The sequence below is a fragment of the Spirillospora sp. NPDC052242 genome (assembly GCF_040679555.1).
Classification (GTDB): Bacteria; Actinomycetota; Actinomycetes; order Streptosporangiales; family Streptosporangiaceae; genus Spirillospora.
Map to the genome: position 1 here is coordinate 57,465 of NZ_JBFAUZ010000006.1, position 55,421 is coordinate 112,885.

58 protein-coding genes and 2 pseudogenes (2 of these 60 cut by a window edge) are annotated in these 55,421 nt (G+C 73.1%); 34 read left to right on the top strand and 26 right to left on the bottom strand.

The features are described 5' to 3' along the window. The 4 genes from AB0L25_RS06665 to kdgD form a co-directional block, all read right to left on the bottom strand. Positions 1-991, bottom strand: partial view of a GntP family permease gene (locus tag AB0L25_RS06665; protein WP_500169341.1) — the 5' portion only. The gene continues 485 nt to the left of window position 1, outside the view; the window shows 991 of its 1,476 coding nt (coding positions 1-991); its start codon is at positions 989-991; the stop codon falls past the left edge of the window. Between the two features lie 77 nt (positions 992-1,068). Then, positions 1,069-2,418 carry an enolase C-terminal domain-like protein gene (locus AB0L25_RS06670; protein ID WP_500169343.1) on the bottom strand — a complete coding sequence of 450 codons (1,350 nt, stop codon included), beginning with the start codon at positions 2,416-2,418 and terminating at the stop codon, positions 1,069-1,071. Positions 2,419-2,442: 24 nt separating this feature from the next. Further along, positions 2,443-4,023, bottom strand: coding sequence for an aldehyde dehydrogenase (NADP(+)) (locus AB0L25_RS06675; RefSeq protein ID WP_500169345.1), 1,581 nt, complete (start codon positions 4,021-4,023; stop codon positions 2,443-2,445). Next, the gene (kdgD, locus tag AB0L25_RS06680; RefSeq protein ID WP_500169347.1) at positions 4,020-4,952 is read right to left on the bottom strand and encodes a 5-dehydro-4-deoxyglucarate dehydratase; all 933 of its coding nucleotides are present in this window, start codon (positions 4,950-4,952) and stop codon (positions 4,020-4,022) included. Before kdgD ends, AB0L25_RS06675 begins: the two co-directional genes overlap by 4 nt. 105 nt (positions 4,953-5,057) lie before the next feature. Between kdgD and AB0L25_RS06685 the strand changes: the two genes are divergently transcribed. Further along, positions 5,058-5,930 (top strand): LysR substrate-binding domain-containing protein, encoded by an 873-nt coding sequence (locus AB0L25_RS06685; RefSeq protein WP_500169349.1) that lies wholly within the window; start codon positions 5,058-5,060, stop codon positions 5,928-5,930. A 212-nt stretch (positions 5,931-6,142) separates the two neighbouring features. Here AB0L25_RS06685 and AB0L25_RS06690 read toward each other — a convergent pair. Then, a pseudogene (locus tag AB0L25_RS06690) lies at positions 6,143-6,301 on the bottom strand (hypothetical protein); the annotation flags it as partial. On the opposite strand from AB0L25_RS06690, the gene AB0L25_RS06695 reads away from it, so the two are divergent. After that, positions 6,234-6,887, top strand: a complete 654-nt coding sequence (locus AB0L25_RS06695) for a carboxylesterase family protein (RefSeq protein WP_500169350.1) — start codon at positions 6,234-6,236, stop codon at positions 6,885-6,887. The pseudogene AB0L25_RS06690 and the gene AB0L25_RS06695 overlap by 68 nt on opposite strands. A 119-nt stretch (positions 6,888-7,006) precedes the next feature. Next, positions 7,007-8,518, top strand: a complete 1,512-nt coding sequence (locus AB0L25_RS06700; protein WP_500169352.1) for a DEAD/DEAH box helicase — start codon at positions 7,007-7,009, stop codon at positions 8,516-8,518. Positions 8,519-8,615: 97 nt separating this feature from the next. Here AB0L25_RS06700 and AB0L25_RS06705 read toward each other — a convergent pair whose 3' ends face one another. Then, positions 8,616-9,512, bottom strand: coding sequence for an acyltransferase (locus AB0L25_RS06705; protein ID WP_500169353.1), 897 nt, complete (start codon positions 9,510-9,512; stop codon positions 8,616-8,618). A gap of 157 nt (positions 9,513-9,669) precedes the next feature. After that, entirely contained in the window at positions 9,670-10,053 is a 384-nt protein-coding gene (locus AB0L25_RS06710; RefSeq protein WP_500169354.1) for a hypothetical protein, read from the bottom strand. A gap of 290 nt (positions 10,054-10,343) precedes the next feature. On the opposite strand from AB0L25_RS06710, the gene AB0L25_RS06715 reads away from it, so the two are divergent. Together AB0L25_RS06715 and AB0L25_RS06720 are read left to right on the top strand one after the other, a co-directional pair. Continuing rightward, positions 10,344-10,868, top strand: a complete 525-nt coding sequence (locus tag AB0L25_RS06715) for a peptidylprolyl isomerase (RefSeq protein ID WP_500169356.1) — start codon at positions 10,344-10,346, stop codon at positions 10,866-10,868. Between the two features lie 43 nt (positions 10,869-10,911). Further along, a complete protein-coding gene (locus AB0L25_RS06720; protein WP_500169358.1) occupies positions 10,912-11,808 on the top strand; it encodes a rhomboid family intramembrane serine protease in 897 nt (298 codons plus the stop codon). A gap of 35 nt (positions 11,809-11,843) precedes the next feature. Here AB0L25_RS06720 and AB0L25_RS06725 read toward each other — a convergent pair whose 3' ends face one another. Beyond that, positions 11,844-12,101 (bottom strand): cell division protein CrgA, encoded by a 258-nt coding sequence (locus AB0L25_RS06725; protein WP_229816766.1) that lies wholly within the window; start codon positions 12,099-12,101, stop codon positions 11,844-11,846. A 176-nt stretch (positions 12,102-12,277) separates the two neighbouring features. Here AB0L25_RS06725 and AB0L25_RS06730 point away from each other — a divergent pair, with 176 nt between their 5' ends. Genes AB0L25_RS06730 through AB0L25_RS06740 form a run of 3 tightly spaced genes read left to right on the top strand, consistent with a single transcriptional unit; the run spans position 12,278 to position 13,683 of the window. Then, positions 12,278-12,916 carry a class E sortase gene (locus tag AB0L25_RS06730; RefSeq protein ID WP_500169360.1) on the top strand — a complete coding sequence of 213 codons (639 nt, stop codon included), beginning with the start codon at positions 12,278-12,280 and terminating at the stop codon, positions 12,914-12,916. A 12-nt stretch (positions 12,917-12,928) separates the two neighbouring features. Next, complete coding sequence (locus AB0L25_RS06735; RefSeq protein ID WP_500169362.1) at positions 12,929-13,126, top strand: hypothetical protein; 198 nt, start codon at positions 12,929-12,931, stop codon at positions 13,124-13,126. Next, positions 13,123-13,683, top strand: a complete 561-nt coding sequence (locus tag AB0L25_RS06740) for an anthranilate synthase component II (RefSeq protein WP_500169364.1) — start codon at positions 13,123-13,125, stop codon at positions 13,681-13,683. Before AB0L25_RS06735 ends, AB0L25_RS06740 begins: the two co-directional genes overlap by 4 nt. Positions 13,684-13,806: 123 nt before the next feature. On the opposite strand, the gene AB0L25_RS06745 is transcribed toward AB0L25_RS06740, so the two are convergent. After that, positions 13,807-14,376 (bottom strand): TetR/AcrR family transcriptional regulator, encoded by a 570-nt coding sequence (locus AB0L25_RS06745; protein ID WP_500169366.1) that lies wholly within the window; start codon positions 14,374-14,376, stop codon positions 13,807-13,809. A 59-nt stretch (positions 14,377-14,435) separates the two neighbouring features. Between AB0L25_RS06745 and AB0L25_RS06750 the strand changes: the two genes are divergently transcribed. Next, complete coding sequence (locus tag AB0L25_RS06750) at positions 14,436-15,863, top strand: MFS transporter (protein ID WP_500169368.1); 1,428 nt, start codon at positions 14,436-14,438, stop codon at positions 15,861-15,863. A gap of 484 nt (positions 15,864-16,347) precedes the next feature. Here AB0L25_RS06750 and AB0L25_RS06755 read toward each other — a convergent pair whose 3' ends face one another. Continuing rightward, positions 16,348-17,928 (bottom strand): DUF2510 domain-containing protein, encoded by a 1,581-nt coding sequence (locus AB0L25_RS06755; RefSeq protein ID WP_500169370.1) that lies wholly within the window; start codon positions 17,926-17,928, stop codon positions 16,348-16,350. Positions 17,929-18,229: 301 nt separating this feature from the next. On the opposite strand from AB0L25_RS06755, the gene AB0L25_RS06760 reads away from it, so the two are divergent. From AB0L25_RS06760 to AB0L25_RS06785, 6 genes are all read left to right on the top strand, one after another. Further along, a complete protein-coding gene (locus AB0L25_RS06760; RefSeq protein ID WP_500169372.1) occupies positions 18,230-18,457 on the top strand; it encodes a hypothetical protein in 228 nt (75 codons plus the stop codon). A gap of 195 nt (positions 18,458-18,652) precedes the next feature. Continuing rightward, positions 18,653-19,171, top strand: coding sequence for a pyridoxamine 5'-phosphate oxidase family protein (locus tag AB0L25_RS06765; protein ID WP_500169374.1), 519 nt, complete (start codon positions 18,653-18,655; stop codon positions 19,169-19,171). Between the two features lie 178 nt (positions 19,172-19,349). Then, positions 19,350-20,660, top strand: a complete 1,311-nt coding sequence (locus tag AB0L25_RS06770) for a M16 family metallopeptidase (protein ID WP_500169376.1) — start codon at positions 19,350-19,352, stop codon at positions 20,658-20,660. A gap of 30 nt (positions 20,661-20,690) precedes the next feature. After that, positions 20,691-21,065: a phage holin family protein gene (locus AB0L25_RS06775; RefSeq protein WP_500169377.1), complete on the top strand. Its 375-nt coding sequence runs from the start codon at positions 20,691-20,693 to the stop codon at positions 21,063-21,065. A 30-nt stretch (positions 21,066-21,095) separates the two neighbouring features. Beyond that, positions 21,096-21,833 (top strand): 4-hydroxy-tetrahydrodipicolinate reductase, encoded by a 738-nt coding sequence (gene dapB / locus AB0L25_RS06780; protein ID WP_500169379.1) that lies wholly within the window; start codon positions 21,096-21,098, stop codon positions 21,831-21,833. After that, positions 21,833-22,372, top strand: coding sequence for a transglutaminase-like domain-containing protein (locus AB0L25_RS06785; RefSeq protein ID WP_500169381.1), 540 nt, complete (start codon positions 21,833-21,835; stop codon positions 22,370-22,372). The genes dapB and AB0L25_RS06785 overlap by 1 nt, the downstream gene beginning before the upstream one ends. A 9-nt stretch (positions 22,373-22,381) precedes the next feature. Here the strand turns inward: AB0L25_RS06785 and AB0L25_RS06790 are convergent, their stop codons facing one another. Then, complete coding sequence (locus AB0L25_RS06790) at positions 22,382-22,714, bottom strand: hypothetical protein (RefSeq protein WP_500169591.1); 333 nt, start codon at positions 22,712-22,714, stop codon at positions 22,382-22,384. A gap of 225 nt (positions 22,715-22,939) precedes the next feature. After that, a complete protein-coding gene (gene modA / locus AB0L25_RS06795; RefSeq protein WP_500169383.1) occupies positions 22,940-23,710 on the bottom strand; it encodes a molybdate ABC transporter substrate-binding protein in 771 nt (256 codons plus the stop codon). Between the two features lie 108 nt (positions 23,711-23,818). Between modA and AB0L25_RS06800 the strand changes: the two genes are divergently transcribed. Together AB0L25_RS06800 and AB0L25_RS06805 are read left to right on the top strand one after the other, a co-directional pair. Beyond that, complete coding sequence (locus AB0L25_RS06800) at positions 23,819-24,499, top strand: uracil-DNA glycosylase (protein ID WP_500169384.1); 681 nt, start codon at positions 23,819-23,821, stop codon at positions 24,497-24,499. A gap of 95 nt (positions 24,500-24,594) precedes the next feature. After that, entirely contained in the window at positions 24,595-25,653 is a 1,059-nt protein-coding gene (locus tag AB0L25_RS06805) for a hypothetical protein (RefSeq protein WP_500169386.1), read from the top strand. Here the strand turns inward: AB0L25_RS06805 and AB0L25_RS06810 are convergent. From AB0L25_RS06810 to AB0L25_RS06825, 4 genes are all read right to left on the bottom strand, one after another. Then, the gene (locus AB0L25_RS06810) at positions 25,617-26,483 is read right to left on the bottom strand and encodes a 1,4-dihydroxy-2-naphthoate polyprenyltransferase (protein WP_500169388.1); all 867 of its coding nucleotides are present in this window, start codon (positions 26,481-26,483) and stop codon (positions 25,617-25,619) included. The genes AB0L25_RS06805 and AB0L25_RS06810 overlap by 37 nt on opposite strands. A gap of 34 nt (positions 26,484-26,517) precedes the next feature. Further along, a complete protein-coding gene (locus AB0L25_RS06815; protein ID WP_500169389.1) occupies positions 26,518-28,209 on the bottom strand; it encodes an MFS transporter in 1,692 nt (563 codons plus the stop codon). Positions 28,210-28,274: 65 nt separating this feature from the next. Continuing rightward, complete coding sequence (locus AB0L25_RS06820) at positions 28,275-28,850, bottom strand: GNAT family N-acetyltransferase (protein WP_500169391.1); 576 nt, start codon at positions 28,848-28,850, stop codon at positions 28,275-28,277. Positions 28,851-28,931: 81 nt separating this feature from the next. Beyond that, complete coding sequence (locus tag AB0L25_RS06825) at positions 28,932-29,516, bottom strand: CGNR zinc finger domain-containing protein (RefSeq protein ID WP_500169393.1); 585 nt, start codon at positions 29,514-29,516, stop codon at positions 28,932-28,934. A gap of 110 nt (positions 29,517-29,626) precedes the next feature. On the opposite strand from AB0L25_RS06825, the gene AB0L25_RS06830 reads away from it, so the two are divergent. Next, a complete protein-coding gene (locus AB0L25_RS06830) occupies positions 29,627-30,016 on the top strand; it encodes a hypothetical protein (protein ID WP_500169395.1) in 390 nt (129 codons plus the stop codon). After that, positions 30,013-30,390, top strand: a complete 378-nt coding sequence (locus AB0L25_RS06835) for a VOC family protein (RefSeq protein ID WP_500169396.1) — start codon at positions 30,013-30,015, stop codon at positions 30,388-30,390. Before AB0L25_RS06830 ends, AB0L25_RS06835 begins: the two co-directional genes overlap by 4 nt. Positions 30,391-30,460: 70 nt before the next feature. Here AB0L25_RS06835 and AB0L25_RS06840 read toward each other — a convergent pair whose 3' ends face one another. Continuing rightward, positions 30,461-30,697: a hypothetical protein gene (locus tag AB0L25_RS06840; RefSeq protein ID WP_500169398.1), complete on the bottom strand. Its 237-nt coding sequence runs from the start codon at positions 30,695-30,697 to the stop codon at positions 30,461-30,463. A gap of 198 nt (positions 30,698-30,895) precedes the next feature. Between AB0L25_RS06840 and AB0L25_RS06845 the strand changes: the two genes are divergently transcribed. The 13 genes from AB0L25_RS06845 to AB0L25_RS06905 all read left to right on the top strand — a co-directional run bounded on the left by AB0L25_RS06845 (position 30,896) and on the right by AB0L25_RS06905 (position 45,223). Next, entirely contained in the window at positions 30,896-31,954 is a 1,059-nt protein-coding gene (locus AB0L25_RS06845; RefSeq protein ID WP_500169400.1) for a hypothetical protein, read from the top strand. Between the two features lie 151 nt (positions 31,955-32,105). Further along, a complete protein-coding gene (locus AB0L25_RS06850; RefSeq protein ID WP_500169402.1) occupies positions 32,106-32,309 on the top strand; it encodes a hypothetical protein in 204 nt (67 codons plus the stop codon). 367 nt (positions 32,310-32,676) lie between these two features. Then, entirely contained in the window at positions 32,677-33,615 is a 939-nt protein-coding gene (gene dapA, locus AB0L25_RS06855) for a 4-hydroxy-tetrahydrodipicolinate synthase (RefSeq protein WP_500169404.1), read from the top strand. Further along, positions 33,612-35,297, top strand: coding sequence for a ribonuclease J (locus AB0L25_RS06860; protein WP_500169406.1), 1,686 nt, complete (start codon positions 33,612-33,614; stop codon positions 35,295-35,297). The genes dapA and AB0L25_RS06860 overlap by 4 nt, the downstream gene beginning before the upstream one ends. Before the next feature lie 93 nt (positions 35,298-35,390). Continuing rightward, positions 35,391-38,147 carry an FtsK/SpoIIIE family DNA translocase gene (locus AB0L25_RS06865; RefSeq protein ID WP_500169407.1) on the top strand — a complete coding sequence of 919 codons (2,757 nt, stop codon included), beginning with the start codon at positions 35,391-35,393 and terminating at the stop codon, positions 38,145-38,147. 168 nt (positions 38,148-38,315) lie between these two features. Then, positions 38,316-39,071: a helix-turn-helix domain-containing protein gene (locus AB0L25_RS06870; RefSeq protein WP_500169409.1), complete on the top strand. Its 756-nt coding sequence runs from the start codon at positions 38,316-38,318 to the stop codon at positions 39,069-39,071. A gap of 62 nt (positions 39,072-39,133) precedes the next feature. After that, entirely contained in the window at positions 39,134-40,573 is a 1,440-nt protein-coding gene (gene rimO / locus AB0L25_RS06875) for a 30S ribosomal protein S12 methylthiotransferase RimO (protein ID WP_500169411.1), read from the top strand. Beyond that, the gene (locus AB0L25_RS06880; protein ID WP_500169413.1) at positions 40,570-41,163 is read left to right on the top strand and encodes a CDP-alcohol phosphatidyltransferase family protein; all 594 of its coding nucleotides are present in this window, start codon (positions 40,570-40,572) and stop codon (positions 41,161-41,163) included. Before rimO ends, AB0L25_RS06880 begins: the two co-directional genes overlap by 4 nt. Next, positions 41,160-41,687, top strand: coding sequence for a DUF1990 domain-containing protein (locus AB0L25_RS06885; RefSeq protein WP_500169415.1), 528 nt, complete (start codon positions 41,160-41,162; stop codon positions 41,685-41,687). Before AB0L25_RS06880 ends, AB0L25_RS06885 begins: the two co-directional genes overlap by 4 nt. 438 nt (positions 41,688-42,125) lie before the next feature. After that, positions 42,126-43,412: a CinA family nicotinamide mononucleotide deamidase-related protein gene (locus AB0L25_RS06890; RefSeq protein WP_500169417.1), complete on the top strand. Its 1,287-nt coding sequence runs from the start codon at positions 42,126-42,128 to the stop codon at positions 43,410-43,412. 111 nt (positions 43,413-43,523) lie between these two features. Next, positions 43,524-43,877 carry a helix-turn-helix domain-containing protein gene (locus tag AB0L25_RS06895; protein ID WP_191328436.1) on the top strand — a complete coding sequence of 118 codons (354 nt, stop codon included), beginning with the start codon at positions 43,524-43,526 and terminating at the stop codon, positions 43,875-43,877. Between the two features lie 239 nt (positions 43,878-44,116). Next, a complete protein-coding gene (locus AB0L25_RS06900) occupies positions 44,117-44,584 on the top strand; it encodes a Dps family protein (protein WP_500169419.1) in 468 nt (155 codons plus the stop codon). Positions 44,585-44,764: 180 nt separating this feature from the next. Beyond that, the gene (locus AB0L25_RS06905; protein WP_500169421.1) at positions 44,765-45,223 is read left to right on the top strand and encodes a hypothetical protein; all 459 of its coding nucleotides are present in this window, start codon (positions 44,765-44,767) and stop codon (positions 45,221-45,223) included. Here AB0L25_RS06905 and AB0L25_RS06910 read toward each other — a convergent pair. From AB0L25_RS06910 to AB0L25_RS06940, 7 genes are all read right to left on the bottom strand, one after another. After that, entirely contained in the window at positions 45,210-46,097 is an 888-nt protein-coding gene (locus tag AB0L25_RS06910) for a LysR family transcriptional regulator (RefSeq protein WP_500169423.1), read from the bottom strand. The genes AB0L25_RS06905 and AB0L25_RS06910 overlap by 14 nt on opposite strands. 161 nt (positions 46,098-46,258) lie before the next feature. Continuing rightward, positions 46,259-47,050 carry a DNA-formamidopyrimidine glycosylase family protein gene (locus AB0L25_RS06915; protein WP_500169425.1) on the bottom strand — a complete coding sequence of 264 codons (792 nt, stop codon included), beginning with the start codon at positions 47,048-47,050 and terminating at the stop codon, positions 46,259-46,261. Positions 47,051-47,065: 15 nt separating this feature from the next. Further along, on the bottom strand, positions 47,066-47,530 hold the full coding sequence (locus tag AB0L25_RS06920) for an RrF2 family transcriptional regulator (RefSeq protein ID WP_500169427.1): 465 nt from the start codon (positions 47,528-47,530) through the stop codon (positions 47,066-47,068). Between the two features lie 169 nt (positions 47,531-47,699). Further along, entirely contained in the window at positions 47,700-49,181 is a 1,482-nt protein-coding gene (locus AB0L25_RS06925; protein ID WP_500169429.1) for a glycoside hydrolase family 3 protein, read from the bottom strand. Beyond that, a complete protein-coding gene (locus AB0L25_RS06930; protein WP_500169431.1) occupies positions 49,178-50,095 on the bottom strand; it encodes a carbohydrate ABC transporter permease in 918 nt (305 codons plus the stop codon). The genes AB0L25_RS06925 and AB0L25_RS06930 overlap by 4 nt, the downstream gene beginning before the upstream one ends. Continuing rightward, on the bottom strand, positions 50,092-51,063 hold the full coding sequence (locus AB0L25_RS06935; protein WP_500169433.1) for a carbohydrate ABC transporter permease: 972 nt from the start codon (positions 51,061-51,063) through the stop codon (positions 50,092-50,094). The genes AB0L25_RS06930 and AB0L25_RS06935 overlap by 4 nt, the downstream gene beginning before the upstream one ends. Before the next feature lie 149 nt (positions 51,064-51,212). Continuing rightward, the gene (locus AB0L25_RS06940; protein ID WP_500169435.1) at positions 51,213-52,460 is read right to left on the bottom strand and encodes an extracellular solute-binding protein; all 1,248 of its coding nucleotides are present in this window, start codon (positions 52,458-52,460) and stop codon (positions 51,213-51,215) included. Between the two features lie 253 nt (positions 52,461-52,713). Between AB0L25_RS06940 and AB0L25_RS06945 the strand changes: the two genes are divergently transcribed. Continuing rightward, positions 52,714-53,934, top strand: coding sequence for an ROK family transcriptional regulator (locus AB0L25_RS06945; RefSeq protein ID WP_500169437.1), 1,221 nt, complete (start codon positions 52,714-52,716; stop codon positions 53,932-53,934). Positions 53,935-54,036: 102 nt separating this feature from the next. Here the strand turns inward: AB0L25_RS06945 and AB0L25_RS06950 are convergent, their stop codons facing one another. Together AB0L25_RS06950 and AB0L25_RS06955 are read right to left on the bottom strand one after the other, a co-directional pair. Further along, entirely contained in the window at positions 54,037-54,174 is a 138-nt protein-coding gene (locus tag AB0L25_RS06950) for a hypothetical protein (RefSeq protein ID WP_500169439.1), read from the bottom strand. Positions 54,175-54,284: 110 nt separating this feature from the next. Further along, complete coding sequence (locus AB0L25_RS06955; RefSeq protein ID WP_500169440.1) at positions 54,285-54,887, bottom strand: TetR/AcrR family transcriptional regulator; 603 nt, start codon at positions 54,885-54,887, stop codon at positions 54,285-54,287. Positions 54,888-54,990: 103 nt separating this feature from the next. Here AB0L25_RS06955 and AB0L25_RS06960 point away from each other — a divergent pair. Beyond that, positions 54,991-55,421, top strand: a pseudogene (locus AB0L25_RS06960) (DMT family transporter); its annotated part runs 355 nt beyond the window's last position; the annotation flags it as partial.

Sequence of the window (55,421 nt, forward strand, 5' to 3'; positions counted from 1 at the left end):
TGAACCCGCCGCGCAGGCCGAGCAGCCAGAACGACAGCAGCGTCGCCACGGTCAGCGCGATGATCGGCGAGCCGATGAACTCGAGCGCCGCCTGCACGTCGCCGTCCGGGAGCACCGTGTCGGCGAACGTGTTCAGCATGATCATCAGGACGGGCAGCAGCATCACGGTGACCGTCACCGCGAACGAGGGCGCGGGCCGCACCGCGACGGCCGTCCCGCCGCCCTTGCCGCCGGAAGCGCCGTCCTCGCCGCCGGCGCCGGACGCGGCGCCGGACTGCTCCCGCGCCTCGCCGACGAGCTGCGCCGGGACGGGCGTGTTCAGCCGGTCGCCGACCTTGATGCCGAACAGGTACGCGCCGATGAACCAGGCGGGCAGGCCGCAGATCAGGCCCATGATCGTCACCCAGCCGAGGCTGGCGCCGAGCAGGCCCGCCGCGGCGACGGGACCGGGATGCGGCGGCAGCACCGCGTGCATGATCGCCAGGCCGCCGACGGCGGGCAGCGCGATGCTGATCAGCGACCGGCCGGACCGCTGCGCCACCGCGTAGATCAGCGGCAGCAGGATGATGAACCCGACGTCGAAGAAGACGGGAACGCCGAAGATCAGCGCCGTCAGTCCGACGGCGAGCGGCGCGCGTTTCTCGCTGAACGCCGCGAGCAGCTTGCCCGACAGGACCTCGGCCGCGCCGGACTCCTGCATGACGCGGCCCAGCATGGCGCCGAGCGCGACGATGATCGCGATCTCGCCGAGCGTGTCGCCCATGCCGGCCTCGAGGACGCCGGGCAGTTCGGTCGGCTTGATGCCGGCCGCGAGGCCGACGCCCACGCTGACCAGGAGCAGCGCGAGGAAGGCGTGCAGCTTGGCCTTGATGACCATCAGCAGCAGCAGCACGATGCCGCCGGCGAGGAGGAGCAGCAGCGCCCACGGCGGCAGCGTCCACGACATGGCCGGCGGGTCGGCGGCCGGCGTGGGCGCGGTGAAGACAGGCAACGTCGCCTCCAGAGGGGATGCGCGGAGCGCAGGGGTGGGTCGGGGCGGGAGCGGGGCGGGGGCGGGGGCGGGGGCGGTCAGTCCCGGTCGAGGGCCGGGCGCTTGGGGTCGAAGGTCCAGCCGGGCACGAGGTACCGCATCGCGGTCGCGTCGTCGCGGGCGCCGAGGCCCTCGCGCAGGTACAGCTCGTGCGCGGCGGCGACGCGCTCCTCGTCGAGCTCGACGCCGAGCCCCGGACCGGACGGCACGGGCAGCAGCCCGTCGGCGATGCGCAGCGGCTCGCGGGTGAGGCGCTGCCCGTCCTGCCAGATCCAGTGCGTGTCGATCGCGGTGATCTCGCCGGGCGCGGCCGCCGCGACGTGCGTGAACATCGCCAGCGAGACGTCGAAGTGGTTGTTGGAGTGCGAGCCCCAGGTCAGGCCCCAGTCGGCGCAGAACTGCGCGACGCGCACCGAACCGGCCATCGTCCAGAAGTGCGGGTCGGCCAGCGGGATGTCGACCGCGCCCGACCGCACCGCGTGGCCGAGCTGCCGCCAGTCGCAGGCGATCATGTTCGTGGCGGTGGGCAGCCCGGTCGCGCGGCGGAACTCCGCCATCGTCTCGCGGCCCGAGTACCCGGCCTCGGTGCCGCACGGGTCCTCGGCGTAGGCGAGGACGTCGCGCAGGCCGCGGCCGACCTCGATCGCCTCGGCCAGCTGCCACGCGCCGTTCGGGTCGAGGGTGATCCGCGCGCCGGGGAACCGCTCGGCCAGCGCCGTCACCGCCGCGGCCTCCTCCGCGGCGGGCAGCACACCGCCCTTGAGCTTGAAGTCGCGGAACCCGTAGCGCTCGTGCGCGGCCTCCGCGAGCCGCACCACCGCGTCCGGGGTCAGCGCCTCCTCGTGCCGGACGCGCGTCCAGGCGTCGGCGTCGTCGCCCGTCTCGTCCTCGGGGGAGCGGTAGGGGAGGTCGGTCTTCGTCCGGTCGCCGACGTAGAAGAGGTACCCGAGCACCGGCACCGCGTCCCGCTGGACGCCGTCGCCGAGCAGTTCGGCGACCGGGACGCCGAGCTGCTTGCCGAGCAGGTCGAGCATCGCCGCCTCGACGGCCGTCGCGGCGTGCACGGTGACGCGCTGGTCGAACGTCTGGCTGCCGCGGCCCCCGGCGTCCCGGCTCGCGAACCGGGTCCGGATCTCGCGCAGCACCGACCGGACGCGCGCGACCGGCCGTCCGACGACGAGGTCCTTCGCGTCGTCCAGGGTGGCGCGAATCGGCTCGCCGCCGGGGACCTCCCCGACGCCGGTGCGTCCCTCGGAGTCGGTGAGGATCACCAGGTTGCGGGTGAAGAACGGCGCGTGGGCGCCGCTGAGGTTGAGCAGCATGCCGTCGTGCCCGGCGACCGGGACCACGCGCATCTCCGCCACCGCGGGCTGCTGTACGGATGTCATGGCCGTCCTTTGATCACGTGGTCGTCAGTCCCGGCCGGGGCGCCCGTCGACGCGGCGCAGCAGCCCGTCCGGGTTGCCGTCCGCGACCGGGCCCGGCAGCAGCTCGGCGGGAACGTTCTGGTAGGCCACCGGGCGCAGGAACCGCTCGACGGCGAGGGTGCCGACGGACGTGGTGCGCGGGTCCGACGTGGCCGGGAACGGCCCGCCGTGCACCATCGCGTGCCCGACCTCGACGCCGGTCGGCCAGCCGTCGAACAGCACCCGTCCCGCCGTCAGCTCCAGCACGTCCAGGAGTTCCGCCGCCTCGGCGCGGTCGCTGCCGGCCGCGTGGACGGTCGCGGTGAGCTGGCCCTCCAGCGCCTCGGCGACCTCCCGCACCTGCGCCGCGTCCCGGCACCGCACCACGATCGAGAAGGCGCCGAACACCTCCTCCTGGAGCGCGCGGTCGCCGATGAACGTGTCGGCGTCCGTGGCGACGAGCGCGGGCCGGCACGCCGCCGGACGATCGTGCGCCGCGCCCTGCGCGAGCACCTCGACGCCCGGACGGGCGGCGACCGCGGCGACGCCGTCGCGGTAGGCGCCCGCGATGCCGGGGGTGAGCATCGTGGACGGCTCGGCGCCGTCCAGCGCGGCCGCCGCGGCGTCCGTGAACGCCTGCAGGCCGGGGCCGTCCACGGCCACGACGACGCCCGGGTTGGTGCAGAACTGCCCGGCGCCCAGCGTCAGCGACCCGGCGAACCCGGCCCCGATCTCGGCCGCCCGCTCGGCGAGCGCGCCCGGCAGCAGGAACACCGGGTTCGTGCTGCTCATCTCCGCGTACACCGGGATCGGACGGGGCCGCGCCTGCGCCGCCGCGACCAGGGCGAGCCCGCCGGTCCGCGAACCGGTGAACCCTACGGCGCGGATCCGCGGGTCGGTCACCAGCGCCGTGCCGAGGTCGGGCCCGTACCCGAACAGCAGCGAGAACGTCCCGGCGGGCAGGCCGCACGCGGCGACCGCGTCCGCGATCGCGCGGGCCACCAGCTCGGACGTCCCGGGGTGGGCGTCGTGCCCCTTCACCACGACGGGGCAACCGGCGGCGAGCGCCGAGGCCGTGTCGCCGCCCGCGACGGAGAACGCCAGCGGGAAGTTGCTCGCGCCGAACACCGCCACCGGGCCCAGCGGCACCCACCGCTGCCGGATGTCGGGGCGCGGCGGCGTCCGGTCGGGCAGCGCCGGGTCGATGCGCGGGACCTCCAGGCCGCCGTCGCGCAGCAGCCGCGCGAACATCCGCAGCTGCCCGGTCGTCCGGCCGCGCTCGCCGGTCAGCCGCGCGACCGGCAGCCCCGACTCGGCGTGCGCCCGCCGGACGAGCGCGTCCCCGAGCGCCTCGATGTTGTCGGCGATCCGCTCCAGGAACTCCGCGCGCCGGACGAGCGGCGCGCGCCGGTACTCGCCGAACGCCGCGGCGGCCGCCGCGCAGGCGCGCTCGACGTCGCCCGCGTCCCCGTAGCCGTACGCCGGTTCCAGCGCGGCGCCGGTGCCCGGGTCGATGGCGCGGATCCGCTGCCCGGAGCCGGCGACCGGCTCCCCGGCGATGATCATGTGCCCGGTGGGCTCCGTCATTCCGTCTCCTCCTCCGCGGGGATCCGCTCGATCAGCTCGCCGAGCTCCTTGACCTCGTCGTCGGCCAGGTCGGTCAGCGGCGCGCGGACCGGCCCGGCCGGATGCCCCGTCACCCGCATGCCCGCCTTGACGATGCTCACCGCGTACCCGGCGCGGCGATTGCGCAGGTCGCAGTACGGCAGGACGAACCCGTCCAGGTAACGCCGGACGGTGGCGTGGTCGTGCGCCCGCACGGCGCGGTAGAACCGCAGCGCGAACTCGGGGACGAAGTTGTACATCGCCGACGAGTAGGTGGTCACGCCCATCTCGAGGTACGGCAGCGCGAACATCTCCGCCGTCGGCAGCCCGCCGACGTAGGTGAGCCGGTCGCCGAGGCGGGTGTGGATGCGCGTCATCATCTCGATGTCGCCGACGCCGTCCTTGAACCCGACCAGGTTCGGGCACGCCTCGGCGAGCCGCGCGACCGTGGTGTCGGAGTACACCGCGTTGGCCCGGCTGTAGACGATCACGCCCAGCCCGGTGGCGTCGCACACCGCGCGCACGTGCTCGAACAGGCCGTCCTGCGACGCCTCGGTCAGGTACGGCGGCAGCAGCAGGAGCCCGGCGGCGCCCGCGCGTTCGGCGGCGCGCGCCAGCTCGATCGCGGTGGCGGTGCCGTAGCCCGCGGGCGCGATCACCGGGACGCCGTCCGGCGCCTCCTGCACGGCGGCGGTCACGACCGCCTCGACCTCCGCCGGGGTCAGCGAGAAGAACTCCCCGGTGCCGCCCGCCGCGAACAGGCCGGCCGCGTCGTACCGCCCGAGCCGGCCGATGTTCGCGCGGTACGCCGGCTCGTCGAAGCTCAGATCGTCGCGGAAATGGGTCACCGGGAACGACAGCAGCCCACCGGCCAGCCGTTCGGCGACCTCAGCGGGCGTGAACTGGGACATTGAACTCTTTCCTTCAGGTCGGTGAACGCTTGCGGTGACGTTAGGCTCGGACATCGATGCAAGTCCAACTCCGAAATAGCATCCACTGATACTCAAAAGGCATCGATGTTCACGATCAATCAGCTCGCCGGATTCGTCGCCGTCGCCGAGGAGGGGCACTTCGGGCGGGCGGCGCAGCGGCTGAACATGACGCAGCCGCCGCTGAGCCGGCAGATCCAGCAGCTCGAGAAGGAACTGCGGGTACGGCTGATCGACCGCAGCAGCCGCACCGTGCGCCTCACCCCCGCCGGGCGCGCGTTCCTGCACGACGCGCGCCGCCTGCTGCACGACGCCGAGGACGCCGCCCAGTCCGTCCGCCGCGTGACCGAGGGACGGTCGGGCGTGCTGCGGCTCGGCTTCACCGCGACGTCGGCCTACGGCGTGCTGGGCAACCTGCTCCGCACGGCGGCCGGGCACCTCCCGCACATCGAGATCGTCCTGCGCGAGCTCGTCACCCGCGACCAGCTCGAACGCCTCGCCGGGGGCGACCTCGACCTCGGTCTCGTCCGGCCGCCCGTGCCGCCCGGCCTGGAGGCGCGCCCGCTCGGCTCCGAGCCGCTCCTCGCCGCGCTGCCCGCCGACCATCCGCTGTGCGCCGAGGACGAACTCGACCTCGCCGACTTCCACGGCGAACGCGTGATCGGCTACGCGCCGTTCGAGGCGCGGTACTTCCACGACCTCGTGGTGAGCGTCTTCCGCGAGTCGGGCGTGCACCCCGCGTACGTCCAGCACGCCCACCAGGTCCACACGGTGCTCGCCCTCGTCGAGGTGGGCCTCGGCATCGCGCTCGTCCCCGCCACCGCGTCCCGCCTGCGGCTCCAGGGCGTCACGCTGCGCCCCGTCCGCCTGCCGAACCCCGAACCCGTGGAGCTGCACCTGACCTGGCGGGCCGCGAACGACAACCCGGTCCTGCACGCCTTCCTCGACCTGCTTTCCTGAGCCGGACGCGCCGCCGAGATGCGGCGCCGCGGCCGTCCGGCGCCCGCCGCGACGAGCGCGAACGGGGTCGTTTCCGCCTGTCGGCAGGGCGGGACGCGGGCGCTACCCCTTCGCCGTGCCGCGCCGGTCGGCCGGAAGGACGTACGTTCCTTGCCGACCGCGCTGACCACGAGGCCGCGCTCCTTCAACTCCGCGAGTGCGCCTTCCGCCGTTCGGGCGGACACGTCGAACTCCTCCCGGATGCCTCGGACGCTCGGCACGGGCGTGTTCACGGGATAGGTGCCGTCTTCGATCCGGCTTTCGATGATGTCCGCGACGTTCGGCGGGGACGCGCGCAACGTGACGCTCGTCGGCGAGTCGTCCGGCGCCATCGGCGCGTGCGCCCACCTGGCCGCGCCCGGCTCGGCCGGCCTGTTCGACCGCGTGATCATGCAGAGCGCCCCGTGCGCCGCGCGGTGGGCGCCGTCCATGGCGCTGGCCAACAACCCGCGGCCCCGCGAGCAGGCCGAACGCGACGGCCGCGCGCTCGTCGACCGGCTCGGCCTCGGCGCCGCGCCGACCGCCGAACGGCTCCGCCGCGTCCCCGTCGCGGACCTGCTGAAGGCCGCCGCCGACCCCGCGCAGCCCGGGTTCGGCCCGGTCGTCGGCGGCCGCGTCCGGCCCGAGGACCCGGCCCGCGCCATCGAACGCGGCCGCTTCCACCGGGTGCCGGTCCTCGCCGGGATCAACCGCCACGAGGAGCGCATGCACGTGTGGGGCCTGGAGACGGCGAAGTACGGCGGGCCGCTCCCCGCGGACGCCTACGCCGCCGAGGTCCGCGCCGCGTTCGGCCGGTCGCGCGGCGGGCTCCCGACCCGCTCACGGCCCCCGTCCGCGCGGCCGCGTGCGGGTGCTGATCCGGACGGGGAGAATGTTCCGGCAGAGACGGGGCATAAGGATGGCCCCCGGCGGCGTTAGACTGACCGAATCACTCTTCATCATTTTTACGGCGCCCCAGCGCCAGGCTCGTCCTTGCAGCCCACGAAATCCGATACGTGGTGCCTCCCGAGACGTGCCCCCCTCTCGGAAGGTATTGCGTGACCACAGCCACTGCTGCTCAGAACCCGACCGCCGACGCCGCCACCGCGGCCGAGGAGCGGGTTCCCACCTTCGCCGAGCTCGGTCTCCCGGCCGAGCTGGTGAACGCCCTGGCCCGCCAGGGCATCGACGCCCCGTTCCCGATCCAGGCCGCCGCGATCCCCGACATCATGGCGGGGCACGACGTCCTCGGCCGCGGCAAGACGGGGTCCGGCAAGACCCTCGCGTTCGGCCTGCCGCTGCTCGCCCGCCTGTCCGGCCGCCGCGCCGCCCCGAAGCGCCCCCTCGCGCTGATCCTCGTCCCGACCCGTGAACTCGCCCAGCAGGTCCAGACCAACCTGGAGCCGCTCGGCCGGTCCCTCGGCCTGAAGTTCAAGACCGTCATCGGCCAGACCTCGATGTTCAAGCAGATCGACGCGCTGCGCCGCGGCGTCGAGGTGCTGGTCGCCACGCCCGGCCGCCTCAAGGACCTGATGCAGCAGGGCGCATGTGACCTGTCCGACGTCGAGATCGCGGTGCTCGACGAGGCCGACCACATGGCCGACATGGGCTTCCTGCCCGACGTGACCGACATCCTCGACCAGGCCCGGCTCGGCGGGCAGCGGCTGCTGTTCTCCGCGACCCTCGACAAGGACGTCGACGTCCTCGTCCGCCGCTACCTGCAGGACCCGGTCACCCACGCGATCGGCCCCGTCGACGAGTCCGTCGACACGATGGACCACCACCTGCTGCTCGTCGCGCCGAAGGACAAGGGCGCGATCACCGCCGAGATCGCCAACCGCGAGGGCCGGACGATCCTGTTCGCCCGCACCAAGCACGGCGTCGACCGGCTCGCCAAGCAGCTCACCCAGGTCGGCGTGCGCGCGGCGGGCCTGCACGGCGGCAAGAGCCAGGGCCTGCGCACCCGCACGCTCGCCGAGTTCCGTGAGGGCAACATCAGCGTCCTCGTCGCGACCGACGTCGCCGCGCGCGGCATCCACGTCGACGACGTGAGCCTCGTCATGCACGTCGACCCGCCCGCCGACCACAAGGACTACATGCACCGCGCCGGACGGACGGCGCGCGCCGGCGAGCGCGGCACCGTCGTCACGCTCGTCCTGCCGCACCAGGTGCGCTCGACGTCCGCGATGACCCGCCGCGCCGGGATCAACGCGCCGCGCGTCCGGGTGTCCAGCGGCGACGCCGAACTGGTCAAGCTGACCGGGGCGCGCGTCCCGTCCGGCATCCCGATCGAGGAGCCGCTGATCCCGGAGCGTCCGCGCCGCGAGAACGGCGGCGGGCGGGGCCGTCCGGGCGGGCGCCGCGGCTACGGGGGGCGCGGTTCGCGCTCGTCCGGCGGTGAGCGCCGCGGCGGCGGCCCGCGCAGCGGCGGCGGCTCGGCGCACAGCGGTTCCGGACACAGCGGTTCCGGGCACGGTGGTTCCGGGCACGGCGGCGGCCGGCGCGGCGGCTCCTACGGGGGCAAGCGCGGCGGCGGTGGCGGCGACCGGAGCGCGGCCCGCTACAACTGACCCGTCCTGAGCACGTGAAACGACCCCGTCCCGGGTTTCCGGGGCGGGGTCGTTTCACGTGGAACATTCGCACCGCCCCAGGGGACGGGACGAGCGGTCAGCCCGTCTCCTCGCGGACGTCGTCCGCGTCGGCCTCCGCGCCCCGTGCGGCCCGCGAGCCGTTCGAGCCGTTCGCCCCGGTCGTTTCGTTCGTCCCGCCCGAGCCGTTCGTCCCGTGCGCCGCGTTCTCGGCGCGCAGGCGGTCCTGGAGAAGTTGCAGGCCCTCGAGGCCGTCGACGGAGAGGGCGGCGAGTTCGTCCAGCGACATCAGCGGGTTCGTACGCAGCGGCGGCTGCCAGCCCTGCTCGGGATCGTGGCTGCGCAGCACCTTCGCGGGGACGCCGCCGATGACCGAGTGGTCAGGGAACTCGCCGCGGACGACCGCGCCGCCGGCCACGGCGACGTTCCGGCCGAGCCGGGTGCCGGGCAGGATGATCGCGCCGGTGCCGATCCAGCAGCCGTCGCCGATCACCACCGGGTTGTTCTCGGGCCACTGCCGCCCGATCGGCACGTCGAGGTCGCCGTAGGTGTGGTTCTGGTCGGTGATGTACACGTTCGGGCCGGTGAACACGTCGTTGCCGATCTCGATCGACTGGTGCCCGACGATGTGCGTGCCGCGGCCGAGCGAGCAGCTCGACCCGATCGTCACGACGACGTCCGGTCCGAGGTCGAGGCCCGGGACGAACCCGGCGGAGATCGTGACGTGCGTCCCGACGAGGGTGTGGTCGCCGATCGAGATCCACGGTTCGCCGTAGATCGCGCCGACGGGGAAGCCGATGCAGGCGCCCTCGCCGAGGTAGGCGAACCGGCGGGCGCCGTGGGTGTGGGGGGTGATCTCGCCGTGCCGCTGGATCCACTCCCAGGTCCGGTGCACGGCGGTGTGCAGGCCCCGGCGGGCGCGGTCCTTGGCGAGGACGCCCAGGCGCCGCGGCACCGAGCGGGATTCTGCCGACATGCGGTTCACCGTACCGGTTGGTAGCGGCGGACGGGACGGGCGGGACGGGACGGGAGGGACCGGACGTGAAAGGGCCCGGTCCGCACGGACCGGGCCCTCTTCCACTGAGCCTTACGCATGCACACGACCGATCACGTACCACGGCCGAAAGGGGTTGCTAGTGCGGTGAGTGCACCTGGCCGTCCACGTCGGCGCCGCTGACCGTCATCGAGTCGGCGGAGGTGGCCTCCCCCTCCTCCGAACGGTCCGCCATGTCCTTCATGGCGCTGCGCCGGGTCATCATCACGCCCGCCGCGCCGGCCGCGAGGGCCGTGCCCGCCATGGCCATCATCATGACGGTCGACGGCCGGGTGCGCCGCGGCGGTTCCACCCGGTGAGCCATGTCGTTCATGAACGTGCTCACCCGCGGGGCGAGGCCCGTCTCCACATAACGGGCGGCCCGCCGCAGCCGGGGCGCGCTCCAGCCGCGCGCGACCATGACGCGCTCGTTCGCGGCCGGCATGAACCGGTCGGCCGCCATGGTGGCCTGCCGCCGGCACATGTTCGCACCCTGCATGGCCGCCTGCCGGGCACGCTCGTACCCCGTGTACACGCCGTCTGGCGGCCTGCGACGGATACTGATCTTTAGGGACACGCTAACCTCCCTGTTTGCGAGGTCCTGTCTGCAGCCTTCCCGTGCATCGGAAGGTAAACACCGTACGAGTGACCGTCCGACCGCGTAGGGTGATGGTTTCCGGTATGTCGGAGCTGCACGGTTTGCGGGCAGGAACCGGCCGAACTGCACGAACGAGATCCGGACCCGACCGTCCGGACGACCATGAGGAGGCCCGCGTGGCCAACGAGATCTTCGCGAACCTCGACACGACGCTCGGCAAGATCGTCGTCCAGCTGTACCCGGACCAGGCGCCCGAGACGGTCGCCAACTTTGTCGACCTCGCCGAGGGCAACAAGGTCTGGACCGACCCGAACACCCGCCAGAAGACCGAGAAGCCCCTCTATAACGGGACGATCTTCCACCGCGTCATCGACGGGTTCATGATCCAGGGCGGCGACCCGCTCGGCAACGGCACCGGCGGCCCCGGCTACGAGTTCGGCGACGAGTTCCACCCGGACCTGAAGTTCGACCGGCCGTACCTGCTGGCCATGGCGAACGCCGGGCCCGGCACGAACGGGTCGCAGTTCTTCATCACCACCAACGTCCAGAACACCCGCCACCTCACCGGCCGGCACACGATCTTCGGCAAGGTCATCGAGGGCACCGACGTCGTCGACAAGATCGTCCAGACGCCGACCGGCGCGATGGACCGCCCGAAGACCGACGTCGTGATCCGCACGGTGACGATCGAGCGTCGTTAATCGTTGAGAGGGTGAGAGCCCGCACCGCGACGCCGGAGTACGGATGAGCACAGAACCCAGTCCCGCGCCCGACACCTCGGTGCCGACCTGCTACCGGCACCCGGGGCGGGAGACGTACGTGCGCTGCACGCGGTGCGACCGCTACATCTGCCCGGACTGCATGCGCGAGGCCGACGTCGGCCACCAGTGCGTGGAGTGCGTCGCCGAGGGCAACCGGGACGCGCACCGGACGGCGCCCCGCACCGCGCTGGGCGCCCGCGTCGCGGCGTCGTCCACCCCGGTGGTGACGTACGCGCTGATCGGCGCCTGCGTCCTGGTGTACCTGTTCGAGCGCGCGTCCCGCGAGGTCGTCTTCGACTACATGATGGTCGGCCTCGGGCTGCTCGACGGGCGGCTCGTCGGCGTCGCCGAGGGCGAGTGGTACCGGCTCGTCACCTCGATGTTCCTGCACCAGACCGAGGGATCGTTCGGCATCACCCACATCCTGTTCAACATGTGGGCGCTGTGGGCGATCGGCCCGTCGCTGGAGCAGGTGCTCGGACGGTGGCGCTACCTCGCCCTCTACCTGCTGTCGGGCCTCGGCGGCTCGGTGCTGCTGTACCTGGTGTCGCCCGGCGAGGCCGCGGTGGGCGCGTCCGGCGCCATCTTCGGACTGTTCGGGGCCTTCTTCGTGATCGGCCGCCGGATGCGCGCCCCCACCGGACCCATCGTGTTCCTGCTGGTGATCAACCTGATCATCACGTTCTCGGTGCCCGGGATCTCCTGGCAGGGCCACGTCGGCGGGCTGGTCGTGGGCGCCGCGCTCGCGGCCGCGTACGCCTACGCGCCGAAGGCGCGCCGCCTCGCCGTCCACGTCGCGGCGCCCGTCCTCACACTGGTGCTGCTGGGCGTGCTGGTGGCGGTCAAGACGGCGGACCTGTCCGCGCAGTACGGGCTGTAGGAGCTATGGGGCGGCCCAGGGGTGCGTCCCCTGGGCTACCTCCACTTCGTGGACAGGATGACGCCGAGGATGATGGCGGTGAATCCGATGCCGAGGTTCCAGTTGTGCAGGTCCGTCATGAACGGCACCTCGGTGCCGGTGCTCGCCGTGACGTAGAAGACCGCGATCCAGATCAGGCCGACCAGCCACAGCGTGATCATCGTGGGCACCAGCCAGCGCGGGCTGACCTCGGGCGCCTTGGACTTCTGCGGCGGGGTGTAGACCGCCTTCTTGCGCACTTTCGACTTGGCCACGGTGGTCGATCTCCTCGGGCGTCCGGCGGCCGGAGCGCCGGACCGCGCATGGGTGTTTTGTCGGTTAGCGTATCCGCTGGGGCACGGCGCACCGGCCCCGGCATGAGGCATCATCCCAGTTTTCACGCTACCGGCGGGAGACCCGACATCGAGCCGTTCAAGGAGGGGGACGCGCGGTGCGGACGCTGATCCGTGGACTGGGCGAACTGTGCATCACCGCCGGACTGATCCTGATGCTGTTCCTGACGTACGAACTGTGGGGAACCGGCCAGTACACGCGGGACCAGCAGAACCGCCTCACCGAGCGGCTCCTCGAACGCTGGGAGGCCCCCGAGGTCACCACCGAGCAGGTCGAACTCGGCTCCGGCATCGCGATGCTGCGCGTCCCCGAGTTCGGGGACGACTACGGCTTCGTCGTCGTCGAGGGCGTCGAGCGCGACGACCTGCGCAAGGGCCCCGGCCACTACCCCGGCAGCGCCATGCCGGGCGAGGTCGGCAACTTCGTCGTGTCCGGCCACCGCACGACGTACTCCGCGCCGTTCAACGACCTCGGCGAACTCGAACGCGGCGACGAGATCCTCATCGACACGCGCGAGAAGCAGTACGTCTACAAGGTCACCGGGCGCGACATCGTCGAACCGACGGCCGTCGAGGTCACCGCGCCCGTCCCGTACCACCCGGGGAAGAAGCCCGGCGAGCGGCTCATCACCCTCACCACCTGCCACCCGAAGTACTCCGACGCCGAACGCATGATCGTCTTCGGCGAGCTGACCGCCGCGAAGCCGCGCGTCCCGACCGCCGCGGCCGCCGAGTAGGAGGGGTTCTGCGTGTACGCGTGGATCTGGCGCCGGCTGCCCGGCGCGTGGCACACCAAGCTCGCGGTCGCGGCGGCCGCCGTCCTCGCGCTCGTCCTGGTGCTGTGGAACGTCGTGTTCCCGTGGGTGGAGCCGAAGGTCCAGTTCGACCACGGTGTCGTCACGGGGACGCCGTCCCCGTCGTCGTCCCCGGAGCCGGGGCTGCCGTGAGCCCGCGCGTCCTCGTCGTGGACAACCACGACAGCTTCGTCTTCAACATCGTCCAGTACCTGCGGGAACTCGGCGCCGACTGCCGCGTCGCGTTCCGCGAGGACGTCGCGGTCGGCGACGCCGCCCGGGTGGACGGCGTCCTGCTGAGCCCCGGCCCCGGACGCCCCGCGGACGCGGGCGTCTGCACCGCGCTCGTCCGGTCGGGGGCGCCCGTGCTCGGCGTGTGCCTCGGCCACCAGGTCATCGCGCACGCCCACGGCGCCGTCGTGTCCCGGGCGCCCGAGATCGTCCACGGGTCCACCGGCCTGATCGGGCACGACGGCCGCGGCGTCTTCGCGGGCCTGCCGAACCCGTTCCCCGCGACCCGGTACCACTCGCTCGCCGTCGAGGCCGCGACCGTCCCGGACGTCCTGGAGATCACCGCCCGGACCCCGGACGGCGTCGTCATGGGCCTCCGGCACCGTGCGGCCCCCGTCGAGGGCGTCCAGTTCCACCCGGAGTCGGTGCTGTCGGTCGGCGGCCGCACGCTCCTGCGGAACTGGCTGGACACCCTCTGACCAGGGCATTCCCGACTCGCAGAAAATTCTGGTTGAAATCCGTAACGTTCGGACGCCCGGGGCCGAAGACCATATCGAGGGCTTCCGCCATTGCCCCCGAGTGGCGGAAGCCCTCTTCGCATGTCACCGCCCTCGCGCGAGGACGGCCACCGCCTCCGCCACCTGTTCGGCGGCCGGCATCGACTCCGGCGCCAGCAGCGCCTGCTGCGCGAACCCGACGACCATCGCGTGCACGAGCGATCCGAGCGCCCGCGCCGTGGCGTCGTCCACCTCGTCGCCCTCCACTCCGAGCACCATCGCGGCCAGCTCCCGGCGGCCCCGCTCGACGGCCTCCAGCAGCGGCGCCCGCACCTCCTCGCTGAACTGGGCCTCGGTGTACGCCTGCGTGCTCGCGACGAGCAAGTCCCGCTGCCGGGGGATCGCGGCGAACAGTTCGTCCAGGAACGCCCGCAGCCGCTCCGCCGGGCTCGCCTCGCCCGCCGCCCGCACCGCCGCCTCGATCGTGTCGCCCCACTCGTCGCTGGCCTGCAGCACCGCCACGGCCATCAGCTTGTCCTTCGAGCCGAAGTGGTACCCGATCGACGCCAGGTGCGCGCCCGACGCGCCCGCGATGTCCCGCGCGGTCGTCCGGCTGTAGCCCTTCTCGGCGAGGCAGGTCCGTGCGCCCGCCAGCAAGTCCTCACGCTGTCCCATCCCGGCAGTGTACGTACGTACGTTTTGACACGCGATTTGTACGTACGTACGATCGCGCCATGCGCGTCGCCGTCCTGCTCCTGCCCGCACTGCTCGTCTCGATGGACCTGTCGATCCTGTTCGTCGCCGCCCCGTCCATCTCCGCCGCCCTCACGCCCACCGGCACCGAATGGCTGTGGATGATGGACGTCTACGGCTTCGTCATGGCCGGACTGCTGATCACCATGGGCTCCCTCGGCGACCGCATCGGCCGCCGCCGCCTCCTCCTCGCCGGCTCCGCCCTCTTCGGCGCCGCGTCCGCGCTCCTCGCCCTCGCCACCGAACCCTGGACGTTCGTCCTGGCCAGGGCCCTCCTCGGCATCGGCGGCGCCACCCTCGCCCCCGCCACCCTCTCCCTCATCCGCGCCCTGTACCCCGACGAGCGCCGCCGCCGCGCGGCCGTCGGCGCCTGGACCGTCGCGTTCACCGGCGGCTCCGTCGCGGGCCCCATCGCCGGCGGGTTCCTGCTCGAGCACTTCCGGTGGGGCTCGATCTTCCTCGTCAACGTCCCCGTGATGCTGCTCCTCCTGGTCGCCGCCCCGCTCCTGATCGAGGAGTCCCGCGACCCCGAGGACGCCCGGTTCGACCTGCTCGGCGCCGTCCTCGCCCTCCCCGCAGTCCTCGGACTCGTCTTCGCGCTGAAGCACGCCGCCTCGCACGGCCCGGACGCCCGCGCGGTGGCGGCCGCCGCCGTCGGCGCGGCGTTCACGGCCGCGTTCGTCCTGCGCCAGCGGCGCGCCGCCCACCCGCTGATCGACGCCGGGATGTTCCGCGCCCGCGCCTTCTCCGCCGCGATCGCCGCCAACACCACGATTTCCCTCGCGGCCTCCGGCGTCGGCGTCCTCGCGTTCACGTTCATGCAGGCCGTGCACGGCCTGAGCGCCCTGCACGCCGCGCTCGCCGCACTGCCGACCTTCGCCGGGACGATCGCCGGCGCGACCCTCGCGGGCGTGCTCGCACCGCGCGTCCGTCCGGCGCTTCTCCTCGCGTCCGGCCTCGCCCTCGTCGCCGCCGGGTTCGCCGTCATCGCGCAGATCGGCGCCGACACGCCCCTGTGGGCCTTCATCGCGGGCTACACGGTCCTGACCGTCGGCACGGGCGTCACCGGCACCCTGGCCAACAGCCTCGTCCTCGGCTCGGCGCCCCCCGAGCGCGCCGGGGCCGCCGCGGGCGTCTCCGAGACCAGCACCGAACTCGGCGCCGCCCTGGGCATCGCCGTCCTCGGCACGGCCGCCACCACCGTCTACCGCACCACCATGGAGGACACGGCGGCCACCGGCCCCGCGACCGAGACCATCGCCGCCGCCCTCACCGACCCCGGCCTCGCCGACGCCGCCACGGCCGCCTACACGAGCGGCGTCACCACGGCGGCCGGCATCAGCGCGGCCGTCCTGATCCCGGTCATCGCCCTGGTCGCGTGGGCACTCCGCGGCACCCGCCCGTCCTGACCATGCTCGGACGGGACGGCGACCCCGTTCCCCCGATCGTCAATACGCACTATTACGCATACCGGGCGCCCTTTCCCGCGTGCGATCATTTCGGGCGGCCGGTGCCCCGGTGGCCGGCAGGCCGGTACCGGCCCGGACGACGGCTGCCCGAGACGGCAACACGAGGCCGAAGCCGCCCGAACCGGCCGATGCCCCGCACCGGACGAACTGGCCAAGGCCCTGGACACCCTGCGAGACTTCCTCCGCCGACCTGGCCGGACGCTGCACCCCGACGACATCTGCCCCTGCCACGACCCCCAAGAGGCACTGGACGTCCTGCACGACACCGGGGCGCTCTCGCGGGCGTCGAGGTGCGAGGTCGAACGGATCACGTCGCCCCTCGCCGAGCGGTACCGGTCCCGCACCCTCCCCGACCCGTTCGCCCCACCCGACCGCCCCTGGTGGCACCGCCGCATCCGCGAGCACTGACCCTCGACCCGGAGTTTCAACGCCGCAGGCGGAACCGGCTGGGGCTGGGCCAGAAGGCATGGTGTTCGAGGCCGGAACGTCCGGACATGCGCGTGGTCCAGGAGCCATCGTCCACCGGTTCGTCGTGCGCCGACCGCGGCCCGGGGATGCTCGGCAGGTCGGGGACGGTGGTGGCGGTGGGGCTCACATGGCGGCCGCCGCCGGTGCCGCGCCTGGACCTGCGGAAGGGCCCCTTGCCCTCGCCCTCGGTCAGGCACTTGTTCTCGATGGCGTGCCAGAAGCCGGCTTCAAAGGCCTGCCGGGCGGGATCGTGGACGGTGAGGACGGCGGTGGGCCGCCCAGGAATGAGCAGGCTCGGCAGTTCGGGAAGCGCGGGTTTGCGGGCCATGACCGACGACGCCCATCCAGGGCGTTCCCGCATCACGGCCGCGTAGCCGATGCAGTATCCCTGCCAAGCCGCCGCGGCGTTGCGTTCGACCCAGGCGGGCTCGGGACGTGCGTGGCGGCCACGGGAGCGCCCGGCCCGCCGAGTGGCCGGTGACGCGGGCCGCTTCTCGCCGGTCCATTGCTGCCCGTCCCAGTAGACCTCGAGGCCGGGATCGGCGGCGTCCAGGTGCCAGGCCGCCCGGCCGAGCTCGACCGCCCCGGTCGCGTTTCCCTGCGCCGGGGAAACCGCGCCGATCTGGAGGTTCTCGGCCTTGAGGCGATCGACCCGGCGCCGGAGGTCGGCCACCTGCCCGGCGAGGGCCCATCTCTCCTGCTCCCACTGCCGAGCGCATCGGTCCCACTCGGCCAGTGTCCGGCGATACCTGCCCTCGTCGTCGACTCGGGAGTTCCGCAGTGCGGCGATCACGCGGCGTTGGTGTGCGCTGAGCCGGTCGTACAGCAGGAGCTTGACCTCCAGCTGCTGAATGGTCTCCCCCTGCCGGGCGATCGTCTGCAGCGACCGCACGAGCTCGGCTTCCAGATCTCGGGCGTGCCGATGCAGGCCGACGATCTCCATGGCCCGACGGGTCATGTTGTGGGAGAACCAGGTCGTCTGGATCTTCAGCCACTCGGCCTGGGCGTGGCCCTGCCGTGCGGCGTTCTCGGCCTCCTTGAGCTGCATCTTGGCGGCGGCCAGGTCGGCCTCGAGCTGCCGGAGCGCCGCGCGGAGCTTCTCCGCGGTCCGCCGATTCTCCTCGCCGTGCGCCGCGAACATCCGCACCAGATCCCACAGTCGCGCGATCGTGTCGTCGGCCGCCGCGAGCCTGCTCTTCAAGACACTGACCTGGTCCGCCGACGTCGCCTTCTTGGGCGGCAGTTCATCGCGGGCCGCCCGGTACAGCGCCCACAGCCGCCGATCCTCCTCGTCGTCCAGTTCCCGGACGGCCGCCAGCGGCTCGACGAAGTACACCTCCAGAACGTCCACCTCGGGCACCGCTTCCCCGTTGATGTAGCAGTCGAGGCGACTGTGGCTCTTGACCCCGGCGGCCTTCAGCCACTTCTCCTTGGTCAGCCCCCGTGCCTCCATGAGGTCACGCAGGCATCCGGAGAAAGCCGCGACGTGCGGGTACTCGTCGTTGATCTTCTTCTTCGGGCGTCCCTGAGAACCCACCGATCTCCTTCCCCCGACCCGGGAGAACTTCGCAAACGAGAAAACCCCCCGCGATCCCCCTCTCCCGCTACCGGGAAATTGATCTACGGGAAAGACTCACCGCAGGCGACCGCAAGGAAGTCGTCAGCAGTATGTCGCCCCATAGGCGAACAATCAAAACAACACTCACAGAAGGTTGACCAGCGTAGATACCCACCCAAACGACCGAAGCGGTCGGAATGCTCCCGCATCCGCCGTTCGCCATTTCGGCACGAGGTGCAACAAATGCGCGTCCGGCAACACCGGACCGAACATCCCGTTGATGGGCTGGAAAGAAAGCGAAGCAGTGCTCGAAAAGTGGAGGAACCGGAAGAATCGGCCAACGGCGGTCGACCGCCCGGAGGGCGACGGCCGACGCCGCTCGCAGCGGGCGCGCCGCAAGGCCCGGCGACTGGCGCAGGCGGGCATGTTCGCCGCCGTGCGCGGGATCGCCTACACCCTCGGCTGCGCCGCCGCCGCGTGGCTGATCGTGTGGCTCACCCAGCGCTGAACCGCGAGGGCCTGCGCACACGAGGAACGGGTGAACGCCGTCCCGCTACGCCGACGACACCCTCGACGGCGTCGTCTACTACGGCGTCAAACCCGCCCCGCGGAGACGGTGGAGCTGATCGGCCGGCGGCTCGGGCGCCCGATCACGAATAAAAGAGTGACGCAGGGTGTCAGGTTTTCGGGGAAGCATGGGGACATGCGCGAAACGCAAGAAGAACTCGACGAGCTGCAAGGGCTGCTCGACGCCTCGCTGGCCCGCTCCACCTCGCACCTCCGCTCGATCGTCGCCGAGCGGACGATGTCCGCGGAGCGGCTCACGCGGGTGCTCACCGGGATGTGCACGCTCGCGCTGTCCACCGTGACGGCGAAGGGCGAACCGCGGATCAGCGCCGTGGACGGGCACTTCCTGCACGGCCGATGGCACTTCGGGACGGCGCAGGGCGCCGCGAAGGCCCGCCACCTGCGGGCGCGTCCGGCCGCCAGCGTCGCGCACATGCGCGGCGAGGACCTCGGCGTGTTCACGCACGGCACCGTGGAGATCCTCAACCCGCTCGGCGAGGAGCCCGCGGCGGACTGGCCGTACCTCCTCGCGTACTTCAAGGAGCTGTACGGCGACGACGCCTTCGACTGGGAGCGCGAGGTCGTCTACTACCGGCTGCGGCCGCACTGGATGACCGTCTACGCGCCCGACCCCGACAAGCTCACGGAAGGGTGACCGAACGCCGACCCCGCCCCCCGGGCGCACAACCCGGCCCCCGACCGCGGCCGGCGCTCGGCCGGGGGAGCCGCGGCCCCCCCGCCCCCCCCCCCCCGGGGCGGGCCGGTCGGCCGCTTTCCAGCCCGGCGCCCGCCGGCCCCGGGACAGCGACCAGCAACCGGAGGGTGAGCCAGCCGTGACGCTGCCGGCCCGGGCGCAGGAGCCCGGAACCACCACCACGATCCACACCGACGGCGCCGGCGAGGTCCGCCGCACCGTCCTGCCCGGCGGGCTGCGCGTCATCACCGAGCGGATGCCGACCGTCCGGTCCGCGGCGTTCGGCATCTGGGCGTCCGTCGGGTCCCGCGACGAGGAGCCCGCCGACGCGGGCGCCTCCCACTACCTCGAGCACGTCCTGTTCAAGGGCACCGAGCGCCGGTCCGCGCTGGAGATCTCCGCGGCGATCGACGCGGTCGGCGGCGACCTCAACGCGTTCACCGCCAAGGAGTACACCTGCTACTACGCGCGGGTGCTGGACGCCGACCTGCCGCTCGCCGTCGACGTCGTGTCCGACATGGTCGCCGCGTCGGTGAACCGCCCCGAGGACGTCGAGGCCGAACGCGGCGTGATCCTCGAAGAGATCCACATGCGCGACGACGACCCCGGCGACCTCGTCCACGACGAGTTCGCCACGGCGCTGTTCGGCGACACGCCCCTCGGCCGTCCGATCCTCGGCACCGAGGAGTCGATCAACACGCTGTCGCGGGACCGCATCCACGGCTACTACCGCGACCGGTACGTCCCGCAGAACCTCGTGGTGTCCGTCGCGGGCAACGTCGACCACGACCGCGTGGTCGGGCTCGTCGCCGAGGCGTTCGCCGGGCACCTCACCGGCGACGCCGCCCCCGCCGGGCCCCGGCTCGACGGCCCGGCCGTCACCGCCGACCCGCGCACGGTCGTCCTCGACAAGGACACCGAGCAGGCCCACATCATCCTCGGGGGCCTCGGCGTGTCCCGCACCGACGACCGCCGCTTCGCCCTCGGCGTCCTCAACGCGGCGCTCGGCGGCGGCATGTCGTCCCGCCTGTTCCAGGAGATCCGGGAGAAGCGCGGCCTCGCCTACTCGGTCTACAGCTACACCGCCCAGTACGCCGACTCCGGAATCTTCGGCGTCTACGCGGGCTGCCAGCCGTCCAAGGCCGAGGAGGTCCTGCAGATCTGCCGCGACGAGGTCGCCCGCGCCGGCGACCTCACCGCCGAGGAGCTCGAACGCGGCAAGGGGCAGCTGCGCGGCGCCATGGTCCTCGGCCTCGAGGACACCGGCTCCCGGATGAGCCGCATCGCCAAGAGCGAGCTGGTGTACGAGTCGCTGATGCCCGTCGACGAGGTCCTCGCCCGCGTCGAGGCCGTCACGCTCGACGACGTCCGCGCCGTCGCCGCGGACGTCCTCGACGCGCCGCAGGCCCTCACCGTCATCGGACCCGTGGGGGACGGCTTCGGCAGTTAACCGCCCGGCCCGCCGGGTAAGGGACGCCACGTGAAGATCCTCATCAGAGTGGTGATCGCCGCGGTGGCGCTGTGGGTGGCGTCCGCGGTCGTGGACGGCATCGACCTGAAGGGCGGCGACACCGGCGAGAAGGCGCTCACCCTGCTGGTGGTCGCGGTCATCTTCGGCGTCATCAACGCCGTCCTGAAGCCGATCATCAAGGTCCTGGGCTGCGCCTTCTACATCCTCACCCTCGGCCTGATCGCGCTCGTCGTGAACGCCGCGCTGCTGATGCTGACGAGCTGGGTCGCCGACGAGATCGGCGTGCCCTTCCACGTCGAATGGTTCTGGCCCGCGTTCTGGGGCGCCATCATCGTCGGGCTCGTGAGCTGGGTCCTCAACCTGTTCGTCGACGACGACCGGTAGGCTCGGGCCGACGCCGGACGGGAGGAACACGTGATCAAGGTCGGAGTGCTGGGCGCGCAGGGCCGGATGGGCGCGGAGGTGTGCCGCGCCGTGCAGGGAGCGGACGACATGGAGCTCGTCGCCACCGTCGACGTGGGGGACGCGCTCGACCCGCTCACCGCCGCCGAGGTCGTCGTCGACTTCACCCGCCCCGACGTCGTCATGGACAACCTCCGCTGGTGCGTCGAGCGGGGGCTGCACGCCGTCGTCGGCACCTCCGGCTTCGACCCGTCCCGCGTCGACACCGTGCGCTCCTGGCTGACCGACGCCTCCGCGGGCAACGTCCTCATCGCCCCGAACTTCGGCATCGGCGCCGTCCTGATGATGCACTTCGCGCAGAAGGCCGCCCCGCTGTTCGAGTCCGTCGAGATCATCGAGACGCACCACCCGAACAAGGTCGACGCCCCGAGCGGCACCGCGCACCGCACCGCCGAACTGGTCGCCGCCGCGCGCGCCGAGGCCAAGATCGACCCGTCCCCGGACGCCACCACGTCCGAACTCGACGGGGCCCGCGGCGCCGACGTCGACGGCGTCCGCGTCCACGCGGTCCGCATGTCCGGGGCGATCGCCCACCAGGAGGTCGTCCTCGGCGGCCACGGCGAGCTGTTCACGATCCGGCACGACTCCATGAACCGCGAGTCGTTCATGCCGGGCGTCCTGCTCGCCGTCCGGCGCGTCCCGAACCTCGACCGCCTCACGATCGGCATCGAGTCCCTCCTCGGCCTCTGATGGAGTTCGCGGCCGACCCCTGGGACTACCTCGCGGCCTCCGACGCGATCGACATCGAGCACCCGCTCGTCCAGTCGATCGCGTCGGAACTGCGCACCGGCGACGACATCGCGTACGCGCACGCCGCGTTCGACCACGTCCGCGACCGGGTCGCCCACTCGATGGACGTCGCCGACCCCCGCGTCCCCTGGCGGGCCTCCGACGTCCTCGACCAGGGCGTCGGCCTCTGCTACGCCAAGTCGCACGCCTACGTGGCCCTGCTGCGCGCCGGCGGCGTCCAGGCGGGCCTGTGCTACCAGACCGTCTCCGGCGTCCTGCACGGCCTCACCGCCGCCCTCGTGGACGACCGCTGGGTCCGCCTCGACCCCCGCGGCAACAACGCGACCGTCGACGTCCGCTTCTCGCCGTCCGAGGACCGCCTCGCCTACCCGGACGTCCCCGTGCACCCCACCGTCTACGCCACCCCGCACCCGACCGTCCTGCACGCCCTCCGCTCCATGCGAACCTTGGACCCCAAGGCCCTCCCGACCGCCCTCTGATTACGCACCTCATCGCCCTTGAGGCGCGGCCCCAGCTCCGCGGCGTCGAAGAACTCCGCGGCGGCCGCGGCGAACGCCGTCCGGCTCCCCGTCAGGCAGAGGGTCCGGGCGTGGGTCACCGGACGCAGGTGGTCGCGGAAGTCCCGGCGGTGGCGGTGCTCGGCCCACGTGCGGGCGGCCCGGGACGTCCCCTCCCTGTCGACGCGGACGGTCATCGGGGTGCCGGCGGCTGTGCGGGACGATCGTGATCTTGCGGACGGGGTCGGCGCCGGGCTGCAGCGTGCCGAGGAGGCCGTGCCCGGACTCGTGGTGGGACGTGCGGCGGCGTTCCTCGTACGGCATGACGAGGGCGCGGCGGGCGCCGAGCTGGACGCGTTCGAGCGCGGACCGGAACTCGGGCACGCCCTCGGCGCGCGGCGGCTGGTCGGGCGGTGGGGGCCGGTGCGCGTCGTCGGTGCCCGCGCGCGGTGCGTCGGGTGCGGGTCGCTTCTCTCGCACGTGCGGCGGCTCCCTGTGGCGGCACTCCCTCGGGACCGGTGTTTTCCCTGGTCACCGGCGCCGAAACTGCTACTGCGGCGCGTCGGGGACCGGGAATCCGTGCTTGTGGAACAGCGCGCGCGCCGTCGCGCCGGTGAGCCAGGAGACGAACGCGTTCGCGGCGCGTTCCTGCCCGCCGCCCTCGACGACCGCCGCCGGATAGGACGTGACGACGTTGAGGTTCGCCGGGATCGGGACGCTGCTCGCCGCGACGCCCGCGGACCGCATGTCGGTCAGGTAGACGATGCCCGCGTCGGCCTCCCCGGCGCGGACGCGGTCCAGGACGGCGCGCGCGCTGACCTCCACGGTCGTCCACCGGACGGTCAGGCCCGCGTTGCTCAGCAGCCTGGCCGCGTAGCGGCCCGCGGGGACGGAGTCGGCGCCGGCGGCGGTCCGCAGCCCGGGACGGGCGAGGTCGGCGGGCCCGCGGATGCGCAGCGGGTTGCCGGGGGCGACGGCGATGGTCAGCGAGTTGTGCGCGATGGTCCGGCGGCGGCCGCCGAGGTGCTCGTCGGCGTCGTTCATGCTGGCGGTGTCGGCGGTGACGAGGACGTCGGCGGGGGACAGGTCGGACAGCCGGCCCGCCATCTCCAGGGAGCCGCCGAACACGAGGCTGACGTCGACGTCCGGGACGTCGTGCTCGTAGGCGGCCTCCATCTCGCCGAACACCTCGGTGAGGGAGGACGCGGCGTACACGGTGAGGGTCGTGGTCCCGGAGGCGTCGCCGCAGGCCGCGGTGAGGGCGAGCAGGGCGAGCGGGACGGCCGCGAGGGCGCCGCGCCGACGGGGGGAGTCCGGCATATGGCCTCATCCTAGAGCCGGGGGGCGTTCGCCCGGCTGATTCCGGTCTGGCGTGTCAGTGCGCGGCGCTAGTGTTTCCGCGTAGGCGATGACCTTGACGGAGGCCCGATGTCCCTCGACCTGATGGAACTGCTGCCCGACGACTGGCGGGCGCGGCTCGACCCCCTACTGGACCCGCTCGCCACCGCGGCGCTGGGCGCGTTCGTGGCGGGCGAGTACGAGGAGCAGACGGTCTATCCGCCGCGCGAGGACCTGTTCACCGCGTTCCGGTGCTGCTCGTTCGAGGACGCGCGGGTGCTGATCCTCGGCCAGGACCCCTACCACGGGCCCGGGCAGGCGCACGGTCTGAGCTTCAGCGTGCGCGACGGCGTGCGGCTGCCGCCGTCCCTGCGCAACATCTACAAGGAGCTGGCCGCAGACCTGGAGATCCCGGCCGCGACGTCCGGTGACCTGACCCGCTGGGCCGACCAGGGGGTGCTGCTGCTGAACGCGGTGCTGACGGTCCGGGCGGGCGAGGCCGGGTCGCACGCGGGCAAGGGCTGGGAGGACTTCACCGACGCCGCGATCCGGGCGCTGAACGACAAGTCCGACCGCGTGGTGTTCGTCCTGTGGGGCGCCTACGCCCGCAAGAAGGCGCGGCTGATCACCGGCGCGCACCACACGGTGATCGAGTCGGCGCACCCGAGCCCGCTGAGCGCGAAGAAGTTCTTCGGGACGCGGCCGTTCAGCGCGGTCAACAAGGCCTTGGTGGACGCGGGCCGCAGCGAGATCGACTGGGCGCTGGGCTAGGACGTCCCGCGGTTCACCCGGGCGGGGGAGGCCGGGCGCCGGTCTCCCCTCGGCGAGGGAGGCGCGGCGGGCCCGTCCCGGCGGACGATCGTGGCATGACGGTCACAGCTCATCCGCAGGGACGCACGGCGGCGCCGCAGGCGCCGGGACGGCTCAGGCTCGCCGTGTGCGCCGCGACGATCGCCGCCTGCGTCCCCTACCTGACGATCAAGCTCGCGTGGCTGTCCGGCAGCACCGTGGGCTGGAACGACGCCGAGGCCGCGCGGGACTCCACGCTGTACGTCGGCAACCTCGTGACGATGGCGATGGACGCGGCCGCGGTCGTGATCGCGCTGGCGTTCACGTTCCGCTGGGGGCTGCGGCTGCCGGCGTGGCTGGTGCTGGCCCCCACGTGGATCGCCGCCGGGCTGCTCGCGCCGATCGCGATCGCGGTGCCCCCGGCGGCCGTGGTCATGGCGTTCGACCCGCCCGCGGCGGACCCCGGCGCGCCGGACGCCATGCAGGGCTGGGTGTTCGGGGTCGTCTACACCGGCTTCACGGTGCAGGGCATCGGGCTGATGACGGCCTTCGTGCTGTACGCGCGGGCCCGCTGGGGGGACGTCCTCGCCGCGCGCACACGGGACGTCGCCGTCGGTGCGACGCACGGCCTGCAAGTGCTTCTGGCGCGGACGGCGATGGTGTTCGCGGTCGCGTTCGCGGCGCCGAACCTCTACTGGGCGTTCGGCGGGACGGCGGGGCGCCCGGACGGGCCGACCGGCGACATGAACGTCGCGCAGCACATCCTCTCCGGGGCGGGCGCGGTGCTGGCGGTGGCGGGCGCGGGCGCGCTGCTGCTCGTCCTGCGGCGGGCGGGGCGGCCCCGGCGGTTCGTCCGGCCGCTGGCCGTGGCGTGGGTCGGTTCGGCCGCGACGTTCGCGTGGCCGCTGTACACGCTCGTCATCGTGCTGGTGCAGCCGGGCGAGATGGGGCACGACATGGCGGCGGCGACGAACCTGACCTCGCTCGCGGGGATCTTCGCCGGGCTGCCGGCGGGCCTGGCGGGCGCCGTCCTGCTGGCCGAGCACGCCGCCGCGGGCCGTCCCGGCCGGACGGGCCGCCCGGCGGACCGTCCGGCGGGCTACAGCGCCAGGCCGACCGCGAGCAGCACCCCGTAGGCGATCTGCAGCCGGCCGGTCTCGCCCAGCACCGGAATGAGGGCGGGGCCGGTCGCGCCGTTCATCACCTTCTGCGTCGGCGGGATCGACAGCGGCGCGGCGAGCAGCGCGATCAGCGCCCACGGGTGCGGGGCGGCGAGCGCCAGCACGACCATGAACGGCAGCGCGGTGCAGGCGGCGTACAGGATCCGCGTCCACGGGCCGCCGAGGACGACCGCGAGGGTGCGCTTGCCGGACTCCCGGTCGGTCGGGATGTCGCGCAAATTGTTGGCGACCAGCAGGCCGCAGGCGAGCAGCCCGACCGGCACCGCCGCGACCCACGCCTCCCACGGCAGCGCCTCGACCTGGACGTACACCGTCCCGACGACGGCGACGAGGCCGAAGAACACGAACACCGACACCTCGCCGAGCGCCCGGTACCCGTAGGGCGTCTTGCCGCCGGTGTAGAACCAGGCCGCCAGGATCGCGACGGCGCCGACCAGCAGCAGCCACCAGGTCGTCACGGCGGCGAGCACCAGCCCCGCCACGGCCGCGAGCAGGAAGCAGCCGAGCGCCGCGGCCAGGACCTGCTTCGGCGGCGCGGCCTTGGAGCCGACCAGCCGCATCGGGCCGACCCGGTCCTCGTCGGTGCCGCGGACGCCGTCGCTGTAGTCGTTGGAGTAGTTCACGCCGATCTGGAGCACGAGCGCGACGACCGCCGCGAGGAGCGCGCGCCACCAGACGGCCTGACCCTCGCCGACCGCGACGCCGGTGCCGACGACGACGGGGACGAGGGAGGCGGGCAGGGTGCGGGGCCGCGAACCGGCGACCCATTGGGAGAGCGTGGCCACAGTTACCGCTTGTTCTCGTCGACGACAGGGGGACTCAGGGGTTCGATTCTTCCCGATGCCGGTCGCGGCCGGGACGCAGCCGCAGCGACAGGGCCAGCCCGAGGGCCAGGATCCCCGCGGTGACCAGCGCACCGTTGCGGGTGGCGGTGGCGAGGCTCGCGTCGGCGGCGCGCGCGGCGGCGTCCATGCCGGACGTCTCGTGCAGCTCGCGCGCGTACGTCCCGGCGCTCTCCCGGAGGTCGGCGACGATCGCGTCGCGCGCGGCCGCGGGCGTCCCGGACGCCGCCAGCTCGTCGTCCATCGCGTGCCCGAGGCTCGTCGCGAACACGGTGCCGATCACGGCGATGCCGAGCGCGGCGCCGACCTGCCGGGCGGTGGACTGGGTGCCGGACGCCTGCCCGGACCGCGCCGCCGGGACGTCCGCGAGCGACACGTTCGTGAGCTGCGCCGAGGTGAGCCCGAGGCCCAGCCCGTACAGCAGCATCCAGGGCGCGAGCCCGAACCCGCCGGTGGTCGCGGAGATGGTGAGCGCGAGGCCGAGGACGGCGGCGACCTCCATCGCCATGCCGATCTGCACGACCCGGTGCGGGCCCCGCTTGTTGGCGAGCCGTCCCGCGTACCCGCCGGTGAGGAACGCGCCGACGGCCAGCGGCAGGATCGCGACGCTGATCTGCAGCGGGTTCGTGCCGTGCACGCCCAGCAGGAACAGCGGCAGGACGAACAGGAGCCCGAGCTCGCCCACGTTGATGAGCGACGACGCGAGGTTGCCGTGCCGGAAGTTCGGGATGCGGAACAGGTCGAGGTCGAGCATGACCGGGCGCCCGGCGGCGGCGCGAGAGCGTTCCAGGACGACGAGCGCCGCCAGCAGCACGATGCCGAGCCCGAGGACGACCGGGACCGGGGACAGGCCGGTCTGCGGCCAGTCGAACCCGGCCATCGAGAACGGCCGGGTGATGCTCCACCAGCCGTAGGTCTGGCCCTCGATCAGCCCGCAGACGAGCGCGCCGAGCGCGAGCGCGGACAGCACCCCGCCCGCCCAGTCGATCTCCCGCAGCGCGCTTCCGCGGCGCGGCGCGGCGGGGCGCAGCCGGGTCTCCGGCATGAGCAGCAGCGCGCCCGCGATGAGCGCGACGCCGAGCGGCAGGTTGATCCCGAACGCCCAGCGCCAGCCGCCGCCGGCCGCGATCGCGCCGCCGAGCAGCGGCCCGAGCGCCGCCATCCCGCTGATCAGCGAGCCCCAGATGCCGAACGCGACCGCGCGGTCCCGGCCGGTGAACACCGCGTTCACCGTGGACAGCGTCGCGGGCATGATCATGGACGCGCCGACGCCCTGCAGGGCGCGCGCGCCGATCAGCGCGGACCCGTCCTGCGCGAGGGCCGCGCCGACGCTCGCGACCGCGAACACGCCGACGCCGATCACGAACATCCGGCGGCGCCCGAACAGGTCGCCGGCGCGTCCGAACGGGATCAGCAGCGCCGCGAACACCAGCGAGTACACGGACGTGACCCAGGCGGCGTCCGTCGTGGTCAGCCCGAGCCCCCCGACGATGTTCGGGAGCAGCACGCCGACGATCGTGGCGTCCACGACGATCAGCGAGACGCCGAGGCTCATCACCACCATGCCGAGCCATCGGCGGTGGTCGGCGGGCCGCTCCGGGGAGCCGGTGACCGGCTCGGCGACCTGCGCGGAGGCGTGCGGCGGCGTCATGGAGGTGGACTTGGGCACGACCTCCAAGATATGGCCGCGGCGCCGATGGCCGTCACCGACCCCTCCGGAACGGCCGATCGGCCTCAGGCGTCGTCGGCGTCGCCCGTGATGTCGGTGATGTCGGTGTGCAGCCGGATCTGCCGGACCGGCTCGCCCATGTCGAGCGCCCGGGCCGTCCCGTCCGGCGCCCAGCCCGCCGACTCCAGGAACGCCCGGGTCACGCCGTCGTCCTCGAACACCCAGGTGACCAGCGTCGTGACGCCGTCCTCGCGCAGCGTGTCGACGGTGGCGGCGAGCAGCCGGCTGCCGTGCCCGGCGCGGCCGTGCAGGGGGTCGACGAGCAGCGTGATCAGTTCGGCGGTCGTGCCGGGGTCGTGGTCGGCCTCCTCGGCGGGGCCGTGCGCGGCGAACCCGACGACCAGGTCGGCGGCGACCGCGACGAGGAGCCGGTGCCGCGGCGACGGCGGCGCCGTCACGGCGTCCGCCCACCGTTCCCGCCAGGCGTCCCGGGCCTCCGGGGAGGTCACCTGCGCGAGGGCCGCGGCGGGCAGCAGGTCCCGGTAGGCCTGCCGCCAGGTCCGGACCTGGACGTCGGCGACGGCGGCGGCGTCGGCGCGGCGGGCGGGCCGCACGCCGACATCGGGCCCGTTGGCAGCCATGGCGCGCTGTGTCCTCTCCTCGGGAAGATCCAAGCCCACCCTAGAGCGGCCCGAGCGCGCGCGGCGCCGGATGCGGGGCGCTCAGCCCCCGGCGGGCCGGTCGCCCGCCGTGGCGCGGCGGCGGGCGCGGTAGGCGCGGGTCTTGGTCCGGTTGCCGCAGGTGCTCATGTCGCACCAGGCCCGCGAGCGGTTCTTGGAGGTGTCGAGGAACGCCCAGAGGCACGTGTCCTCGTGGCAGACCTTGAGGCGCGGCCAGGTTCCGTCGGCGGACGCGCCGGCGATCGCCGCGGCGATCCGCGCGAGCCCGGCGGCGGCCGTGCCGGGGTCGGCGGCGGGACGCAGCGCGGGGTGCGGGCCCGCGGCCAGCGTGACCCGCAGGGGCAGCGCGCCGAGCGCGTCCTCCAGTTCGGCGGGGAGTTCGGGGGCGCCGGTCGCGGCCGCGCGGCGGTGGTTGCCGAGCATGGCCGCGCGCAGCCCCTCGCGCAGGTCGAGGGCGGTGCGCAGGTCGCCGTCCGACGCCGCGGCGCCCGCCGGGACGAGCCCGCGCTCGGCGAGCCAGCCGGCGAGGTCGCCGGGCCGCGCGAGGCCCTCGGTGCCCGCGTCGATGTTGAGCGTGTTGACGAAGTCCCGCAGCAGCAGTGCGGGGCCCGCGTGCGCGTCGGCCATCACCCCTCCCGCCGTTCATTGAACACCCTATCCGACGCGACACCATCTATCCCGGATAGGAGGTTGCGTTCTTGTCGACACCGGCGTTACGGTTTAGGTGGTGTCAACGGATGGAGGACGCGATGAAGGCGCTGATCGACCTGGCGGGCCTGGCCGCGCGTCGCGAGTGGGCGCGGCGGGAACACGCACGGTTGCAGGCGGACATCGTCGAGGCCCGGGTCGCCGCGCGCGCCGCCGCCGGAGGCCCGGCCGCGCGGGTCCGGCGCTGGCTGACGGACGGCGTGTCCGGACGGCTCGGCGCGGCGGGGCGCCCCGCGGCGCCCGGCACGGCCCGCGCGCCGCGCTCGTCCCGTCCGTCCGGCGCACGCCGCGGCGCCCGGCTGCCGCAGGGCGGCCGCGCGCTCGTTCCGTGTCGTATGAACGGCAGTCGTATGAACGGCAGTCGTATGAACCATGGCCGTATGAACGGCGACCGCACGAACGCAGGAGGAGCCCGATGACCGAGAACCCGACCGGAGACGCGACCCCGAAGGTGGGCAACCTCGTCTTCGACTGCACGGACCTGGACGCCATGGCGGCGTTCTGGGGCGGCCTGCTCGGGATGAAGGAGACCTCCCGCGACGAGGACTGGCTCGACCTCGAACCGCTCGAGGGGCACGGCCCGGTGCTGTCGTTCCAGCTCGTCCCCGAACGCAAGACGATCAAGAACCGGATCCACCTCGACCTGGAGGTGCCCGACATCCGGACGGCGGGGGAGCGGGCGCGCAGGCTCGGCGCGTCCCCGGCGGGCGAGCCGATGGGGAACCCCGAGTCGCCCTTCCGGGTCTGGTACGACCCGGAGGGCAACGAGTTCTGCTTCGTGACCGCCCCGTAGCGGAATCGCCGCCCGGCCCCTCGCGCCGAGGGGCCCGGCACCGTCCCGCCGCGCTCGCCCACCGGTGCGTTCAGTCCTTGACGATCTGGGCGAGCAGCGTGACGACGCCCACCCCGACGCCGATGGGGATGGCCGCCTGGGGGGCGGCGGCGCAGATGCCCGCGGCGACCAGGGCGATCAGGATGATCAGCAGCGCCCGGGTGGTGATCAGCGGGCCGGGGGCGGCGGGGCCGGGCCGCTCCGGCGCGGGCAGGTCCGCCCGCGGCCGTTCGTCGACGGTGGCCCGCCTGTCGGATCTCGCTCGCATATCGGCTCGACCTCCATCCACCGCGTCGGGTGTGGTCACCGCATGATTCCCAGGTTGTGAACCGTTCTCGCGTCCGAGCCGGATCGCGGGCCGAACCGTGATCGATTCATGGACCGGAGCCGCCCCGGCCATGGGAATCGCTCGTTCCACGGGCGCGCGGATGCCCGACCTGCCTGGATCGTCCGAGATCATTGCGGGATGACAGGGACCGTAGGGAAAGGCCGGGGGCGGCGCGTGCTGCGCGGGGCGGGCTGGGCGGTGGCCTTCGTGCTCGGCCTGATCCTCCTCGTGCCGGTCGCGGCGTGGGCCTGGTGGCAGCCCGAGCCGGAGGCGCGGGGGACCGGCACCAACGCGCTGTGGGCGCGGCACCAGTGGGTGGGCGAGCCGCACACGGACGCCGAGTACCGCGCGTTCGCGGACCTGCTGAAGGCCAACCGCATCACGGACGTGTACTTCCACGCGGGCCCGTTCGAGGCGGACGGCACGGTCCCGCCCGGCAAGTACCGGCACGCGGGCGCGCTGACGGCGGCGATGGAGAAGTACGCCCCGGACGTGCGGACCCAGGCGTACCTCGGGCAGATCCGCGTCGTCGAGGGCGAGGGGATCATCGAGATCGACGACCCGGACGTCCGCGCCGAGATCCTGCGCACCGACGAGATCTTCCTCGACCTCGGGTTCGACGGCATCCACTACGACCTCGAACCGATCTACCCCGACGACCGGGCGTTCCTCGACCTGCTCGACGCGACCCGCGCGCTCACCCGGGAGCGGGGCGCGCTGCTCTCGGTCGCGCTGGAGCAACCGACCCTGGCCGACGCCGCCCAGCCGGTGTACGACGCCCTGCTCCCGCGGCAGGGCGGCGCCCTCCGCCACCCGGCCCGGCCCACCGAGGACTTCCTGCGCGCCGTCGCCGGCAAGGTCGACCAGCTCGCGATCATGACCTACGACGTGGCGCTGCCGACCAGGTCGCTCGCGGGCTGGCACTTCGCGCGGCACACCCGCGCCACGCTCGAGCTCATCGGCGACCGGACGACCGTGTTCATCGGCGTCCCCACCTACCGGCCGCCCGTCATGCCGTGGGCCGAGGACCTCGAGGTCGCGCTGCGGGGCGTCCGGCGCGGCGTCGATCAGCTCGACCGGGCGCCGAAACGTCCGTACGGCGTCGCGATCTACGCCGCGTGGACCACGAGCGCGGACGAATGGGCGCTGTATCGCGCGAGTTGGGTGCCGCCGGAGACAGAGAAGGTTGGCCGCTGAGAAACCCCTCCCGCGACGTTCCGAAACCCCGGTTTCCCCAGGTAGAAAGGGGCGGGTACGCGCGCTCCGCCGGGGTACGCCCCGGTGCGGCGCGACCGGTCCGAGCGGCGGGCCGGACGGCGGACGGCACGAGGAAGTGGGGACGAGGCCGATGGGCATCCAGCAGACCGCGCGGCACGACGGCGACCGCCTCAGCGAGCTGTCGGCGGAGTTCACCGGGTGGCGGATCGGGCGGGGCGGATCCGGGCACTGGTGGGCCGTCCGGGGCAACGATCTCGTCCGCACCCCGGACGTCGAGGAGCTGCGCGTCCGCCTGCAGGAGTTCACGTCCGCCCGTTCCGCGGCCGACGCCTGACGGACGCGCCGCGGACGCCGTCCGGCCCGGCTCCGGCGCGGCCGACGCGGGGTCCGGCACGGCTCCGGCCGTGGGCGCTGCCCTGGGCCGATGTCGGCTATGGGCGCGTTATGTAACCGAGTCCGGAGAGTGGCCGGACCGACCCCGTTACGAGGCATTTGCGTGCCACGATGGCGATGGAGCCACTGCCACGCGTACCCCCGAGCGTGTGGCAGTGGCTTCTCCGTGCCTCGCGCGCACGCCACGCGTGCGCGCCTCGCGGAGGGGTCCGTCCCAACGCTCGCCACAAAGGTGCAATCCGGGAGGCTTCGCCCTGACGCCGACCTGCGGGTCCAAGGTGAACGGCCGGAGCGGTACCGTTCGTACCATGGCACCCAGCACATCCACCGACGCTCCGTTCGGACGGATGCTGACCGCGATGGTCACCCCGTTCCTGCCGGACGGCGGCGTCGACTACGACGGCGCCGCGCGCCTCGCGACCCACCTGGTCGACGAGCGGCGCCACGACGGCCTGGTCGTCAACGGGACGACCGGCGAGTCGCCGACGACGAGCGACGACGAGAAGCAGAAACTGCTGCGCGCGGTCATCGAGGCGGTCGGCGACCGCGCGGTGATCATCGGCGGCGCTGGGACGAACCACACCGAGCACACCCTGCAACTCGCGCGGCAGGCCGAGGCCGCCGGCGCGCACGGGCTCCTGGTGGTCACGCCTTACTACAACAAGCCCCCGCAGGAGGGTCTCATCCGCCACTTCACGGCGGTCGCCGACGCGACGGGCCTGCCGTGCATGCTCTACGACATCCCCGGGCGCGCCGGGGTGCCGATCCAGAACGACACGCTCGTGCAGCTCGCCGAGCACCCGCGGATCATCGCCGTCAAGGACGCCAAGGGCGACCTGTTCGGCGCGTCCCGGGTGATGGCCGAGACCGACCTGGTCTGGTACTCCGGCGACGACATCCTCAACCTGCCGTGGCTGTCGGTCGGCGCCGCCGGATTCGTCAGCGTGGTCGGCCACGTCGTGGGTACCGAACTGCGTGAGATGATCGACGCCCATCTCGCCGGCGAGCACGCGCGGGCACTGGAGATCCACCGGCGGCTGCTGCCCGTCGTCGCCGCCATCATGACCCGTACGCAGGGCGCCATCGCCGTCAAGGCGGCGCTGAACCTGCTCGGCCTCCCCGGAGGCGGCCCGCTCCGCGCTCCGCTCGTGGAGGCCGCGCCGGAGTTCGTGGCGCAACTGCAGGAAGACCTTGCAAACGGAGGAGTCAAAGTGTCCGAGGTCGCCATTCCGGAGGTCGCCCGGTGAGTCATCCTCACCCGGAGCTCTCGGAACCGCCCGCGCCGCCCGAGCACGGCCTGCGCATCGTCGCGCTGGGGGGCCTCGGGGAGATCGGCCGCAACATGACGGTCTTCGAGTACGGCGGGCGCCTGCTCGTCGTCGACTGCGGCGTGCTGTTCCCCGAGACCGAGCAGCCGGGGATCGACCTGATCCTGCCCGACTTCGAGTACATCCGGGACCGCCTGGACGACATCGAGGCGATCGTGCTGACGCACGGTCACGAAGACCACATCGGCGCCGTCCCGTACCTGCTGCGCGAACGCCGCGACATCCCCGTGATCGGGTCGCGGCTGACGATGGCGCTGCTGGAGGCCAAGCTCGCCGAGCACCGCATCAAACCGGTCGTCGACGTCGTCGCGGAGAGCGAGCGGCGCACGCTGGGACCGTTCGAATGCGAGTTCCTGGCGGTCAACCATTCGATTCCGGACGCCCTCGCCGTCGCCGTGCGCACGCCCGCCGGGCTCGTCCTGCACACCGGCGACTTCAAGATGGACCAGCTCCCGCTGGACGGCCGGCTCACCGACCTGCCCGGGTTCGCGCGGCTCGGCGCCGAGGGCGTCGACCTGCTGCTGTCGGACTCCACCAACGCCGAGGTCCCCGGGTTCGTCACCAGCGAGCGCAACATCGGCCCCGTCGTCGACGAGGTGTTCCGCACCGCCGAGGGCCGGCTGATCGTCGCGTGCTTCGCCTCGCACGTCCACCGCGTCCAGCAGGTCCTCGACGCCGCCGTCGCCAACGGCCGCCGGGTGTGCTTCGTCGGACGGTCGATGGTGCGGAACATGGGCGTCGCGCGGGAGCTCGGCTACCTGGAGGTCCCCGAGGGGATCATGGTCGAGCAGAAGCAGCTCGACGACATCCCGCCCGACAACCTGGTGCTGGTGTGCACCGGTTCGCAGGGCGAGCCGATGTCGGCGCTGTCGCGGATGGCGAACCGCGACCACCAGATCCGCATCACCGACCGCGACACCGTGGTGCTGGCGTCGTCCCTCATCCCCGGCAACGAGAACGCCGTCAACCGCGTGATCAACGGCCTCACCCGCTGGGGGGCGCGCGTCGTCCACAAGGGCAACGCGCTGGTGCACGTGTCCGGGCACGCCCCGGCCGGCGAGCTGCTGTACGTCCTGAACGTGACGAAGCCGGGCAACTTCATGCCGATCCACGGCGAGTGGCGGCACCTGCGCGCGCACGCGAAGCTCGCGATGCTCACCGGCGTCCCCGAGGACAACGTCGTCATCGCCGAGGACGGCGTCGTCGTCGACCTCGTCGACGGCCACGCGAAGATCGTCGGCGCCGTCCCGGCCGGGTACGTGTACGTGGACGGGCTGTCGGTCGGCGAGGTCACCGAGACGTCCCTGAAGGACCGCCGGATCCTCGGCGAGGAGGGGTTCGTCTCCATCGTCGTCGGCATCGACTCCACCTCCGGCAAGGTGGTGGCCGGGCCCGAGATCCACGCGCGCGGCGCCGGGATCGTCAACGAGGACTTCGAGGACGTCCTCGAACGGCTCGAGGAGGTGCTCGCCGACGCGGCCGGCGACGGGGTCAACGACATGCACCAGATCAACCAGCTCGTCCGCCGCACCGTCGGCAAGTGGGTGAGCGACAAGTACCGCCGCCGCCCGATGATCATTCCGGTGGTCGTCGAGGTGTAGCCCGCGCGGGCGTGTCGCGGACCTCACCCGGTCCCGCGACACGCCCGGCCGCCGTCCCGGGACGTCCGCGGATGCTTGGTTACTCTCGTAACCATGGCCACACGTGCGTCCGGAGGCGCGAAGAGCTCCTCCCGCGCCGGGGGCAGCGCGGCTCGTCGACCCGCTGGGTCGTCCCCCCGGAAGCGACCGAGCGGCAACAGCGGGAACGGCAGGAGCGGAGGCAAGGCGGCACCGAAGGGCAAAGCGGCACCGAAGGGCAAGGGCGGCGCCGGGCGGGGCGGCCGGCCCCCGAAGCCCGATCCGATCCCGATGGCGTTCCTCGGGTTCTTCAAGCTGCTGTTCAAGCTCTGGCAGCTGGCGGCCGTCACCGTCGGCTCGGTGTTCCGCGCGTACGGGCACGGCGCCCGCAACCTCGACCCCGAGCACCGCCGCGACGGGCTCGGGCTCGCGCTGCTCGGCTCCGCGATCGTGGTCGCCTCGGTGACCTGGTTCCGGCCGGACGGCGTCGTCACCGACGCGCTCGAGCAGGTGATCCGCGGCGGGCTCGGCATCATCGCGATGGGCCTGCCCGTCCTGCTGGGCCTGCTCGCGTGGCGGACGCTGCGCCACCCCGAGCAGCACGAGGACACCGGGCGCATCGTCATCGGCATCACCGCGCTCGGCGCCGGCGTCCTCGGCATCCTGCACCTGGCGGGCGGCGTCCCGTCCCCGGCCGACGACATGGCGGGCGTCCGGGAGGCGGGCGGCGTGCTCGGCTGGCTCGTGTCGGCGCCGCTGGACGCCGCGCTCAGCGGCTGGGTCGCCGTCCCGCTGCTGCTGCTCCTGTCCGGGTTCGGGCTGCTCGTCGTCACCGCCACCCCGATCAACAAGGTCCCCGAGCGCCTCGCCGACCTGTGGTCGGTGGCCACCCTGCAGGGACGCCCGGAACCCGCGCCCGCCGGCGACACCGAGGACGCGGGGGAGGAGGCCGCGCCCGCGCCGCGGCGGCGCCGCAAGGGCCGCAAGAGCGCGGACGGCGACGACGCGGAGAACGCGGAACCGGAGGTCGGCGAGCACTCCCGCCCCTACGACACGCCGCTGCTGGAGGACGGCTCCGTGCCCGGGGCGTCCGGGAAGGGCGCCGCGCGGCGCCGCGACCTCGCCGACGACCTGTTCGACCCGGACCCGTTCGGCGCCGACGTCCCGCCGCCCGCACCGCCCGGCGACGACGCCCCGCCCCCGTTCGACCCCGCCGACGATCTCCCGGTCGCCCCGGAACCGGACGTCCCCGGCGGCGAGGCGCCCGGGCATGATGCGCCCGAGCACGACGGGGTCGAGCGCGAGGTGCCCGACCCGACCCCGGCGCCGCGCGGCTCCGAGCAGCTTCCGCTGTCGTCGTCCGGCGAGATCTACGTCCTGCCGGACCCGTCGGCGCTGCGGCCCGGCAGCGCCACCAAGCCGCGCACCAAGGCCAACGACGCCGTCGTGAACGCGCTCACCGGGGTGCTGGAACAATTCGACATCGACGCGCAGGTCACCGGGTTCACCCGCGGCCCGACGATCACCCGGTACGAGATCGAGCTGGGTCCGGCGGTGAAGGTCGAGAAGGTCACCGCGCTGACGAAGAACATCGCGTACGCGGTCAAGAGCGCCGACGTGCGGATCATCTCCCCGATCCCCGGCAAGTCGGCGATCGGGGTGGAGATCCCCAACACCGACAAGGACATCGTCAGCCTCGGCGACGTGCTGCGCGCCCCCGCCGCGACGAACGAGCACCACCCGATGGTCGTCGGGCTGGGCAAGGACGTCGAGGGGCGCACGGTCGTGGCGAACCTGGCGAAGATGCCGCACATCCTCATCGCGGGCGCGACCGGCGCCGGTAAGTCGACCTGCATCAACGGGCTCATCACCTCGATCCTGATGCGGGCGACGCCGGACGAGGTCCGCATGATCCTCGTCGACCCCAAGCGGGTCGAGCTGACGATGTACCAGGGCATCCCGCACCTGATCACGCCGATCATCACGAACCCGAAGAAGGCCGCCGAGGCCCTCGAATGGGTCGTGGGGGAGATGGACCGCCGCTACGACGACCTCGCCGCGTCCGGGTACCGGCACATCGACGACTTCAACAAGGCCGTGAAGGCGGGCAAGATGGTGCCGCCGCCCGGCAGCGAGCGCGTCTACACCCCGTACCCGTACATGCTGGTGATCGTCGACGAGCTGGCCGACCTGATGATGGTCGCGCCCCGCGACGTCGAGGACTCGGTCGTCCGCATCACCCAGCTCGCCCGCGCCGCCGGGATCCACCTCGTGCTGGCGACGCAGCGCCCGTCCGTCGACGTCGTCACGGGCCTGATCAAGGCGAACGTCCCGTCCCGGCTGGCGTTCGCGACGTCGTCGCTGTCGGACAGCCGCGTCATCCTCGACCAGCCCGGCGCGGAGAAGCTGGTCGGGCAGGGCGACGCGCTGTTCCTGCCGATGGGCGCCAGCAAGCCCATGCGGATCCAGAACGCCTACGTCTCCGAGAAGGAGATCACCACCGTCGTCGGCCACTGCAAGGGCCAGATGGAGGCGTCCTACCGCGACGACGTCGGCGACGCCGCCAAGCCGAAGAAGGAGATCGACGAGGAGATCGGCGACGACATGGACCTGCTGGTCCAGGCGATCGAGCTGGTCGTGTCGACGCAGTTCGGCTCCACGTCGATGCTGCAGCGCAAGCTGCGCGTCGGGTTCGCGAAGGCGGGCCGCCTGATGGACCTCATGGAAAGCCGCGACATCGTCGGACCGAGCGAAGGGTCGAAAGCGCGCGACGTCCTCACGAAACCGGACGATCTGCCCGGAGTGCTCGCGGAGATCCGGGGCGGCGGCTGATCAGCACGGACACGCGGTACGGCGGCGGGCGGCGGACGATCATGACGGAATGATGCGAAATCTTGCCCACTTTCGAACGCGTTGCGAGTCGCAGGGCGGGCATGCCCCTTCCTAGACTGGACCCACGAATGTGGGATCGGTCATAGTCGCCCCCGAAGGAGGCTCGGCGTGAGCATCGGAGAGACCCTGGCGGATGAGCGACAGCGAGCCGGTCTCTCGGTGACTCAGGTGAGTCTCCAGACGCGGATCCGGGAAACCGTGATCCGCGGGATGGAGGCCGACGACTTCGCGCCCTGCGGCGGCAACTTCTACGCGCGCGGCCACATCCGCAGCGTCTCCCGGGTCATCGGCATCGACCCGGAGCCGCTCGTCGCCGAGTTCGACGCGATCCACGGCGGCGCGCCCCAGCCCGTCTCGGCGATCTCCGCGTTCGAGCCCGAGCAGCCCGTGCGGGAGTTCCGGGAGCGTCGTCCGCCGAACTGGAGCGCCGCGATGGCGCTCGCGCTCGCCCTCGTGGTGGTGTACGCGGTCGTCCAGGTCGTGGGGCAGGACGGCGGCGAGCGGCGCACCGCCAAGCCGGTCGCCGGGACGCCCGTCGCGTCCCCGTCCGGATCGCCGACGACCGGGCCGACCAAGAAGAGCGACCCGGTCGCCGCCGCGCCCCGCACGGAGGTGGACGTCCGCGCCACCGCGAACCGCACCGTGTGGCTGAGCGTCCGCGACGACGAGGGCGAGGCGCTGTTCACCGGCATCATGCGCAAGGGCGACCAGAAGCGGTGGACCGCCGACAAGAAGATCGACCTGGTGATCGGCGTCGGCGGCGGCGTCGACCTGACCGTGAACGGCAAGGAGCTGGGCGCGCCCGGCCAGGGCGGCGGAGTGCAGCGGCTCAGTTTCGACCGGGACGATCCCGAAGCCGCCTGAACCGGGCATGTCGGGCGGGGTGCCGGTCCCCGCGGGCGGCCGGCGCCCATTACCTTAGGGGCATGTCCACTCGCCGCAAGGTTTCGCTGATCACGCTCGGTTGCGCTCGGAACGAGGTCGACTCCGAGGAGCTCGCCGCCCGCATCGAGGACGCCGGATGGGACCTGGCGGACGGGGCGGACGGCGCCGACGTCGTGGTCGTCAACACCTGCGGCTTCATCGAGGCGGCCAAGAAGGACTCCATCGACACGCTGCTGGCCGCGCACGAGTCCGGCGCGAAGGTCGTCGCCGCCGGGTGCATGGCCGAGCGGTACGGCAGGGAGCTCGCGGAGGCGCTGCCCGAGGCGGACGCCGTCATCGGCTTCGACGACTACGCCGGCATCGGCGAGCGGCTCGACGACGTCATGGCCGGGCGGGCGCACACCGCGCACACCCCGCGCGACCGCCGCACCCTGCTGCCGATCACCCCGGTGGAGCGCGGCTCGTCCGCGTCCGGCGTCGCGATCCCCGGGCACGGCGGCGCCCCCGGGGACGGACCGGACGACCTGCCGGCGGGCGTCGCGCCCGCGTCCGGCCCCCGGGTGCTGCGGCGCCGCCTCGGCGGCGGCCCGGTCGCCCCGCTGAAGCTGGCGTCCGGCTGCGACCGCCGCTGCACGTTCTGCGCGATCCCCGCGTTCCGCGGCGCGTACGTGTCCCGGCCGCCGGAGGAGGTGCTGGAGGAGGCCCGGTGGCTCGCCGCGCACGGCGCCCGCGAGCTCGTCCTCGTCAGCGAGAACTCCACGTCCTACGGCAAGGACCTCGGCGACCTGCGCGCCCTGGAGAAGCTGCTGCCGGACCTGGCGGCGGTGGACGGCGTCGAGCGGGTCCGCGTCAGCTACCTGCAGCCCGCCGAGACCCGCCCCGGGCTCGTCGAGGCGATCTGCGCCACGCCCGGCGTCGCGCCGTACTTCGACATGTCGTTCCAGCACGCGAGCGGCCCGGTGCTGCGCGCGATGCGCCGGTTCGGCGACCGGGAGCGCTTCCTCGAACTGCTCGACCAGATCCGCGCGCACGCCCCCGAGGCGGGCGTCCGCTCCAACTTCATCGTCGGCTTCCCCGGCGAGACCGAGGACGACTTCGAGGAGCTCGCCGAGTTCCTGTCGGCCGCGCGGCTGGACGCGGTCGGCGTGTTCGGCTACTCCGACGAGGAGGGCACCGAGGCCGCGAAGCTGGGCGGCAAGGTCGACCCCGACGAGGTCGCGCGGCGCGTCGAGGAGCTGACCGGGCTGGCGGACGAGCTGACCGCGCAGCGTGCCGAGGACCGGATCGGCACCGACGTGCAGGTGCTCCTGGAGGAGAAGGCGGAGGACGGCGGTTTCGAGGGACGCGCGGCCCACCAGGCTCCCGAGGTGGACGGCACGGTCCTCGTGCGCGGTGCGGGCCTCGCGCTCGGCGAGATCGTCACGGCCCGCGTCGTCGGCAGCGACGGCGTGGACCTGATCGCCGACGCGGGGGCGCCGTGACGGCCGGGACGCCCGACCCGGTGGCCGGCGACCGGGAGACGCCCCCCGCCAGCGTCTACAACATCGCGAACCTGCTGACGATGCTCCGGATCGCGCTCGTGCCGCTGTTCGTGTGGCTGCTGTTCCTGGAGGGCACCGGCTGGCGCCTCGCCGCGTTCGCCGTGTTCGCGGCCGCGTCCATCACCGACAAGATCGACGGTGACATCGCGCGCGCCCGCGGCCTGGTCACCGACTTCGGCAAGATCGCCGACCCGATCGCCGACAAGGCGCTGACCGGTGCCGCCCTGATCAGCCTGTCGATCCTCGGCGAGCTGTGGTGGTGGGTGACCATCGCGATCATGGTCCGCGAGGTCGGCATCACGCTGCTGCGGCTCGTCGTCATCCGGTACGGGGTCATCCCGGCCAGCAAGGGCGGCAAGCTGAAGACGATGCTGCAGGTCATCGCCATCGGCCTGTTCATCCTGCCGGGTCCGCTCGACCCGATCCGCTGGGCGACGATGGCCGCCGCGCTGGTCGTCACGCTCGTCACCGGCGCCGACTACATCGCCCAGGCGTGGCGCCTGCGGCACTCGCGCGGGGAGAGCGCATGACGGCGGACGGGTTCACCTACCCGGAGGTCGGGGCGACGCGGGACGGTCTCCGGCCGGAGGGCTACCGGTACCTGCGGGAACGGACGCGCGTGGGCGAGGGCCCGGACGCGCTGCGGGCCGCGGTGGACGCGGTCGTCGGTCTCCGGATGCACCGCGCGCTGCCCGTCCGGCTGATCGCGTCCGGGCCGCGGGCCGAGCCGGGCGTGGACGTGGAGGTCACCGTCGGCGTGGGGCCGCTGCGGCTGCGGGCGCCCTGCCGGGTGGTGTGGGCCCGCCTGGACGAGCGCGGCGGCGGCTTCGGGTACGGGACGCTGCCCGGGCACGCGATGTCGGGCGAGGAGTCGTTCGCCGTGGACATGGACGACGCCGGTGCCGTGTGGCTGACCGTCACCTCGTTCAGCCGTCCGGCGACGGCGGCGGGGCGGCTGGCGGGCCCGTTCGGGCCGCTCTTCCAGCGGCTCTACGCGCGGGGGTGCGGCATCGTCCTGCGCCGGCTCGTGCGGCGCGGGCGCGCCCGGGGCTGAACGGAGCGGGCCGCGGGACCACGCCCACCCCGGTCGTGGTCCCGCGGCCCCGTTCGCGGTGCCCCGCGCTCACAATTATCCCTGCGATTCGGGGTGCTACGCGAATCGTGCGGGTGAGTTTTGACTCACAATATGACGCTCACTTCTGCCTAATGTGGGACGTGGACGGCCTTGTACGCGTGCCGATATGCGGTCGAGGTGCGCTCCAAGTCACACGCGACGTGCACGTATGACGAACGGGTGAACGCAATGTGCACCCGATGGTTTTGTTGGGCGAGGAATAAGCGACCACGACCTGCGGTCGGCTTTCGCGCTCAACGGGTACTTCGTCCGGATTTGGCCGCCGGAGTGCGGGCCGCGCCCCGCCCGCCGGATCCGGCGGAACCCGGACGTCGGTGGGCGGCGGTAGATTCGGGGACCTGATCGGGAGGGGACGGGATGCGCGTCGAGCTGCTCACCGTCGGGGACGAACTGCTCCTCGGCGACACGATCAACGGCAACGCCGCGTGGCTGGGCCGGCGGCTCGCCGACCACGGCGTGGAGGTCGCCCGCAGCGTCGTCGTCGGCGACGAGGAGGACGTCATCGTCGAGGCGGTGACGGCCGCGCTCGGCCGCGCCGACGCGGTGATCACCACCGGCGGGCTCGGGCCCACCTACGACGACCTCACCCGGGACGCGCTGGCCGCGGCGGCGGGCGTCCCGCTCGTCCGGGACCCGGAGGTGGAGAAGCGCCTGCGGGAACGGGCCGCGGCGGCCGGGCACGAGATCCGCGAGTCGGCGCTGCGCATGGCGGACGTGCCGGAGGGCGCGGCCCTGCTGCGGAACTCGGCCGGGTCGGCGCCGGGGCTGCGCGTCGCGCTGCCCGGCGGTGTCGTGTACGCGCTGCCCGGCGTCCCGTTCGAGATGCGCACGATCATGGACGAGGTCGTGCTGCCGGAGCTGGCCGGCCCGCCCGAGGTCGCCCGCCGCACCCTGCGCACCGCCGGGCTGTGGGAGTCGGTGCTGGCGGAGCGGCTCGCCGAGGTCGAGGCCATGGACGGCGTCCGGCTCGCCTACCTGCCCCAGCCGGCGGAGGTGCGGGTCCGCGTGTCCGTCGCCGGGACCGACGTCTGGGACCGGCTCGCCGACGTCGAGAAGCGGATCCGCGAGCTGCTCGGCGCCGCCGTCTACGGCGTGGAGGACGAGTCGCTCGACCGGGTCGTGCACCGGCTCCTGACGCAGCGGTCCGCGACGGTCGCGGCGGCCGAGTCGCTGACCGGCGGGCTGATCGGCGCGGAGCTGACCGCGATGCCAGGGGCGTCCACGACGTTCGCGGGCGGCGTGGTCGCGTACGCGACCGACCTCAAGCGCGACCTGCTGGGCGTCCCCGCGGACCTGCTCGCCGAGCACGGCGCCGTCCACCCGGACGTCGCGGCGGCGATGGCGGCGGGCGTCCGGGACCGGCTCGGCGCGACGTACGGGCTCGCGGTCACCGGAGTCGCCGGACCGGAGCCGCAGGACGGCCGTCCCGTGGGAACGGTCTATATCGGCGTGGCCGGACCCGGAAATACGCGCATCGTGACCCGACCGAAACTCCCCGTGCCTGGGACCGGTCCCGAGACCCGCGACGTCATCCGCAGGATGACCGTCGTTCACGCACTTGACCAGCTCAGACGTGCTCTGCTGGGGCTCGGCGCGGACGCCGGGGCCGCGTTCGTCCAGGAAGATCGGGAAGAGTCGGGCTGATTACAGCGTTACGTTGCGAGCGAACACGAAATCAACGGTCTGCCATGGTCACCGTCAAGCCAGGTACGGTGGAACTGGCAGATGGTCCGAACTGAGGGAGGGAGCGAGACGATGGTCCTGCTTCGCCAGCTGCTCGGTGACGTACTGCGGCAGCTGCGGCTGCGCCAGGGACGCACCCTCCGTGAGGTGTCCGCGGCGGCGCGGGTTTCCCTCGGCTATCTCTCCGAGGTGGAACGAGGGCAGAAGGAGGCCTCCTCGGAGCTGCTCTCCTCGATCTGCAAGGCGCTCGGGGTACCGCTGTCGCACGTGCTGAGGGACGTCGCGGATCAGCTCGCCCTCGCCGAGCTGCAGCACGAGCCCGTCATGGCGGGTGCGCCCGAGCACGAGCGCATCCCCGCGGAGAGCATTCCGGAGACCCCGGAGGAGATCACCGGCGAACTGCGCGCGGACATGGTCGCCGCCTGAGCGGCGCCCGGAACGTAGCGCAGCGGAGCGGAGGCCGGTGGTCAGGCGGCCTTGCTCCGACGGGGACGTGGAGGGGCGTCCCCTGCGAAGACGCGCCTGACCGGCGGGCGTCGCCCGCCGTCGCCGGCCCACCGGTGACCGGGGCCGCGGGTGTGCGCGGTCTCACGGTTGGGCGCGGCATACCAGGGGATTCTTCCCGGTTGTAACGGACAACCGTAACGACGCGGAAGGAGCCCACAATGGCGGCCATCAAGAGCCCGCTCACCGAATCGGCCCAGAAGGTCGCTGGGAACGCATTGCAGGGCGCCCTCGTCGACCTCATCGACCTCGCGCTGGTCGCCAAGCAGGCGCACTGGAACCTGATCGGCCGCAACTTCAAGGTCGTGCACGAGCACCTGGACGAGGTCGTCGACCTCGCCCGGCAGAGCCAGGACGACGTGGCCGAGCGCGCCGTGGCGATCGGGGTGAACCCCGACGGCCGCGCCCGCACGGTCGCCGACCGCAGCGAGCTTCCGCAGCTCGAGGCCGGTTACCTCGCCGACGACAAGGTCGTCAGCGCGGTCACCGACGTGCTCGCCCAGATCATCGGCCGTTTCCGGGAGCGCATCGCGGAGACCGACGAGCCGGACCCGGTCACCCAGGACCTGCTCATCGGCATCACTCACGAGCTCGAGAAGCAGCACTGGATGTTCCAGGCGCAGACCTGATCCCCGACCTCGCCCGCCGGCGCGCCGCCGCGATCCGGGCGCGCGGGTGGTCCTGTGAACACCGAGGCCCCGGTCCCACGGACCGGGGCCTCGGTGTCGTCGGCGGGCTTGTGCTCGGGCGTTTCGTGGTCATCATGGTCCATGGGCGTTCGAGCGACGGGGACGATCGTGGGTTCCCTCATGACCGGTGCGGCACTGTTCGTGACGGGCGCCGGTTGCGGCGGCGAGACGTTCTGCACGCTGGAACTGGTCCCGCAGGGGGTCCGGGTGGAGGTGCGGCCCCCGGACGCGGCGCGGATCGAGTCGGCCTCGCTGCAGGTGTGCTGGGACGGGGTCTGCAGGACGCCGGGGATCGAACTCGGGCCGTCCACGACGAGCGTCCCACAGGGCTGCGACGGGGAGGGGCCCGACGCCGTGTGCAGCGCTTCGGCGTCGCCGGACGGCGGGAAGACCGGGTTCGCGCAGGTCGAGGGGCTGCCGGGCGAACCGGTCGAGGTCCGGATCGCGTTGCGGGACGGTCGAGGCGAGGCGGTCATCGAGAAGCGGCTGCGGGTGACGCCGAAGGGGGACGACTCCGAGTGCCCCCAGGGTCCGCAGGCGCGGCTGATCGTCGCCGGCGGCGACGTCACCGAGGGCTGAGCCGCTCCAGGACGGTCTCGGCGAACTCGACGGCGAGGGGGCTCAGCGCGTCCCAGTCGCGGGCGGCCCAGCCGGCGGTGAGCGGCGGCAGGTCCGGAATCGGGATCAGCCGGACGTCGCCGGAGCCGTCGCCCCAGCCGGGGAGCGCGGGCAGGATCGCGTGGCCGAGGCCGAGTTCGGCCAGCAGCAGCGCGGTGTCCCAGTCGGCGACGCTCGTCGTGGACGCCAGCCGCAGCCCGTGCCGCTCCAGGTGCATCTCCAGGTGGACGCGGGACGTGGAGTGCTCGGGCAGCTCGATGTGCCGGATGTCCGCGAGGTCGGGGAGCGCGACGGACGTCCGGGACGCGAGCGGGTCGTCGGCGCGGACGGCCAGCGCCCACGGCAGCTCGCGGGACGCGCGCTGCTCGACGCCGTCGAGCGGCGGGCCGATCGTCACCCACGCGAGGTCGGCGTTGTGCGAGCGGACGGCCTCGAGGCAGCGGCGGCTCGATCCGGCGGTCTCGAACTGCAGGGCGACCTCGGGGTGGCGGGCGCGGAACGCCGCGACGCCGCCCGCCATGAAGTGCCGGACGGTCGTGGCGCCGGTCGCGACCCGCACGGTGCCGCCGACGCCGCGGCGCAGGTCGTCCAGGAGGCGCAGGGCGGAGTCGAGCCCGGCGAGGCCGTCGGCGGCGGCCCGCCGCAGAACGCGCCCGGCGCGGGTGGGCACGACGCCGCGCGGCCGCCGCTCCAGCAGCACCAGGCCCGTCTCCCGCTCCAGCCGCCGCACGTGCTGGCTCACCGCGGACTGGCTGCACGCCAGGTCGCGGGCGACGGCGCTGAGGTTGCCCGCCTCGCAGACGGCGACGAAGACGCGCAGATCGTCCAGGGTCATGGATCCAAGCTAGAGCTCGGATGTGCCTAAGGAAACCCGAGAATTGACTTGGATACAGGCCGGTTCGATGATGGATCTCGCGGGCGCAGGATCCGGCGACCCGCGTCAGGCGGCGACCCGCCCGGCCTCCCGGGCGTGCCGGGCGGGCGCCGACCGCCGGCTCAGGACGTCGCGGGCTGGCAGCGCGGGCACGAGAAGGCGACGCGCTCGCCGACGTCGGACGCCTGCCCGGCGCGGCGCACCGGGGTGCCGCAGCGGCGGCAGGGGCGTCCCGCCCGTCCGTAGACCCAGTGCTCGTGGCCGCGCCGCAGGTCGCCGGTCGTGATGTGGCCGTGGCGGTCCTTGTTGGCGTCCAGCAGCCGGTGGGCGAGCTCCACGAGCCCGGTCAGGTCGGGCACGTCCCGGACGGGCGTCCAGGGGTTCGCGCCGCGCAGGAACAGGACCTCGGCCTTGTAGACGTTGCCGATGCCGGCCACCAGCGTCTGGTCGAGGACGGCCTCGCCGACGGCCCGGTCGGGACGGGCGGCGAGCCGCGCGGCGGCCTCGGCCGCGAGTTCGGGACCCCACGCGGGGTCGAGCAGGTCCGGGCCGAGATGCCCGACGGCGCGGTCCTCCTCGGCGGTGCGCAGCAGCTCCACCAGGCCGAGCGAGCTGCCGACCGCCTGCCATTCGGCGTTGGCGAGCACGAGCCGCACCCGGTGGTCGCGGGGGATGGGCCCCGCGCGCCGCACCTGCCAGCGTCCCTCCATCAGCAGGTGCGTGTGGACGGTCACGCCGCCCTCCACCCGGATCAGCAGGTGCTTGCCGCGCGACACGACCTCCAGGACCGTCCGGCCGCGCAGGTCGGCGGTGGCGAACCGGGGGACGCGGAAGTCCGAACGCGTCAGCGGCCGCCCGGCGAGCGCCTCGTGCAGGCGCCGGGCCGCGAGCCGGACGACGTCCCCCTCCGGCACGTCACCCTCCCGGTGCTAGATGAGGGATCCGCTCTCCCAGGCCGACGGGTCCTCGGTGAGGACGCGGACGGACTCGGGGAGCTTGCCCTCGGCGATGTGCGCGAGGGTGACCCGCTCCAGGATGGCGCGCTCGCTCGCGCGCAGCGCGATCCACACCTCCTGCAGGGACCGCGCGGGGCCCTCGTACCCGACGTGCTCGGGACGCTCGCCGCGCACGCCCAGCAGCGGCCCGTCGATCGCCCGGATGATGTCGGCGAGCGAGATCCGCTCGGCGGGCCGGGCCAGCCAGTAGCCGCCCTCCGGGCCGCGCTGGCTCCGGACGAGGCCGGAACGCCGGAGCTGGCCGAGGATGTTCTCGAGGAACTTGGGCGGGATCTGCTGGGCCTCGGCGAGCTGCACCGCGGTCACGGGATGACTCCCGGCCACGGCCAGCTCCGCGGCGGCACGCAGCGCGTAGTCGACCCGGGCGGACAATCGCATGCACGTATTATCCCTCGCCGGCCGGACTGGTCGGGCGCCCGCCGGACGGCCGCCGCACGATCGGCGCGGGAACGCCGCGCGGCGCGTCCACCGGAACCGGGCCTTTGTCCGGTGGACGCGCCGCGGGTGGAACCCCCCGGGAGCCGCGCCCGGCGCCCGAGGCAGCAGGTCAGGCCGTCCCGCCGGGGGCGGGGACGAGCCCGAGCAGTTCGGCGGCGGCCTGCGCGTTGGCGGCGGCGGCGCCGTAGGTCGCCATGTAGACGGCCGATCCCGGCCGCCAGACCGGCAGGCCCATCTCGACGACGACGGTGTCGGGACGCGCGGTCAGCAGCGCGGTCGCCAGCGACCGCTGGGCCGCGTGCCGGTGCGCGTCCCGCAGGACGACGACGAGTCCGCGTCCCTTGGCACGGTCCAGGACGCGGTCCGCGTCCCCGTCCTCCCCGCCGGCCCGGACGGCGTCGGGCGCCCACGGGTGCAGACCCCACGGCGTCGGACCGACCGCGATGTTGCCGGACGACTCGACCTCGACGACCAGCGGCGGCGTCCCGTTCCAGCCTGGGAGCGCTCCCGAGACCTGCACGGCGCGGCGCGCGCCCTCCAGCCCGGCGTCCCGGTCGGGCGCCGCGGGGACCTCGCCGGACAGCCACCGGCGCAGGGCGTCGGTGCGGTCCGCGGCGTCCTGCAGCCGGTGCGGCGACAGCCGCCCGTCCCGGACGGCCGCCTCGACGGCCGCGAGCGTCGCGCGCAGCGTGTCGGCGTGCTCGTTCGGCCCGAGGCACAGCAGGTCGGCGCCCGCGATGAGGGCCCGCACGGACGCCTCGGGGATGCCGATCGCGCCGCTCGCGCCCCGCATGTCGAGCGCGTCGGTGACGATCACGCCGTCGTAGCCGAGCCGCTCGCGCAGCAGGCCGGTGATCGCGGCGGGGGACAGGGTGGCGGGGAGCCCCTCGGTGATGTCGGGAACGTTGAGGTGCCCGGTCATCACCGCGCGGGCGCCGGCGCCGATCGCGGCCCGGAACGGGACCAGCTCGCGGCGGTCCAGTAGCGCGAGGTCGGCGTCCACCAGCGGGATCGTCAGGTGGGAGTCGACGACGGTCGCGCCGTGCCCGGGGAAGTGCTTGGCGCACGCGGCGACGCCCGCCTCCTGCGTCCCGAGGACGGCCGCGGCGGCGTGCCGCGCGACCAGCGCGGCGTCCGACCCGAACGAGCGGGTGCCGATCACCGGGTTGTCGTCGGCGGTGTTGACGTCCACGGACGGCGCGAAGTTGAGGTTGACGCCGACCTCGGCCAGCTCGGCCCCCATCGACCGGTAGACGCGGCGGGTCAGCTCCGGGTCGTCGACGGCGCCGAGCGCGGCGTTGCCCGGGTACGGGCTGCCGGTGGCGTGCCCGCCGAGCCGGGTGACGTCCCCGCCCTCCTCGTCGATGCTGACCAGCGGGGCGCCGGCGGAGCGCATCCGCGCGGTGAGCGCGGCCAGCGACTCGGGGCTCGGCACGTTGCCGGTGAGGGCGAACAGGGTGACCCCGCCGAGCCCCCGCTCCAGCTCGTCCAGCAGCCAGTCCGGCGCGGTGGCCCCGGGGAAGGACGGGGAGAGCGCCGCCCGCGCGAGCCGGGTGATCTCCCCGGTGGTGGCGATGTCGTCGGTCGTCACCCCTTCACCGCCCCGGCGGTCAGCCCGGTCACCATGCGGCGCTGGACGATCAGGAAGAAGATGATGACGGGAATCGTGAGCAGCGTCGACGCCGCCATGATGGGCCCCCAGGAGTTGCCGCTGCGGCCGAAGAAGAACTGCAGCATGATCGGCAGGGTGTACTTGTCCTGGTCGTCCAGGAAAGTGAAAGCGAAGATGAACTCGTTCCACGCGGTGATGAACGAGAAGATGCTGGTCGCGACCAGGCCGGGCGCGACGAGCGGGAGCATGACCGTGAAGAACGTCCGGACCGGTCCGGCGCCGTCGATGGCCGCGGCCTCCTCCAGCTCGCGCGGCACCGCCGCGACGAAGCCGCGCAGCATCCAGATCGCGAACGGCACCGCGAACCCGATGTAGACGACGAGCAGGCCCCACATGCTGTTCAGCATGTTGAGCTGCTTGAGGTCCAGGAACAGCGGGATGACCAGGGCCTCCAGCGGGACCATCTGGACGATCAGCAGCATCACCAGGAAGGTCGTGCGGAACCGGAAGCGGAACCGCGCGACGGCGGTGGCGGCCAGCAGCGCCAGCAGCCCGGACACCAGGACGGTGCCGAGCGCGAGGAGCGCGCTGTTGGAGAAGTACTTCCAGAACGACACCTCGGCGACGGAGCCGTTGACGATGACGTCGAAGTGCTCCAGCGTCGGGTCGGTCGGCAGCGGCTTCGGCGTCGAGCTGAAGATGTCCCCGTTCGGCTTGAACGCGGTGGACGCCATCCAGAACACCGGGAAGACCGCCAGGACGAACACCACCACGCCGATGCCGTTCCAGGTGATCTTCGACAGCAGCTTCTTGCGGCGGGGCCGGCCGGCATGCGCGGAAGCCCCCGCGGTGCCGCGCTTGCGGAGGGCCGGCGCATTGAGCGGCGCGGTCATCGTGTCTCCCCCTGACGCACCATGACCCGCACGTACAGGGCCGTGACGATGAGCAGGATCAGCGTCAGCACCAGCGCGATCGCCGAGCCGTCGCCGAGCTTCGGATTCATCGAGCCGAACGCCTCCGAGTACGCGTACAGCGAGAGGTTGAAGGCGTCCCGGTTGGCCATCCCGGCCATGATGAACAGCTGGGTGAACACCTTGAAGTCCCAGATGATCGACATGACCAGCACGACCAGGAAGATCGGCTTGAGCATCGGGTAGGTGATGCTCCAGAACGTCCGCCACGCGCCGGAGCCGTCGACGCGGGCGGCCTCGTACAGCTCGCGCGGGACGCTCTTGAGCCCGGCGAGCACGGACACGGCCACGAACGGGCACGCCTGCCACACCACGCAGATGGTGAGGACGGTGTAGGTGGGCAGCGGCTTGGAGAACCAGTTGTAGCCGAGCCAGTCGCCCCCGACGAGGAAGTCGGGGAGCAGGTCCAGGGTCCAGTTGACCAGGCCGCCGGTCGTGCCGAACAGCCAGGTGAAGATGATCGCCGCGGTGACCGGCGGGGTCGCCCAGGCGATCATCACGCCGCTCGCGACGAGGTTCGACATCTTCTTGCCGAGCTTGTTGAGCAGGAGCCCCACCAGGGTCCCGATCACCATGGTCAGCGTGACGGCCACGACGGCGAACAGCACCGTGTGCCGGAAGGTCGTCCAGAAGAACGGGTCCCCGAGGACGTCCTTGAAGTTCTGGAGCCCGACCGATTCGGCCGGCTCGCCGCGCAGCTGGCGGTTGCCGACCTTCTGGAACGACATGATCCCGATCTGGATCATCGGCCAGAACATCAGCAGGGCGATCACGACCACGGTGGGCGCGATCAGCAGGTACGGCCCGAAGCGGGGCCGGCGGCGCGGGCGCGTGCGGCCGGCGGATCTGCGGCCGGGCGGTTTGCGCACCGCGGGAGCGGTGTCGAGCATGGGCGGTTCCGTTCAGGAGGGACGGGCGGCCGTGCGTCGTCCGGAGGGAGCCTCGCGGGCGCGGGACGGGCGCGCCCGGAGCGCGGCCCCCCGCCGCCGCGGCGCCGGGCGCACGGTGCCCGGGCGCGCGGCGGCGGGGAGCCCCGGTGTCACGGGTTGAGCAGCGTGTTGGCCTGCTCGTTGGCCTTCTTCATCTCGGCCGCGGCGGCGCCGCCCTGCATGATCGCCTTCATCGTGTTCGGCAGCACCTTCTTGGCCTGCTCGAACTCGGCCCAGCCGGCGGTCATCGGCGGGAACTTGGTGTTCTTGGCGATGTCGGTGAAGACGGCGAGCTTCGGGTCGGAGAACGACACGTCCGAGCGCATGGACGAGAAGCCGCTGTAGTCGGCCCACGCCTTGGCGTTCTTCGCGTTGTTCAGGACCTTGATGTAGTCGAACGAGACCTTCTTGTTCGCGGTGTCGCGCCAGACGGCGACGTCCGAGCCGCCCGCCATGACCGGGGCGTTGCCGCCGCTCTTGGCCGGGATCGGGAAGACGGCCCACTTGTCGGCGTTGTCGGGCGCGATCTCCTTGAGCTGCTTCAGCGCCCAGCTGCCGTCGAAGTACATGCCGAGCTTGCCGAGCGCGAAGTCGCGCTGCGGGCCCTCCAGCTCGTTCTTGCCGACGTACTTACCGGAGTCGTCGAGGCTCGCGTAGTACTCGGCGGCCTCGACCGCCTGCGGCTGGTCGAGCTTGCCGGTCCACTTCTCGCCCTCCAGGGTCGCGACCTCGCCGCTGTTGCCCCAGACGAAGCTGATGATCGCGTTCGTGTGGTCGCTCGCGACGCCGATGCCGGGGACGTCCTTCTCCTCCTCGACCTTCTTGGCGGCGGCGGACAGCTCGGCCCAGTTCTTGGGCGCGGTGATGTCGAGCTCCTCGAACCAGTCCGTCCGGTACCAGACGCCCCGGACGCCGCCGTACCACGGCACCGCGTAGGTCTTGCCGTCCGCCTGGTCGTTCTCCAGCGCGGTCTTGTTCAGGGTCTTGCCGTCGGCCCAGTCGCCGAACAGGTCGCTGATGTCGGCGAGGTTGCCCTGTTCGATGTGGGACTGGACGTCGGTGTTGCCGAGCTCGGTGACGTCCGGGCCCTCGCCGCTCGCGGCGGCCTTCTGGAACTGCGTGGCGACCTGCGGCCACGGGACGTACTTGATCTTGACGTCGGTGTCGGGGTGGGTCTTCTTGAACTCGGCCTCGACGCCGTCCAGGAACTTCGTCTGCTCGGGCGTGCCCTCGCCCATCATCCAGACCTCGAGCTCGGCCGGGACCTCGTCGCTCCCGCCGTCGCCGCCGTCGCCGCCGCAGGCCGATGCGGCCAGGGCGATCGCGGCCGCCGCGGCCGCCATCTTGATGTACTTCACTGGGGGGATCCTTTCCGGCATCGCCTCGCGCGGCCTTGTGGCCTGCGGTGTGAGCCGGGCACCCGGACCCTTTAAGGTCCGGTCATGCCCCGCTCGCAGTCGCATGGTTCGCGGGCGCCCTGCTCGCCGCTCGGCGCTCTGCGCGTCCACCGGTCCCGGGTAGGGGCCGGTCGGCGCTTGCGCGTAAACTAACAAGAAACTTTCCTAAACAAAACCGCCCGTTAGCGGATTGAGACATCGAGGGGTGCCAAGCATGGCCAGACGCCCGGGAACGCCGCGGCTGCTGCGTGAGCTGAACGACCGCGCGGCGCTGGACCTGCTCGTGGAGCAGGGGCCGCTGACCCGCGCGCAGATCGGCGAGCACACCGGGCTGTCGAAGGTCACCGCCTCCCAACTGCTGTCCAGGCTCGAGGAGCGGGGACTGGTGGCGGTGGTCGGGGAGCAGGCCGGGGGGCGCGGCCCGAACGCCGCCCTGTACGCCGTGGTGCCGTCGAGCGCCTACGTCGCGGGCCTCGAGGTGGGACCGGACGGGGTCACCGCGGGCGTCGCCGACATCACCGGCCGGATGGTGGCCCAGGTTACCGTTGACCCGAACGGGGCGGACGATCCGGTCAAAACCGTACATAGTGCCGTGGTGAAGGCGTGCCGGTCGGCGAAGGTGGCCCTCGGACGGCTGAACGCGTTCGTCATCGGCACCCCCGGCGTCGTCGATCCCCGCTCCGGCGACGTCCAGTTCTCCTTCGACCTGCCGTCGTGGCACGAGGGCGTCCTCGCGGCGCTGCGCACCGACCTGCGCCGCCCGGTGACGATCGAGAACGACGTCAACCTCGCCGCGCTGGCCGAGCGCGCGTACGGGGCCGCGCGCGACGCGGACGACTTCGCGCTCATGTGGTTCGACCGCGGCATGGGCCTGTCGGTGATGCTGGGCGGGCGGCTGCACCGCGGCCGGTCCGGGGGCGCGGGCGAGATCGGCTACCTGCCGGTCCCCGGGGCGCCGCTCCCGCTCGGGGCGGCGCGCCGCGTGGAGGGCGAGGGCGTCACCGAGTCGAACACCTGGGGCACGGCGGCCCTCGCCGGCGGCTACGGGTCGCTCGTCGGCGCGGACGCGGTCCGGGCGCTGGCGCACGAGCACGGCCTCACCGAGCCGACCGCCCTGGAGTGCGTGCGCGCCGCGGTCGCCGACGAGGACCGCGGCGGGCGGTTCCTGGACGAGCTGGCCGTCCGCATCTCCTACGGCGTCACGTCGGTGAACATCGTGCTCGACCCCGGCCTGGTCGTGCTGTCCGGGTATCTCGGGTCGGCGGGCGGCGCGCCGCTGGCCGCGCGCATCGAGCGGGCGGTGGGCCGGCTCAGCCCGACCCGTCCGACGGTCGCGGTGACCGAGGTGGAGGGCAACCCGGTGCTGCGCGGGGCCGTGTACGCGGCCCTGGAGCGGGCCCGCGACGACGTGTTCTCCGCCGAGGCCGGGGACTGACCGGGCGCCGCGCCGTCCCCGGAGACGTCGGCGCCCCCGCCGGACGATCGGCGGGGGCGTTCGTGCGCATCGGTGCGCGCGGCGTGCCGCGCGGGCGCGCCGCTACTTGGCCGTGGCGACCGGCGCGTCGGCCGGTTCCTCGTGGCGCCGCGGGTCGTTCAGCGCGCGGTCGATGACGGTCTGGCTGATGATCTGGCGCCTGCGCCGCAGCGCGGCGGCCCTCCGAGCGGTAGATGTCATGCGATTCCCCGTTCCGCGGCGAGCCCTTCCCCGACTCCCCGCAACCCCGTACCCCTTCATCATCCCAGAGAAAGGGCCCCGGGGTATCCGTCGGAAGGAGGAATCGGCCATCAGACTTCCCGCGTAGGAGGGTTCCGGCGGGAAAGGATCGCGTCCGCCGCGGCGCGCGCGAGCGCGGCCGCATCCCGCACGCCGCCGACGCTGTAGGCGACGTTCGCGCCCTCGTGGACGATCGCGAGCTGCCCGGCGAGCGCGCCCGCGGCGTCCTCCCCGGGGAGGGCCCGGACGAGCCGGGCGTACAGCTCGCGGGTCCACGCCTTCTGCTCGGCGGCCAGCCCGTGCACCGGGTGGGACGGGTCGGGCAGCTCGGCGCAGGCGTTGACCATCGAGCAGCCGCGCCCCGCCCCGGCGGCGAGCCACTCGCCCAGGACGTCGAACGAGGCGAGGACGCGTTCGCGCGGGTCGGCGACGGCCGCGAGCCGCTCGTCCACGAAGGCGCGCCAGCGCTCGTCCCGGCCGCGCAGGTACGCCATGACGAGCGCGTCCTTCGAGCCGAACCGGTCGTAGACGGTCTTCTTCGTCACCCCGGCCTCGGCGGCGACGAGCTCCATCCCGACGGCGGTGATGCCGCGCTCGTAGAACAGGTCGCTCGCGACCCGGAGGACCCGGCGGGCGGCGGGCGTCAGCGGACGGTCCTGGGCGGTGGCGGGCATCGCGGCGGCTCCTTCGGATCGCGTACACCACGAGTATACCCACCGGTATGGGTAGTGTGTAGCTATACCGGTATGTATACCTCGATCGTCCGGGAGGACCCGCATGGCACCGCACCGCACGGACGCCCTGCTCGGCGCCGGATTCGTCGTCCTGTGGAGCTCGGGCTTCATCGGCGCCGAGCTCGGCGCCCAGAGCGCGCCCGCGAGCACCCTGCTGGCCTGGCGGTTCATCACCGCACTGCCCCTCCTCGCGCTGTGGTTCGCCTGGCGGCGGCCGCGCATCCCGCGCCGCGACCTCGCCCTGCACGTGCTGATCGGCCTCCTCGGGCAGGGCGGCTACCTCTACGGCGTCTTCGAGGCGTCCCAGCAGGGGGTCGACGCGGGCGTCAGCAGCCTGGTCGCCGCGTTGCAGCCGCTCGTCGCCGTCGCCCTGGCCGTCCCGCTGCTCGGCGAGTCGATCGGCCGGCGGCAGCTCGCCGGATTCGTCGGCGGCCTCGGCGGCGTCGCCCTCGTGGTCGGCGGGGAACTGGGCGG

Bases quoted from the DNA above. Each gene is read 5' to 3' on its own strand.
- AB0L25_RS06670 (WP_500169343.1), bottom strand. From the start codon at position 2,418: ATGACATCCGTACAGCAGCCCGCGGTGGCGGAGATGCGCGTGGTCCCG.
- AB0L25_RS06950 (WP_500169439.1), bottom strand. From the start codon at position 54,174: ATGACATCTACCGCTCGGAGGGCCGCCGCGCTGCGGCGCAGGCGCCAG.
- AB0L25_RS06785 (WP_500169381.1), top strand. From the start codon at position 21,833: ATGGAGTTCGCGGCCGACCCCTGGGACTACCTCGCGGCCTCCGACGCG.
- AB0L25_RS06805 (WP_500169386.1), top strand. From the start codon at position 24,595: ATGACGGTCACAGCTCATCCGCAGGGACGCACGGCGGCGCCGCAGGCG.
- AB0L25_RS06720 (WP_500169358.1), top strand. From the start codon at position 10,912: ATGAGCACAGAACCCAGTCCCGCGCCCGACACCTCGGTGCCGACCTGC.
- AB0L25_RS06760 (WP_500169372.1), top strand. From the start codon at position 18,230: ATGGGCTGGAAAGAAAGCGAAGCAGTGCTCGAAAAGTGGAGGAACCGG.
- AB0L25_RS06890 (WP_500169417.1), top strand. From the start codon at position 42,126: ATGCGCGTCGAGCTGCTCACCGTCGGGGACGAACTGCTCCTCGGCGAC.
- AB0L25_RS06765 (WP_500169374.1), top strand. From the start codon at position 18,653: ATGCGCGAAACGCAAGAAGAACTCGACGAGCTGCAAGGGCTGCTCGAC.
- AB0L25_RS06900 (WP_500169419.1), top strand. From the start codon at position 44,117: ATGGCGGCCATCAAGAGCCCGCTCACCGAATCGGCCCAGAAGGTCGCT.
- modA (WP_500169383.1), bottom strand. From the start codon at position 23,710: ATGCCGGACTCCCCCCGTCGGCGCGGCGCCCTCGCGGCCGTCCCGCTC.
- AB0L25_RS06885 (WP_500169415.1), top strand. From the start codon at position 41,160: ATGACGGCGGACGGGTTCACCTACCCGGAGGTCGGGGCGACGCGGGAC.
- AB0L25_RS06920 (WP_500169427.1), bottom strand. From the start codon at position 47,530: ATGCGATTGTCCGCCCGGGTCGACTACGCGCTGCGTGCCGCCGCGGAG.
- AB0L25_RS06905 (WP_500169421.1), top strand. From the start codon at position 44,765: ATGACCGGTGCGGCACTGTTCGTGACGGGCGCCGGTTGCGGCGGCGAG.
- AB0L25_RS06845 (WP_500169400.1), top strand. From the start codon at position 30,896: ATGACAGGGACCGTAGGGAAAGGCCGGGGGCGGCGCGTGCTGCGCGGG.
- AB0L25_RS06930 (WP_500169431.1), bottom strand. From the start codon at position 50,095: ATGACCGCGCCGCTCAATGCGCCGGCCCTCCGCAAGCGCGGCACCGCG.
- AB0L25_RS06675 (WP_500169345.1), bottom strand. From the start codon at position 4,023: ATGACGGAGCCCACCGGGCACATGATCATCGCCGGGGAGCCGGTCGCC.
- AB0L25_RS06830 (WP_500169395.1), top strand. From the start codon at position 29,627: ATGGAGGACGCGATGAAGGCGCTGATCGACCTGGCGGGCCTGGCCGCG.
- dapA (WP_500169404.1), top strand. From the start codon at position 32,677: ATGGCACCCAGCACATCCACCGACGCTCCGTTCGGACGGATGCTGACC.
- AB0L25_RS06745 (WP_500169366.1), bottom strand. From the start codon at position 14,376: ATGGGACAGCGTGAGGACTTGCTGGCGGGCGCACGGACCTGCCTCGCC.
- AB0L25_RS06955 (WP_500169440.1), bottom strand. From the start codon at position 54,887: ATGCCCGCCACCGCCCAGGACCGTCCGCTGACGCCCGCCGCCCGCCGG.
- AB0L25_RS06800 (WP_500169384.1), top strand. From the start codon at position 23,819: ATGTCCCTCGACCTGATGGAACTGCTGCCCGACGACTGGCGGGCGCGG.
- AB0L25_RS06695 (WP_500169350.1), top strand. From the start codon at position 6,234: ATGATGTCCGCGACGTTCGGCGGGGACGCGCGCAACGTGACGCTCGTC.
- AB0L25_RS06705 (WP_500169353.1), bottom strand. From the start codon at position 9,512: ATGTCGGCAGAATCCCGCTCGGTGCCGCGGCGCCTGGGCGTCCTCGCC.
- AB0L25_RS06790 (WP_500169591.1), bottom strand. From the start codon at position 22,714: ATGCCGTACGAGGAACGCCGCCGCACGTCCCACCACGAGTCCGGGCAC.
- AB0L25_RS06835 (WP_500169396.1), top strand. From the start codon at position 30,013: ATGACCGAGAACCCGACCGGAGACGCGACCCCGAAGGTGGGCAACCTC.
- AB0L25_RS06825 (WP_500169393.1), bottom strand. From the start codon at position 29,516: ATGGCCGACGCGCACGCGGGCCCCGCACTGCTGCTGCGGGACTTCGTC.
- AB0L25_RS06910 (WP_500169423.1), bottom strand. From the start codon at position 46,097: ATGACCCTGGACGATCTGCGCGTCTTCGTCGCCGTCTGCGAGGCGGGC.
- AB0L25_RS06820 (WP_500169391.1), bottom strand. From the start codon at position 28,850: ATGGCTGCCAACGGGCCCGATGTCGGCGTGCGGCCCGCCCGCCGCGCC.
- AB0L25_RS06840 (WP_500169398.1), bottom strand. From the start codon at position 30,697: ATGCGAGCGAGATCCGACAGGCGGGCCACCGTCGACGAACGGCCGCGG.
- AB0L25_RS06935 (WP_500169433.1), bottom strand. From the start codon at position 51,063: ATGCTCGACACCGCTCCCGCGGTGCGCAAACCGCCCGGCCGCAGATCC.
- AB0L25_RS06945 (WP_500169437.1), top strand. From the start codon at position 52,714: ATGGCCAGACGCCCGGGAACGCCGCGGCTGCTGCGTGAGCTGAACGAC.
- kdgD (WP_500169347.1), bottom strand. From the start codon at position 4,952: ATGTCCCAGTTCACGCCCGCTGAGGTCGCCGAACGGCTGGCCGGTGGG.
- AB0L25_RS06685 (WP_500169349.1), top strand. From the start codon at position 5,058: ATGTTCACGATCAATCAGCTCGCCGGATTCGTCGCCGTCGCCGAGGAG.
- AB0L25_RS06895 (WP_191328436.1), top strand. From the start codon at position 43,524: ATGGTCCTGCTTCGCCAGCTGCTCGGTGACGTACTGCGGCAGCTGCGG.
- rimO (WP_500169411.1), top strand. From the start codon at position 39,134: ATGTCCACTCGCCGCAAGGTTTCGCTGATCACGCTCGGTTGCGCTCGG.
- AB0L25_RS06750 (WP_500169368.1), top strand. From the start codon at position 14,436: ATGCGCGTCGCCGTCCTGCTCCTGCCCGCACTGCTCGTCTCGATGGAC.
- AB0L25_RS06850 (WP_500169402.1), top strand. From the start codon at position 32,106: ATGGGCATCCAGCAGACCGCGCGGCACGACGGCGACCGCCTCAGCGAG.
- AB0L25_RS06710 (WP_500169354.1), bottom strand. From the start codon at position 10,053: ATGTGCCGGCGGCAGGCCACCATGGCGGCCGACCGGTTCATGCCGGCC.
- AB0L25_RS06865 (WP_500169407.1), top strand. From the start codon at position 35,391: ATGGCCACACGTGCGTCCGGAGGCGCGAAGAGCTCCTCCCGCGCCGGG.